This is a genomic window from Rhodospirillaceae bacterium (assembly GCA_018660465.1).
In the GTDB taxonomy this organism is placed as follows: domain Bacteria; phylum Pseudomonadota; class Alphaproteobacteria; order Rhodospirillales; family JABJKH01; genus JABJKH01.
In genome coordinates, this window is record JABJKH010000089.1 from 1 (window position 1) to 57,671 (window position 57,671).

Here is a 57,671-nt window from a genome sequence, read left to right on the forward strand (position 1 = left end):
CCCCACGAAGCGAGCCACCCAAGTGTCATACCGTGCATCGCCAAATTATAGGGCTGATAGATCCCGCGCTGTTGTATTTTATCAATCCCAAGATGGCGGCTCCAGATATTGATCGGCATCCCAGCCAGTCCAGAAAGCCCCCCCATGACACCTCCCGTAAGTCCCAAGGCACTCGCAAAGGTCTTGGTTTGTGGAAGCAGTCTCTCGGAAACCCCGATGCTGAGAAATACAACAGCATAGATGACCATAATCGCGCCAATACAAATCTTAAATACGAGTGGGTCAGCCACAGTTAACATCCATGCGCCGAGTGGAACGCCGAATGCGCCGCCGATAATCAATGGCTTTAACCGAACAGGCCGAACCCCCTCGCGCACCGACCAAATACCGATCGCGTGCATGATAAATCCCGTCGCGAGAATAAGCGGCACGGCATCCACCGGATCAAGAATATGAAGCCAGAACGCCCCGGCAATGAGTGCGTCGGCAAAACCAACAGCGCCAACGGCAAAGGCCGCGAGAAAAGCCCCGGCGATGAGAATGATGATCTCAAATTCCATTGAGTAAAAATACCAATCCAACAATCAAGCTTAACCCACTTGCGAGCGCGACCGCCGACTTTTGCCAATCTCGCCACGGCAGAAATTCTAGCGCCAACAAACGCAACCCGCCTGTCAGATGCAGCGCCAACAGGACCACTAAGCCTGCTTCAGCAAGCTTTACCAAGGGGGCTTCCGTCCAGCTGATAAAATTATCGAACCGCGCCGCGTCGGTGACGGTCATCGAAAGCATGTAAAAATGCACCGGCAAGAACAACGCCAGCGCCACCCCTGAAAGCCGGTGCAATATGAACGCCCAATAAGTTGCATGGGCACGGTGAGCGCGATGAGAATTTACGGACTGGTTCATGACCCTAAACTCCATACAGCCGAAGCACGGCTTGCAGGCCCATGATCAACATCAGCACACCAATGGTCCCTGAGATAAATCCCGGCCAACGGCCTTGCATGCCCGTCGCTTCTCGGATGACTGTGCGCAAACCAATCGGTGCGTGCAGAGCCGCCGCGACCACAAAGATGATATAGAAGACCATCCAACCGACGTTGCCTTGAACGCGGCCAACAATTTCAGCGGCGCTTAATCCGTTCTGAGTCGCCATGATGATGACGCCGAGATGCACGATCACCGCAACGGCTAAGACCATCGCGCTCACCCGTTGGATCAACCAGCGTCTTGTATCAACGCGCGAGCTCATAGCTTCCCCTTCAGCAACGCAGACGTCGCCGCACGTTTTAACCCGGCAATGGAGGCCGTGGGGCTCAAATGTTTGGGGCAGCGTTCCTGACACATTTGAGTGGAATGACAGGCATGGCAGCCGGCATCACCTGCGACCGCCTTTAAGCGTTCATCATTGCCGCTATCGCGCACATCGTTGATCAGGGTCCAGGCGCGGTTGAGCGCTGCCGGCCCTAGGTAATCTTTATTCCACGCCACCACATCGCAGGATGAATAACAGACCCCACAGCCAATGCATTCAATGGCGGCGGTCGCTTGTTTACGTTTTTTGTCGGAGGGTTTGACGGTGGCGAATTCGTCATGGCGGGTGGTGGTCGGCTTAAAGTTGCCTTCGGCTTTGGCCCATTTATCGAAGAACTCTCGCATGTCGGTGGCAAGGTCTTTAACCACCGGCAGATTCCGAAGTGGCCCAATTTCAAGCTTGCCGTTTTCGGTCACCAGTCTGGCATGGGTCCTGCACGTCCAGCGCGCCTTACCATTCACCGTCATGGCACAAGAACCACACACACCCACCCGACAGGCGAAACGATAACTCAGGCTCGGGTCAAGCCGACGTTGGATATACGTAACGATGTCCAACACCGTTTGGCTTTCGCGAGACGGCACGGTGTAGGTCTCGTACTCACCATTCTCACCGCCGCGCCAAACGGAAACTTCTAATGTATCGGCCATGACGTATTCCCTGGGACGTCCTTCGAGACGGCTGCAAATGCAGCCTCCTCAGGATGAAGAGCTGTTTTTAAATTCTTCATCCTGAGGAGCGAGCCCCGGCGAGCGTCTTGAAGGACGCCCGCCAGAAACTCGAATCCTTAGGCGCTCCGATATAACTTGGTCATCACGAATTCACGGTGACCGAGAGCTTCGGCCGCCGTTAGGCGACCGTTACAGGTCCGAAGCGTGATGTCGATCAGCGCATCGCCCGCTTCGTCCAGGTTCATGTCGCCTGAAAGAATGCCGGTGACATCCAAGTCCACGTGCTCACCCATGGTCCGTACGGTACGAGGGTTCGCCGTGAGCTTCAGCACAGGTTCAATCGGGTTGCCGATGATGTTGCCTTGGCCCGTTGGGAACAAGTGAACAACAAAGCCAGCCGCAGCTTGCAAGGTCACACATTCCGCCGCTGCGGAAGATGTGTCCATGAAGTACAGACCCGCACCCTTTGAAGGTGCCTCAGCAGGTTCCAGCACGTCGATGTAGCTGGTTTTCTTACCGATCTTCTCCAAGTTACCGAAAGCTTTTTCTTCGATGGTGGTCAAGCCGCCTTCGATGTTGCCCTTGGTTGGTTGGCTGTCGTTCAGGTCATCGGTTTTGCATTCCATGATGAAGTCGTTATAGGCGTTCCAAGTTTTCATAAACTTCGCCTTGGTTTCTTCATCCGCCGCACGTTCGGCACACTGAAGTTCCGCACCGGTGATTTCCGATGTTTCACCAAAGCAGGTGTAGGTGCCGAGGGGATCAACCTTATCGATAAAGTTACCGACCGTTGGGTTGGACGCCAAACCTGAAGTCGTATCAGATTCACCGCACTTAACAGAAACCCAAAGTTCATCCATGCTGGCTTCTTCGCGCTGCAGTTCAGACGCCCATTGGACGTATTCTTTGGCTTTACGGCTGGCGGCAGCAATTGTGCTGATGTCGCCGTTCTGTTCGATGGAGAAGCCTTCAACGGGCTTGCCCGTCTTGGCGATACCATCAGTGATGATCTTCGTCCACTTTGGCTCAATACCAATAACAACGACCGCGGCAACATTGGCGTTGCAACCGGTGCCGATCAGGGTACGGAAGTGTAGTTCAAGATCTTCACCGAACTGCAGGCGACCATAATGGTGCGGCAGGGCGATGGTGCCTTTGATGTTGTTGGCGACGGCTTCACATGCCGCGTTCGACAGATCATCCAAGGGAAGAATGATTACGTGGTTGCGAATGCCGACGCGACCATTTTCACGGCGCCATCCTGTAAATCCTAGATCACTCATGCTGGCCTACCACTTCTTTGTCTTGACGTTTTGGGTATGGGCGTGACCGCCCTTCGAAATTGCGGCGACGGCCTTACCGATATCGTGGCCGTATTTAATAATGGTGTCGCCGTCTGCAATATCGCTCATCGCGACCTTGTGGCCGAGCGGAATATCGTCAATCGCTTTGATTGTTACGCTCTCATCTTTATCCATGATGAGACCGGTTAAATCGTTACCGGCCTTAACGGTTTCGACAACGACAACGCCGACGGTATCTTCGGTGCTGTGCACGAGAAAGTCTGGTCCTGACACTTGATCCTCCCCAGGTTTGGGTTGTGGGTTAATAACGAGTCTAAAACTTCAACGAATTAGCCCGAAAGGCTAGCGCCACAAGGGGGATTGTCAAGGCAGAGTCTTATGTCTTATATAAGAATATGATAATTTTACGTTGTGCCGCTGAGCGTCCTTCGAGACGCGCTTAAGGACGCGCTCCTCAGGATGAGGGTGTTATTTAAATTAGGATGGGATTGTTAAGTAAGGCATTGATTCTAAATCAATTTTTACAACCTCATCCTGAGGAGACTGCAAAGCAGTCGTCTCGAAGGACGCTCAGCGGAACACTCCCTCGGAGGGAACACACCATGGCCCTAAACTTTACCGGCGACGAAGGCCCCGACTTCCAACCTCTTTACGCCCAGGTTAAGGGCTTGATTCTCCAACGAATCATTGATGGCGATTGGAAACCGGACGAGGTCCTCCCTAGCGAATTCAAGCTCGCGGATCAGTTCGGCGTTAGCCAAGGCACGGTTCGTAAAGCCCTCAATGATCTAGCGGCTGAAAACGTTGTCATTCGCCGGCAGGGCAAGGGCACATTGGTCGCGGCTAACAACCCCCTCAGAGAGCTTTTTCATTTCATTCACATGACTGACCGCGAAGGTGCCCTGCAGCTACCAACCTCAAGCGAGGTCCTAAGCTGTGAACGTCGCCGCGCGTCAGACGATGATCTCGGCAGACTGAAACTTCGGCGCGGTGCGGATGTCATTCGCATTGAACGGATCAGGACCTTGGGCGAGAAAACTGCGATCACAGAAACCATTGTTTTGCCCGCCCGACTTTTCCCCGGATTGGAAGCGGGTGGTGGAGCAAACGTACCCCATGCATTGTACCAGCATTACCAAGACGCTTACGCAATCGCCATCCACCGGGTCGAAGAAGCCCTTCGTGCCGTCACCGCTGGCCCCCGGGACGCAGAATTGCTCGGCCTCACCCCAGGCCAACCGCTGCTTGAAATCGATCGCGTGGCAATCTCACTCGACGGCAAACCTGTCGAATGGCGCATCACCCGATGCGATACCCAGGACACCCGGTATGTGAGCAGTCTTGTTTGATCGCGCAAGCGGCATATAGTAGATGCTAATATTCCGATTTTTTGGAGAAGACCCATGAGCCAACCGGCCCCTCAGCCGCAATCTGAATCCGATATTATCTCAGGTCTAATAGACCGCGGCCGAAGTGCCATGGCGGTGTTTGCCAATGCCGATCAGGCGCGGGTAGATGAAGCAGTGACCGCGCTTTGCTGGTCAATCTATAAGACCGAAAACGCGATCGAGCTGGCAGAACTCGCGGTCCAGGACACAGGGCTCGGCAACGTCACCGATAAGATTATCAAGAACCAGCGTAAGAATTTTGGAACCCTACGCGACCTTCTGCGGGTAAAGACTGTTGGTGTAATTGAGGAAATGCCTGAAAAAGGGCTGGTTAAATATGCAAAGCCTGTTGGCGTCGTTGGTGCGGTTGTGCCGTCAACAAACCCAGCCGCCACGCCTGCCAATAAGGCGATGATGGCGATTAAGGGACGGAACGCGGTGATCATTGCACCATCTCCAGCAGGCATGTCGACGACAGGCCGGACCGTTGAGTTGATGCGGGCTGAGTTGGAAAAGATTGGGCTGCCTGCGGACCTCGTGCAAATGCTGCCGCCGCCGATTTCCAAGGAGCTGACTCAGGCTTTGATGGAGGCGTGTGACTTGGTGGTCGTGACGGGATCTCAGAACAACGTGAAGCGGGCTTACAGTTCCGGCACACCGGCAATTGGTGTCGGTGCCGGTAATGTCCCCGTGATCATTGATTCGACTGCTGACTTAGCCGACGCAGCGGAAAAGATTTGCGCCTCCAAGACTTTTGACAACTCCACGTCCTGTTCGTCTGAAAATTCGGTGACAATAGTCGAGGAAATCTATGACGACGCCATCCAAGCGCTCAAGGACGCAGGTGGCTACATGGCCGTACCAGAAGATAAATCAAAGATCGTTGAAAACCTATGGCCAGACGGCAAGCTGAACCGCCGTGTCCTGGCAAAGGATTGCGATATATTGGCGCGCGAACTCGGCCTTCCTGCCGAAGCCGAAGGCGCTAAATTCATCATGGTTGAAGATGATGGCGTTGGGCGAGAGCACCCGCTATCGGGTGAAAAGCTGTCGCTGGTCCTGACTGTCTACAAAGTCAAAGACTTCGACGCCGCCATGGAACACACGCAAAATGTTTTGAACTACCAAGGCATGGGTCATTCCATCGGCATCCATACCAACACCCCGGAACATGCAACGCGACTGGCTGAGGACATGGACGTGGTTCGTGTTCTGGTCAACCAAGCGCATACCTTTGGCAACGGCGGCAGTTTCAATAACGGGCTGAACTTTACCCTCACCATGGGCTGCGGCACCTGGGCCGGGAATGCAATTAGTGAGAACCTTGGCTACCAACATTTCATCAACATCACCCACCTTGTCACCACCATCCCCGAAGACAAACCCAGCGAGGACTCACTGTTCCTGAGCTATTGGGAAAAGAACGGTAAATAAATGAACTTCGAAGAATACGCTGCGAAACCCCTGCTGGCGGCAGCCGGCATCGCCACCCCTCAAGGTCAGACTGCGAACACCCCATTGGAAGCCGCAGCAGCAGCCGAAAAACTGGGCACCGTTGTCATTAAGGCACAAGTCCCGACCGGCAAACGCGGCAAAGCCGGCGGCATTAAAGTCGCCAAGACATCGGAAGAAGCGCGGCTGGCGGCAACTGAAATCATCGGCATGGAAATTGCCGGACACCGGGTTGAGAACGTGCTGGTCGAAGAATGCGCCGATATCGCGCGGGAATTTTATGCTGCGGTCCTGACCGACAGGGACAAGCGCAGTCCGCTGGTTCTGTTCTCAACCTTGGGCGGCATGGACATCGAAGAAGCGGCAGAGAAAGACGCCGACGCGGTACGACGCTTAAACGTTGATATCCGCACTGGCTTAAGCGTTGATGCCGCGACAGACATGCTTGCAGGCTTAGACCTTGGCGACGCCGTGGACGCAGTCGCTGAAACCCTGGTCAAACTATATCAGGCTTACAAAGACAACGACGCTGAGCTGATTGAGATAAATCCTTTGGTGCTTACCGGCGAAGGTGGACTGATCGCGCTGGATTGTAAGTTTGCCATGGATGATTCTGCCTTGGCCCGTCATGGGTCCCTCGCCGAACAAGGCACACCTGATACGCTAACCGAATTGGAACAGCGGGGTCAGGGTAACGGCCTTAAATACATTGAGCTTTCTGGTTCAGTCGGTGTGCTGGCGAATGGTGCCGGCCTGACCATGACCACTATGGATGTGGTTCAGCACTGCGGCGGCAAACCGGCCAACTTTTTAGAAATTGGTGGCGAAGCCTATACGAAAGGAACAGCCGCGCTGGAATTAGTGCTGGCTAACCCAAACGTTAAAAGTCTGGTGATTAATTTCTGCGGTGCATTTGCCCGCTGTGACGTGATGGTCGATGGCATTATTACGGCATGGGAAACCGTGAAGCCGACGTTGCCTGTGTTCTTTTCCGTGCATGGTACCGGCGAAGACGAAGCGGTGGCGATGCTGAAGGACCGACTAGACATCACCCCCTACCCAACCATGGAAGAAGCCTGTGCAAAAGCGGTGGAGGCAGCCCAATGATTGTTCGTAAACACGAAAAAGTCGTGATCCAAGGCATCACCGGCAAACAAGGCACCTTCTGGACCGAGCGCATGCAGGAGTACGGCACCACCGTCACCGGCGGCATTCATCCTAAGAAAGCTGGCACCACCCATTTGGGCGTACCTGTTCATGCCTCAGCTACAGACGCGATGGCGGCTGACCCCTTTGATGTCGCCGCCTTGTTCGTCCCGCCCATGGGCGCGAAAGCCGCGGGCCTGGATGCCATCAGCGCGGGAGTCAAAAAACTGGTTATCATGACGGAGCACATTCCTGTCCATGACGTGATGGAAATAGTTGCTGCGGGGAAAGAAGCCGGAACTCAAATCATTGGCCCGAACACCACAGGCGTCGCGACACCTGGCGAATGCTTCGTCGGCTTCATGCCAGCATTCAACCCGACCATCATGACTCCCGGACCAATTGGAGTCGTGTCCAGAAGTGGCAGCTTGGCCACTTTGATTTGCTTTAATCTTACCAGCGCGGAGCTCGGCCAATCTGCTTTCATGGGCATTGGCGGGGACCCGGTGATTGGCACCACAACTCGGGAAGCGCTTGAACTTCTAGATGCCGACGAAAAGACCAAGGGTATTTTTATTCTTGGCGAAATTGGCGGCACCATGGAAGAAGACGCGGCTGAATACATTAAGGGTATGAACAAACCTGTGGTGTCTTACATCGTCGGTGGCTCAGCCCCAGAGGGCAAACGCATGGGCCACGCGGGGGCCATCGTCACCGGCACCAAAGGCTCCTATAAATCCAAACGCGATGCCTTGGAAGCAGCGGGTGCTGTAGTGCTAGACACACCTTCCGATGTTGGCCGCGCGATGAATGAGGCGCTTGGTTAAAGCTTGGGTTAATGATTGAGAAATTGTGCCGCTGAGCGTCCTTCGAGACGCGCTCAAGTGAGCGCTCCTCAGGATGAGGGTGTTATTTTAATTGTTACTAAATTAATTCCTTACTTAACAACCTCATCCTGAGGAGGCTTCGGAGAAGCCGTCTCGAAGGACGCTCAGCGGCACAACATCAGAGAATGAAATGCCATGAACCGCAAACAGCGCCGGAAGGCGTCTAAGAAAAAACCTAAGAAGATCTCTACCCCATCCCTATCGCAAGAAGACGCCCGTGCCCTATTTGACACAGCGGCAGACAAAATGATTGCGGGCGACCTTGATGGCGCAACAGCCGACCTTGAAACATTATTAGGCACATATCCAACCCACCCCCGGTCGCTTTATCTAATGGGACGGATTGCGTATCTGAAGGACGATACCGACACCGCCCTAAAGTTTCTCGGCCAAGCGGCCAGCACCCCCAACTTCGCCGAACCGCACTGCGATATCGGCGTCATCCATCGTACCGCAGGAAGGCTTGATGAGGCCTCGGCGAGCTACCGCAAAGCCCTCGCCATCAACCCTGATATTCCGGAGGTAAATGCCAACTTAGGCAACACCCTTCGTGAACTTGGGCGGCTTGAAGAAGCTGCTGAATATTACACTAAGGCATTGAAGTTAAATCCAGACTTCCCCGAAGCTTTACATAATTTCGGCATCACCCTGACCCATTTAAACAAACCCAAGGAGGCCGTTGAAGCCATCAGAAAGTCGCTTCAATTGAATCCTAATAATGCGCCAGCCTACTGCGATTTGGGTCACGCCTATTGGAAAATCGAACGCGTTGCGGAGGCAACCGAATGCTTTACGCGTGCCCTTAAAATTGAGCCCGAATTTTCCGCTGCTCATACCAACATGGCGGCTGTCTATTTTAAAAACAACCAACCAGAGGACGCCATAATTAGCGCCAGAAAGGCGATCGCGCTAAACCCAAACGACCCGGCCAGCTTCAACACCTTGGGCGGTGCATTGCATCAGTTGGGAGATATTGAAGAAGGCTTTGAAAATATGGCCCGCGGTGCCGCTATTAACCCTGACAATGCCGAAACACGATTTAACATGGGAATTTCATTGCTCATGCGAGGCAACTTTGAAGATGGCTGGCCCCATTTCGAATACCGTTTGAAAAACCAACTTCTTAAACTAGACAGAGGGTTTAAACAGCCAATTTGGCAGGGCGAAGATTTGGGCGGCAAAACCCTGCTGCTGTATTCAGAACAAGGCTTGGGGGATACGGTTCAATTCGGCCGTTATATTCCGCGCGTAAAAGCCAAAGCCCCAAACATCATTTTTGAGGTTGAGGAAAAACTCATTGAAACCCTGCGCCCTCTGACCGGCGATATTCCCATTCTTGTTAAGGGCAGGCAGCGCCTGCCGAATTTCGACGTCTACGCGCCGCTGGCCAGTCTGCCAGGGATTTTTAAAACAACCATGGAGACCATTCCAGCCGACATTCCCTATCTGTTTGCCGACCCCGCCCGAATCCAATGGTGGCGCGATCGATTGGCCGGGAATGGTATAAAAGTCGGCCTGACCTGGGGCGGCAACCCTGAACATTCCAACGACCGTAACCGCTCCATGCCTCTGGAAGCCGTTCGCCCGTTGCTATCATTGCAAGATATACGCTGGTTCAGCCTACAGATCGGCGAGCGCACCCAAGACCTTCGCCAAGACTGGGCAGCCCCCATCGAAGACCTGTCCCAAGAAGTCGACACCTTCCCAGAAACCGCCGCCGCAATGATGAACCTGGACCTGATTATATCTGTCGATACATCCCTCGCCCACCTGGCAGGAGCCTTGGGACGACGGGTCTGGATGCCGCTTGGACATGTTGCTGATTGGCGGTGGTTACGAGACCAAAGCGATTCCCCTTGGTACCCAACCGTGCAATTGTTTCGCCAGCAGTCGAGAGGTGATTGGGCCGGTGTGATCGAGCAGATTTGGAGTGCTTTGCTGGGGCAGGATTGAATTTTAAACATCTTGCTCGCCAGTGTTCTTTTGTAAGAAACACCGGCGAGCATTTTGCTTAAACCTAGGCCGCTTTTTGAATTTCCTTTAGATGCCCCAACATTGTGTCGGCATCGGAAACTTCAAATGGATCAGTTGGACAGTTGTGCGCAAAGCCTTCTTCCGAGAATAACTTTACGATCTCACCATCCTCAACCAGCATGGAATATCGCCAGCTGCGCAATCCAAATCCAAGGTTCGACTTATCCACCAACATTCCCATCTTGTGAGTGAATTCACCTGACCCGTCAGGCAACAAGAACACGTTTTTCGCCGCTTGAGACTTGCCCCATTGGTACATGACGAAGGCGTCATTCACCGACAGGCAAATAATCTGGTCAACGCCTTGCTCCTTGAACTCTTCAAAAAGTTCTTCGTAACGCGGCAGGTGGCTGGTTGAGCATGTCGGCGTGAAAGCGCCTGGCAGAGCGAATACAACGACCCGCTTGCCTTTAAATATTTCATCGCTGGTTAAATCTTTCCATTCGAAAGGATTGTCGCCTTCGATGGCATCATTGCGGACTCGGGTTTTGAAAGTAACGGAAGGTACGGTTGTCATATTAATTTCCTCTTTTTGAAGTTGGCTAATGTCTTGAAGAGGATAATACGGCGTCACATTTTATTTGTGAAACAAGTAATAATTATGATATTAATCGATTAAATCAATTAATAGAAAGCCGTTTTGATGCAGCCTGAACCCACCCTTCGCCAGCTTCGCCACTTTTTAAGCCTCGCCGAACATTGTCACTTCAGCCGCGCGGCAGAAGCCTGCCTGCTCACTCAGTCGTCATTAAGTGCCAGTATCAAGGAACTGGAAGGCGTCCTTGGGGTAACCTTATTCGAACGCACCAAGCGTTCGGTCATGCTGACCCCGCTCGGACGTGAAATGGTGGGTTTAGCCAAGACCGTAACAGCCCGAGTTGACGATTTGACCGATGCCGTAAAAGGAGCAGGCGCACCACTGGCGGGCGATCTCCGCATGGGTGTCATTCCGACAATTAGTCCGTTTTTGTTACCAAGAGTACTGCCGGGGCTTCGAGAGGCTTACCCAGATTTACAGCTTTATCTACGCGAAGAACAGACAGCCTCGCTGCTTCGGCAATTGGCGGACGGGGATTTAGATACGGTGCTGATGGCGCTGCCTTATAAGACTGAGAAAGTGGATGTATTTGAATTTGCAGATGATCCTTTTCTCATCGTATTCCCACGCGGCCATGAAATGGAAAAGTTCGAGACCGCCACCCCTGCTCGGCTAAAACGCGACGCCTTGCTGGTTATGGAAGAAGGCAACTGCCTGACCGATCAAACCTTGGCCATGGGAACCCTCTCCGAGCGAGTGGGGCGCACTCAATTTCAAGCATCCAGCCTGCATACCTTGGTACAAATGGTCGATAACGGCCTTGGCCTGACCATCCTACCAAAGATGGCGGTAGACGCCGGAATTCTGCGTGGTCTGAAATTAAACTTCCGCCCCTTCTCAAGCCCCAAAGCGTCCAGACATATTGCATTGGCGTGGCGCAAAACGTCACAGCGAGGAGAAGAGTTTCGAATGCTCGGGCAATATTTAAGAGATGAATTAGGGACACCCGTGCCACAGACGTAACAGTAAATTAATTTACATTCCCAATTACCATCGTCACGAACCGATCTATCACCTGGCGTTTTACTTCCTCAGGTTCTGTCGGGGACATGTCTGACATGAAGCCTTTTTCGGAAAAGTTGGCGATGATTTCATGCTCGACGATGATTTTTTTGCTGGCACCCGCGAAGACGCGCATGCGTCCGGTGAGTTCGGAGGCGCTGCCGAGGAGAGTATCGGCCATAGTGCCACCCATGAACCGCTTGCCTGGTGCTTTCCATTTATCAATGACGACTTGTAAGACCACTGGTGATTTGCCGCGAAGGTGCGCGCGCGCCTTATCGCCAAGTTCCCGTGCGACTCGATTGACAATCGTGTCGGAGTTTACTGAGGGACGCTTTGCGACTTGAACGCGGGTGACGTAATAATTTCCCGATATAATTTTGGGAAGCGGTGCATTGCCTGTCGAATCCAAACAACCTGCCAGCAAAAGAAGAGGGCTGAATAGAACCAACGCAAAGATAGGAAAATACCGACGACGGTGCACAACATCCTCCACGCAAAATTTTGATTTTCAGACTCAGACCCTAAACACATACTCCTTATTCGCCAACCGGTCGATATCAGGCGGATAGGATTTGTGTTTGTCCACGTAATAGGCCTCGTGATGGTCGCCTGCACTGGCCTTATTATATGTCGCGAAATAGATGCGGCGGGTTTTGTCGGTGTGGTTGGGTTCCGATGAATGTGGCGCGAAGCTATCGAAAAAGATCACGTCCCCCGGCTTGGTCGGCACAGGAATAACATCCATTTTGGCCATTTCATCATCGGGGATCGGTTCAAACGACGTATAAAGCCCCTTCGAATGCTCACCGCCAACGATCTGGAGGCATCCGTTCTCAATCGTCGCCTCATCGATACAGACCAGCACACTGATAAAGAAGTCGGCGTAGGTATCCCAACCGGCCTGTGAATCCTGGTGCGGCTTAAACCCGTCGCCACCGGGTTTTTTGAAATTGATCTTTTCTTTGAACAACTGAGACCGTTCGCCCAGCAACTGATCCACAGGACCCTTCAGGACTTCCGTCAAGTCGGCGAAGCCCGGGTGGTAGTCTTTGATCTTTTCAATCCGGGAAACGATTTTATTGCCGGGCTCGGTCTGGCTTTCTTCCCAGTAAATCCACTGCTTGCCAGATTCTTCGGGCATTGCCTCGACCTCACCCGCCCAGCGTTCAATAAGCGCCATGTCATCCATGCCAAATGCGTTTGGTGCCACCAAATAGCCCGTATTTTTGAAGCTCTCGATTTGTTCGTCGGTTAGAACCGGTATTTGCATTTTAATTTTGGCCTGCTCGTTCACTTTCAGATGCTCCCGGATTTAGCGGATTAGAAGAAATTTAAAAAGGGTTTTTTGGTGTTAGACACTTCCTTTGAAGACTTGCACCCCCCCTTGCACCAATGTGCCAGTATGGTATATCCCCACAATCCGGTGTGAATTGACTAAAATCATGCTGGACTTGAATTCTTACAATTTTAGAGGCCGCAAATGTCAGCTAAACCAAATCTGGCTCCCTCGAATGAGTCTCCGGCTCTTCGACGTACCACCCTTCTAAAGAATATGCTCCACTCGTCAGAGCTGGAATTTATCATGGAAGCCCACAACGGTATCTCCGCTAAGATCGTGGAAGAAGCCGGGTTTAAGGGAATTTGGGCATCTGGTCTATCGATTTCCGCGGCCTTGGGTGTGCGCGATAATAACGAAGCTTCCTGGACCCAAGTCCTGGAAGTGTTGGAGTTCATGGCGGATGCGTCCAGCCTGCCAATCCTGGTCGATGGCGACACCGGCTATGGTAACTTCAATAACATGCGGCGCGCGGTGAAAAAGCTCGAACAGCGCGGCATCGCCGGAATTTGCATCGAAGACAAACTATTCCCCAAGACGAATTCTTTCCTAGGCGATGGCCAGCCCTTGGCCGACATCGACGAACACTGTGGCAAGATCAAAGCTGGTAAAGACACACAAACCGATCCAGATTTCTGCATCGTCGCCCGCTTGGAAGCCATGATTTCAGGTTGGGGCGTTGAAGAAGCGCTCCGTCGGGCAGAGGCCTATCACAACGCCGGGGCGGACGCAGTGCTGATCCATTCGAAAGAATCAACCGCCGACGAAATCTTTGAATTCTGTAAAGAGTGGGATAACAAGTGCCCCGTGGTGATCGTGCCAACCAAATACTACAAAACGCCGACTGATGACTTCAGGAAGCACGGCGTTTCGTTATCGATATGGGCCAATCATAATATTCGCGCATCCATGACCGCGATGCGTGAAATCAGCCAAACCATTCAGCGCGAGGAAACTCTGTTGAATGTCGATCCCGGTATCATCAAGGTGAAAGAAATCTTCGACATCACCGGCAACGAAGAATTAGAAGAGGCCGAGCGCCGCTACCTGCCGGATACCAAAGACGAAACCCATGCGATTGTTTTGGCAGCGTCTCGTGGCAAGGAACTGGGCGCGCTGACCGAAGATCGTCCCAAGACAATGCTTGATCTTCGCGGTCGTCCCCTGCTCGGACGCTTGGCTTCCGTCTTCCGTGACGAAGGCATTCGCGACATCACCGTTGTTCGGGGCTACAAAAAAGAAACTGTCAATCTGCCTTCGCTGAACCTTGTCGACAACGATGTCTATGCCAAGACCGGCGAGGCCGCGAGCTTGGCCTGCGCGTCTGAAAAGGTTCAAGGCACATGCGTCGTTGCCTACGGTGACACTCTGTTCCGGCATTATATTCTCGACCGATTGATGGGAACGGATGGCGACATCGTGCTGGCTGTGGACGCGTTATGGCAGGAACACAACAACGCGGATCGCAAGCAACACCGTGATCTCGCAGCCTGTTCCAAACCGTTTTCTCCTGGCTTTACCGACGACGAATTGGTGGAATTAGCAGCCATAGGCGATGGGATTGAGGCTGATAAAGTCAGTGGTGAGTGGCTCGGTCTTGCCAAGTTTAGCCCCAAAGGTTCCGACATCGTTCGCGACAAGATGGCGGCCATGGGCAAGGCGGGTGAGTTGCAAAAATCGGGCATGTCAGATCTGTTCCAGGCTCTGATGGCCGATGGTCACAAAATCTCTGTCCTGTACATCACCGGCCATTGGCTTGATGTGAATGACGAACACGACCTGCAAAAAGCCAGAGACTTCTTATAAGGGTTGGGTTAAGTGAGCATCGACGTTGACGACTTTCTCACGCCGGTTAAGGACGCCGGGTTTGACTTCTTTTCGGGTGTACCTTGTTCCTTTCTGACTCCGGTCATTAACCGCGTGATTGGTGACGAGGGTCTGTCCTATGTCGGGGCTGCCAGCGAAGGCGAAGCGGTGGCGATTGCCTCTGGCGCGTGGCTGGCCGGACACAAGACCGTCGTGATGTGCCAGAACTCTGGCCTTGGCAACGCGGTCAATCCGCTGACGTCGCTGAACTTTCCGTTCCGCATTCCGACCTTGATGATTGTAACCTGGCGCGGTGGCCCCGGCCTAACCGATGAGCCACAACATGAACTGATGGGTGATATTACGCCCGCCGTGCTGGATGTCATTCAAGTTCCGCGTGCCGCATTTCCAGCGGCTCAAGGCGAAATTTCAGATGCATTGTCCGAAGCGCAAGACAGCATGTCCCAAACAGACTTGCCGTTCGCCTTTATCATGCAAAAGGGCGACGTGAATTCATACAAATTAGATGCCAAAGCGCCACCACCTGCCCCCAAGGGACAAACCGAAGACCGCCGCGAAAATGGTGCGCAGACAACGCGCATGGCAGCGATGGAACGGATGCTAGCCGTTTTACCCGACAGCGCCGCAATCATCGCGACGACAGGCTTTACTGGCCGCGAACTATTCACCTTGGAAGACAGGGAACAACATCTTTATCAAGTCGGCTCCATGGGCTGTGCGGCACCAATGGGCTTAGGCGTCGCCTTGAACACCGACAAGCGCGTCGTCGTTATTGATGGCGATGGCGCCGCTATGATGAAGCTGGGTGCCTTGGCAACAGTTGGCGCCTACGCACCAAACAATTTGCTCCACATTGTCATGGACAATGCAGCCTACGAATCAACCGGCGGGCAACCGACGGTCTCTGCATCCGTAGACTTTGCCGGTGTGGCGGCAGCGTGCGGCTACAAAGAAGCATTTACCTGCGATAGCTTGAATGGACTAGAGAAAATCATCTCTGAGACGGTATCGCGGCCAGGGCCTCACTTGGTTCATATGGTCATAAAAGCGGGTCACCCCGATACTCTCGGCCGTCCAACCATCAAGCCGCCCGAAGTCGCCCGGCGATTTAAAGATTTTATAACCTCATGAGTCACAACACTTGGCTTCACAAGGCAGCAGGCGTAATCGCCAAGCCCTTGGTCAACACCCCGGTGACCCCTAATCAAGTAACGACGGTGCGCTTGGCGGCGGGCATTGGGGCAGCAGTGTTGATGGCGATGGGCACTCAATATTGGATGAACATCGCGGGCGGCCTGTTCATTGCGTCCATGATCCTCGACCGCGCCGATGGCGTACTGGCCAGATTGTCCGGTAAGACCTCGCCCGGTGGTCACCTCTACGACCTATGGGCCGATGCTATTTCAAATGGATTAATCTTTGTCGGCTTAGGGATTGGCCTCAGAACAGGCACCTACGGCTCCGATGCATTGATCTACGGAGTTATCGCCGGCGGTTCCGTCGCATCGGTTCTCTTTCTGGTGCTCAAACTCGAAGACCTAGACGGCGAACGCGCCGGTGAAATAGGAGCGTTCTTCGGCTTCGACCCAGACGACGCCATGCTCCTTGTGCCTGTTGCGATCTGGGTTGGTTGGAGCGAACAAGTCCTGGTAGCCGCGAGCATCGGCGCGCCGTTCTTTGTTGTGCTGTTTGTGGGAATATTTTTGTATCGGCGTAAGAATCCAAAGAATGGCCGGTAGGCCAAGACTTACTCTTTTTCGAATATCTCCCGCGGCGATTTCTCGCTAAGCATGGTTTCGTGAATCATCCAGTTCTCTGTCGCGACCTCATCAATGATAACCCAGACGGCTTCGGACGGGGACTGAGTATTCCGCATCATCACGTCATGCATTTCTTGGCAAATCTTCTTCTTTTTCTCCGGCGACAACTTGCCCCCGATAGATGAAACCCGAACAAGCGGCATGGTACTCTCTCCTAAATATTGAGAAATGGGATACAGGCTAGAATTACAATATTTCGAAAAAATTTCAATATTTTAATTTATATCGAAATTATTGCCTACTCCGCAGGTTGCTCCCGCTTCAGCACCAGCAGTGTCCAAAACGTCCAGATCGTATAGACAGTCGCACCAATTCCTGCTGCGACGAAGAATTCCATTAAATATCCGGCCCAGGTGATTGGGGCGAGCAGGTAGATACCATCTTCGAGTTCGAAACCTGCGATTCCCGGATAGCCGACCGCATCGCCGCTTTCGTCGCCGCCTTGGATTTTGTCGATGTCTAGATTTAGGAACATCGACAGAATCGCTGAGACAGCCCCTGCCGTGCCAAGTACCAGCGCCCAACTTCCCAATGGGCCTTGATTAAGCCCAACACCGATGCAGAAAAACAGAGCGCCATAGCTGGTCGCCCCTGAGACATAATCGAAATAATACCCGAACCGAGACTGGAGTTTCTTTTGGCGGGCGAGTTCGCCATCGAAGTGATCCAGGAACCGGGCCAATACGAATAAGCCGGCCCCCCAACTCACCAACACCGGATCGCCAGAGGCCATCATGCCTGCCCCCGCGAGGGCGATGATCAACGTCAACGCTGTCACGTGGTTCGGCGTCACCGGCGTATTGACCAGGGGTCGAACAAGCACGCGCGCGATACGCTGGTCGTACGGTGGGTTTTTCATGGCCATCGAAAATGTTTCCTCGACCATTTAGCGGGTCGACTTAAAAAGTGTTGCAACCCCCGAGCAATGTCAAGCGCAACCCCCCGTTGCCAACGGGATTTCCCCGGACTATAAGGCGCAGCAATCAATAGGAGCATTCCGTTTATGGAATCCTTGTCCAATACGTATAGAGAATTTTTAGTCAGATGGGTTGGCTGGACCCGGCGATTCGCCGTTTTGGTGGCGATTGCAGCGGTGCTGCTGAGCGTCAGCTCTGTGGTTTATCTGGCACAAAATATCAAAATCAATACCTCGACCACGGATATGCTGTCGCCGGATCTGCCGTTCCAAAAACAAAACGCAATTATCCGCAAGGCATTCCCCCAGTACTCCAATAATCTTTTGGTTGTGATCGATGGCGACACGCCAGACCTAGCCGACGATGCGGCAGTGGCTTTGGCAGAAAAACTGCGCGGCATGCCGAAATTATTTGGCCGGGTGTATGATTTGGCGAGCGAGCCCTTCTTCCAAAAGAACGGTTTGTTATACCTAAAAACCGACAAACTGGCCGATCTCAGTGACCGATTGGCCGACGCACAGCCGTTTTTGGGCACGCTCTGGCAGGATTCGAGCTTGCGCGGGTTATTCGATCTGTTGGGTCTGGTCGTGGATGAGACCCTGAAGGGAGTTAATGGCAAAGACTCACAAGCCGGAAAACCGCCCGTCGATGTCGCTACCGTATTCAACGCCATCGCCGATGTCGCAGATGCTCAAAAGGAAGGCCGCTTCAAACATCTGTCGTGGCAGAACCTAATGAGCGGCAAAAGCAAGAAAGGCGATAAGATTCCGCGCCGCTTTTTGCTGACGCAACCGGCGTTAGATTTTGGCTCGTTGGCCCCGGCGGGTAAGGCCATGAAGGCGGTGCGCCGCGCGGCGGCGGAGATGAATTTGGATACAGACCATGGCGTCCTGGTTCGGTTGTCCGGCACAGCAGCCTTATCGAAAGAGGAACTACAGAGTGTTGAAGAGGGCATGGGCCTCGCCGGGATCCTCTCCCTTATCCTGGTGCTCGGGTTATTGGGGGTTGGTCTCCGCTCCAAACGACTGATATTTGCGACGGTACTAACCCTGATCATGGGTTTGATCTGGACTGCTGGATTCGCAATCTTGGCCTTGGGTCAATTAAGTTTGATCTCCGTCGCATTCGCGGTCTTGTTTATCGGGCTGAGCGTCGACTTCGGCATTCACTTTGGGCTTAGGTATAAGGAAGCCATCGATACAGGTGCCTTTCATGACGAGGCACTAAGTGAAGCGGCCCGAGGCGTTGGTGGCGCGCTCACCCTTGCAGCCGTCGCCGCAGCGATTGCGTTCTATTCGTTCCTGCCGACCGATTATCGAGGGTTGGCCGAACTGGGATTGATCGCGGGCACAGGCATGTTCATCGCCTTCTCTGCCAATCTGACGGTACTGCCAGCGTTACTAACCTTGATGCCGGTTAAACCTGGATCAGCCAAGTGGGGCCAAGGGGTGGCAGGATCGGCGCAGGAGTTTGTTCGGGCCCGCGCCAAATCCGTGGTGGTCGGTGCAGTGCTGCTTGGTGTTGGAGCCACCGCCTTATTACCGCAAGTTCAGTTTGACTTTGATCCGATGAATTTACGTGACCCGTCCACCGAATCCGTGAGTACGCTGATCGATCTCATGGCTGACAGCCGAACCAACCCGTATTCTATAACGATTTTGGCTAAATCGCTGGAGGCTGCCGAGGCCCTTGGTAAACGACTGACGAAGCTTCCGGAGGTTAAGGAAACCATCACTCTGGCTAAATTTGTGCCTAAGAACCAGGATGAGAAGCTAGAAATTATCGAAAGCATGGCCTTGTACTTATCACCTGCATTCCAAAACAAAGGCGATAAAAAACCACCAAATGATGAGGAACTCGCACGTGCGACCAAAGAAATCCGCTCTAAGCTCGGGAACCTGGCCGCGGCAGACGCGTCGTCGGTAACCGGCAGGTCGGCGGCACGCTTAGCTCGGGCCTTGAACAGTCTGCTAAAAACGGATGAGAGGCCGGAACAAACCCTTCGTGAGTTGGAAACGCGCTTGCTGTCAGGGTTGCCTAATCGCCTGGAGAGCCTCCGTTTGTCCCTAAATGCAGCGCCTGTAGAGCTAAAAGACCTGCCTAAAAATCTTCGTGAGCGACGGGTGGCATCAGATGGACGGGCGAGGCTAAAAGTCTATGGAAAAGGCGATATGCTGGACCGGGAGCAGCTGATTGATTTTGTCACCGCGGTGCGATCCCTTGCGCCGGACGCGGTTGGATCGCCGGTGGTGATCTTGGAATCAGGTCGGGCCGTGATCGCATCTTTCCGCGATGCAGGCTTGGTTTCTGTGATACTGATCGGCCTTTTGCTGGTCGTCTTACTCCGACGGATTCGGGATATTTTATATGTGTTCGCACCGTTGCTGCTGGCAGCGCTGCTGACTGTGGCGGCCTCCGTGCTGTTCAAAGTGCCGTTTAACTTTGCTAATGTGATCGTGTTGCCGCTGTTGTTTGGCCTGGGGGTCGCTGGGGGCATTCATTTGGTGCTACGCGAACGTGACCAAACTGGATCGGCAGATGTCCTGCACACCAGCACACCGCGTGCCGTCATGTTTAGTGCGCTGACCACCATCGGGTCCTTCAGCACCATAGCGCTTTCAAGTCATCCAGGCACTGCTAGTATGGGAGTATTGCTGAGCATCGCGATAGTGTTGACCCTGATTTGTACCCTGTTAGTGTTACCTGCGTTGATGGTTATCTGGCCTGTGACACGAGATTTGGGGGAAAGCCGAAAACAATGACGCTGACCGAAGAAAAACCCATACCTGATGAAAGCCCGCTTAAGGGTTGGACAAGTGACCATGAGGGTGAACTTCGCATTGGTTCGGAAGAACACAAACAAATGTTCTGCCGGATGCTTCTGGATACCTACGACCCTTATAAACCTGCTGTTATCGACTGGCCTGAACTGGAGGGTGACGCCTTGGCGCGGTTGACCGGATTGCCATTCTGGCAAATCGCCGTGGAGACGGAGAGTGAGACCTCCATGCGAATGCAGTGCGCTGCTGATGCAACGAAGGATCCTTTGATCAAGGAAGCCATTTCGCTTAATGCCTTCGAAGAACGTCGACATAAGGACGTTCTCGAGAACATGATCCGATTTTATGGGATCAAACTTAAGCCGGAGCCAGACTACCCAACGCCGACAAAACCCAATTGGGCCTTCACTCAGACCGGATATGGCGAATGCTTCGATTCGTTTTTCGCATTTGGATTGTTCAAGGTCGCCCGAGATTCTGGGTTCTTTCCGGAAGAACTCGTCGAAGTCTTCGAACCCGTCATCCAGGAAGAAGCCCGTCATATTCTATTTTTCGTGAACTGGTTGGCCTATCAAGGGACGCAGCAACCTTTGGTGATGCGCCCGTACTTCCATCTCACACGGTTTTATGCGGTTTGGAAAAAAGCCCGTAACCGACTCAAACTCGCCCGCAGCAAGACCAATAATTCCAATATGACCCTTAAAGGCCACAAGGCCATGGGGATCAAACTGACCCCCGCCTCATTTATGGATTTATGCCTGTCGGAAAACGATCGACGGATGGATTGCTTCGACTCTCGCCTGCTTCGACCGAAATTTATGCCAAGCGTGGTAAAAATGTCACGCCGTTTTATACATGACTAAAGCGTTTGTTTATCTAATATTTGGTGTTTAAGGGTTAAGAAGTTTCTTGGAAAGGGCTTTCAGCGTCCCAACTAAGCTCGTGATTCCGCCATTCTTCAAGATTCCGCGATATTCAGAGCGTCTGACAGCCAATTGGCTGATCGAATTTTCCAAGAGAACATCGACGATTCGCCACTTTTTTTCCTTTTGTTTCAAAACGTAAGTCAACCCGACTGGTTTTTTTCCAGGCCTTACAATGTCGGTTTTTACCAGTTGAGTACGTTGTGGCCCGGCTCTCTCGCCATGGGTTTTGAAGCTCTGTCCCGAGTAGCCACTAAACTGGGATGCATAGGTGCTGATGCTCCAGTGCCGAAAGGCATCGACGAGCTGATTTTTCTCTGAACTCGAGGCCTTGCGCCAAGCCTTTCCAGTTGCGACGCGAACCGTGGTATGGAGATCAAACGACCCCTCTATTGTTGGGGCAAGAATCTCGTAACGTCCTTTAATTCCAAGCTTTTTTGCGGATTTCATCGTATCCAAAAGGGCCTCATGAAATGTATCAACAACGGTAGTCGCGCCCGTGTCCTCTGCTTTTGACGGCGATGAAGCTACCAATGCTGCAAGCAGAATAAAGGTGGGAATTAGAGGCTTCGAAAGGAGTAAAACAAACTTCATGAGAACACCGTATATCCGTTATGAAAAAGTGGCACTAAAATCGCCCTGTTCTGGTTAATGTAGTCTATGACTGTTCACAATGGGAGTCCCCAAACTCGTTCGAAGTGATTCGACTCTCTACGTAGCAGAGGTTAGACTAGCAATCGTGGTGACATAGGTAATTGAAACTGTTTACGTTCAGTTAAGAATTCGTTGTTGCGGTAGCGTAAAAGTTCACTTACAAGTGTTGCTAAGTTATTGTGATGTTCGGACTACGATTTGCGAACGAATTATTTGTTCCATCGTCCGGACTTTGGAGGTTTCACAGTTAATAAGGGGTTTGCATCGTGCAACTAGTAAAAAAGTTTCTTCCCATAAGTGTCGCGTTTCTATTTGGTCTTTTCGTCTTAGTTGGCCCGACCGGGCAGGCTTTGGCAGCTGACAGCGACGGTTTCGATAGTTCCACTCTGGCGGTTGCATCGGCTGATGTTCAATTGGCAGGTAAGCACAGCATGAAGAAGGATGCTGACGATGCTAATGACCCACTTGAAAGCATCAACCGGGCCATCTTCAGCTTTAACGAATTCCTGCTGCAGAACTTGATCCGGCCGGTTGCCGTCGTTTACCGGGATAGCCTTCCCAAACCAATCCAGAATGTTATCGGCAACTTCCTGCACAACTTAAATTCGCCGACTATTCTCGCGAATGATTTATTGCAGCTTGAATTTGGGCGCGCGGTAACAACGGCTAAGCGTTTTGCCATCAACTCCACTGTTGGTTTGTTTGGCTTTACTGACCCGGCTGCCGAAATGGGATACCAAAAGCACAAGGAAGACCTTGGCCAGACCTTCGCCGTTTGGGGCGTTGGCGAGGGCTTCTATATGATCTTGCCGATCCTCGGCCCCTCCAACCCGCGTGATCTGGTTGGCAGAATTGGTGATGGCTATATGGATCCGCTGAACATGTGGGCCAATAATACAGACAGAGATTGGATTCCCTGGTCCCGTGCATTGGTCGGTGGCATCCACCTTTATTCTGGTTTGGTTGATGAATTGGACGAGGTCAAGAAAACGTCGGTCGATTACTATGCGACGATCCGTAGCTTAGCGCGTCAAAAGCGGGCAGCGGAAATTCGCAACGGCAAGGAAGCTGACTTGCCAGCGATCCCCGACCTTGGCTATGACTACGATAATTTGAACGATGATTTGAAACAGCCTGCTGCGGCTCCAGTTCTTCCTGTGAAGAAGTCGGACCAAGTTTCTTAAGGACTATCATCGGTAAATTCGCAGAACCTGTTTCCTGCGAAGAGTTTAAAGGGCGTCCTGCGGGGCGCCCTTTTTCTATAGGAACTAGCCTTAAAGTGTTTCTCACGATTCTTTACCATAATTTGGGTATGAAATAACTGCGTAACTCTTTGATATAATTGACCTTACCCCCATTCATCTTGACATTTTTGGCCCAACATGCCATATCTATTGGTGCCTGATGCCCATATGGGGTCAGGTGTTACGGATGGTTCGACCTATGGTGGACCAGCTGGCGTATTGCTTCGTTAGGAGGATATGGCCTTTTTATGAACACATTCAGTCCCCATAAAACGGTCTAATGACGTGGTGCCAGTAGGTATCTTGGTGCACTGGAGTTGTGCACGTAACGTTTATTGACGGCCTTTCGGATTGGCCAATTGGTGATCCAGAAGAGCAGTGAGGAGAAAATGAGACATGGCGAATTTAACATTACCCGCAGTGCCCGTAGACGGTGGTCTATCGAGGTATTTTAACGAAGTTTGGACCTTCCCTGTTTTAACAGCGGACGAAGAAGTCATGCTTGCCGAACGCCTGCGCGAACACAATGACACGGACGCGGCGCATAAGCTGGTGACCAGTCATCTGCGCTTGGTCGCCAAAATGGCCATGGGATACCGCGGATACGGCCTTCCAGTCGCTGATTTGGTAAGCGAGGGAACAATCGGTTTAATGCGCGCGGTAAAGAAATTTGATCCCGATCGCGGATTCCGCCTGTCCACCTACGCCATGTGGTGGATCAAGGCCTCTATCACCGAATACGTGCTGAAATCCTGGTCGATGGTGAAACTGGGTACGGTTGCAGCCCAGAAGAAGCTATTTTTCTCGCTCAGGCGAGTCAAAAACAACCTGAAGATCATCGATACCGGCGAGTTAACGCCTGAACAGAGCCTTCAACTGTCGAGTGCGTTGAACGTCTCAGAAGTTGATCTGATCACCATGAACCGGCGTTTGTCCGGGCGGGACGTGTCTTTAAATGCTCCGATGTCTCAAGAAGGCGATTCCATGGAGTTTCAGGACACTCTGGTTGATGACACCCCCTCGCCGGAGCACCTGACAGCTGAGACGGAGCAGAGAGACCTTCATCGCGATCAACTGTCCCAGGCTATGGCGACTTTGCCTGACCGCGAACGGCATATTTTTGAGCAGCGTCGACTAAGTGAAGAACCACCAACCCTGGAGGAACTGGGTGTGCATTACGGTGTCAGCCGTGAACGCATTCGCCAGTTGGAAGTCCGCGCCTTCGAAAAAGTCAAATTTGCGATGTTGGAGGCGACACAGGCAATCGAGGCAAAAACCACCGCTATCACCGCTTAATTGCCACAAATTCAGGCAATTAACCACTTTGGTTCGACCGGGGTCTTGACAAAGACCTCGTGTTGGATCAAATCACCCTCCGGTGAATTTTAATTTATAAGCAGGTGCAGATAGCACCGCGCGCATGGGGAGCGGATTTTCTAACAATGGAAAAGATGATTGCGCTTTCGGGGCTGACGAAAAAGTTTGGCCCGATTTTAGCTGTCGACGACATCAGTCTCACCGTCAATCGGGGAGAAGTCGTTGGTTTCTTGGGGCCCAACGGTGCGGGCAAAACAACAACAATGCGAATGGTAACAGGATTCCTGCCCCCGTCAGCGGGCACGGCGGAAGTCTGTGGCTTCGACGTGGTGAACGATCCGATCTCTGTAAAACAGAAGATCGGATATGTGCCGGAAGGTGCACCACTGTATGACGACATGACGCCAAAGCAGTTTTTGGAGTTCATTGCCGGCGTGCGTGGTATTACAGGGACAGAGGTGAAGCAACGGATCGACGAGGTGGTCGAAAAAGTGCGCCTAGGCGATATGCTGCATCGCCCTATTGAAACCCTGTCAAAAGGCTACAAACGCCGTGTGGCCCTGGCTCAGGCCATATTGCACAACCCAGAAGTCCTGATCTTGGACGAACCCACGGATGGTTTGGACCCGAATCAAAAAGACCAAGTCCGAAACTTGATCAACGAAATGGCAAAAGACAAAGCCATCGTGATCTCCACCCATATTCTGGAAGAGGTCGAAGCGGTATGTACCCGCGCTGTGATCATTTCCAATGGTGCGTTGGTGTTCGATGGCACGCCTGAGGACATGGAACGCAAATCAACCCTCCACAACGCAGTATCAGTTCGATTGAAAGAAGACTTGCTCGAGAAAGCACAGTCTGAAATCTCCGGCTTGGCCAGCGTTAAGGGCATTGAAACCGTGGGACAAACCAACGGTATGGCGACCCTGTTGATCCGACCGAACGACGATAAAATCATCATTAGCGAAGTCAGTGAACGTATTCGCACCGGTGGCTTGGAAGTAGATGAGGTTCGGGCCGAACGTGGTGACATGTTCGAGGTCTTCCATCAATTAACGGCGGCGGGAGAATAGGCATGGGAAACACCAAAGTCATTTTGGGGCGTGAATTTGCGGCGTATTTCTCAACGCCGATTGCCTACGTCTTTATTGTTATATTCCTTGCATCGAGCGGGACATTTGCGTTCTTCCTGGGCAATTTCTTTGGTCGTGGCCAGGCAGATATGCATGCCTTCTTCACCTACGCACCTTGGTTGTATCTTTTCTTTGCTCCCGCAGTCGCCATGCGGCTTTGGGCGGAAGAGAAAAAGACCGGGACCATTGAACTGATTATGACCCTGCCGGTTTCCACGGTGGAAGTCGTATTGAGCAAGTTTCTCGCAGCCTGGGCCTTCATTGGCGTCGCTTTAGCGTTAACCTTCCCGTTGTGGATCAGTGTTAATTACTTAGGTGACCCTGATAACGGTGTAATTTTCGCAGGCTACGTCGGCACGTTCTTCATGGCGGGTGGTTTCCTGGCGATTGGATCGTGCATTTCAGCGACGACCAATAACCAAGTCATCGCATTTATCGTATCTGCGGTGGTGTGCTTCCTGTTTTTGACCAGCGGGTTGCCGTTGGTCCTGAATTTTTTCCAGGGATGGGCGCCAGATTTTCTAGTCGACACGATCTCTGCAATGAGCTTCCTCACCCATTTCACGTCGATCACCAAGGGCATCATTGATTTACGGGACGTGGTCTTCTTTGGATCCCTGATCGGGTTGGCACTGTTTATCAATACCATCATTGTTGATGCGAAGAAGGGAGCTTAAGGAAATGCGTGCTTTGAATTCCCTAGAACGGAACACTTTGGGCGTGATCGGTGTGGTGCTGGCAATCGTATTATTTGTCGCCTTGAACCTTTTGAGCACGATCACTTTGCGGTCGGCCCAATTGGACCTGACAGAAGGCAAGCTGTTCACGCTTTCCGATGGAACCCGTGAAGTGCTCTCCAAAATCGAAGAGCCGATTAAGCTTCGCTTTTATGCCTCTAGGAGCCTGACTGACAGAAGCCCCATTCACGGCAACTATATCAGCCGGGTTCGCGAGTTCTTGCAGAACTATGTTGATCTGGCAAATGGTAAGCTGATCCTGGAAATCCATGATCCGGAGCCCTACTCCGCGATTGAAGACGAAGCCGTCGCATACGGCCTACAAGGCGTGCCGCTAAGCGAAACCGGCGAGCAAGGCTATTTTGGCCTGGCCGGGACCAACAGCACCGATGATGAAGAAAAAATTCCATTTTTTAATCTACAACGTGAACAGAGCTTGGAATACGACCTGACTCGGTTGGTCTTTGACCTCTCCAAGCCGAAGCAGAAAGTGGTTGGGTTGATCAACGCTTTGAACATGGATTCAGACCCGTTGAACCGGCGTGCACCTTGGGCCATGACGGACCGCCTGAAGCAGTTCTTTGAAGTTAAGACGATTGCACCAACTCAGCCGTTCATCGACGAAGATATTGATGTGCTGATGATCGCGCACCCGATGGAACTCTCCAAGCGACTGGTATACGCCATTGATCAGTTCATCCTCCGCGGTGGACGGGCGATGGTGTTTATAGACCCGCATTCTGAATACACCGTCGGGTTTAACCAAGCCACACGCCGCCCTGGTGGTGGAAATACGGCGTCGGGCCACATCATAAAAGATCTTCTTGATGCCTGGGGCGTAAAGATGGACTACGAGAAATTCGTCAGCGATCAGACCTATTCCGTGAAGGTTCAGACGTCAACGATGGGCACCCAAGCTGCGGTCGATTATCTTCCCTGGTTCCAAACCGATGCACGGGTGATGTCTGACGACGATGTGGTTACGTCTGAGCTTAAGCAGGTATTCTTTGCGTCATCAGGCTCACTAACCCTGAAGAAAGACGCCAAGACCACCCTGACACCGCTGATCACGTCCAGCGCCAAATCTGCGCTACAGGATCTCAAGTTGGTGATGACCAAGCCTAACCCAATCGCAATTTTCGAAAAATTTAAAGCCGATGATACCAAACACGTCTTGGCAGCCCGCTTACAAGGTCCAGTAAAGACGGCCTTTCCAGACGGCCCGCCGAAACTTGAGGGCGAGAAAAAAGAAGATCGCGATAAAGTCGTGAAGGCACACTTGGCCGAATCCAAGGAAGCCGTCAACCTGATCTTGGTTGCCGATACAGATATGCTGGCCGATCGTTTCTGGACTCAAACCCAGGACTTCTTCGGTCGCAAGATGGTCATCCCAACCTCCAGCAACGGTGACTTCGTAACCAACTCTGTGGACAACCTGACTGGCAGTAATGCACTGATCAGTCTGCGCAGTCGCGGCGAATCAGCCCGGCCTTTCCATCGGGTGACGCAAATCCAGAAGGCGGCAGAGTTCAAGTACCGCAAGACAGAAAAATCTCTCAGGGATAAGATGAGCGAGTTGGAAACAAAGCTGAGTGGTCTGCAAAAGCAAACCACGGGCACGGGCACGGTAATCGTGTCGGATAAGCAGAAAGCAGCCATGCTTGGACTGCGCAATCAGCTTATCGGTATTCGCCGTCAACTTAGGGGCGTCCAGCACGCGCTAAAGCGGGATATTGAGTCGTTGGATACGCGGTTGAAGATTTTGAATATTTGGGCCATGCCGCTGATCATCAGCTTGATCGCCGTTATCTTAGCCGTCATTCGCCGCCGCAAACGGCACCAACCGGTCGTGGCTTAGGAAGAAAAAAATGAACTCTAAAACCTTTGTCTGGTTGTCCGCTCTTACTGTCGTCGTTGTCATTGCCGCTGGGTTCAGCGTCGCAGAACGCTACTGGAACTCGCAGACTGTCCGCGTTGAACATTCGGCTTTCCCGGACTTGGCAGATACGATGAACGATGTCGCTGAAATCCGTATTGAAAATTCCGACGGTCGGTACAGTGTCAAACGGGTGAAAGACAAGTGGATCGTCGTTGATAAGCACAACTATCCGGCCAAATTTTCGAAAATTCGCGAGATGATTGCCGCGGTATCTAATCTTTTGGTGGTCGATGCAAAGACAAAAAATCCAAAGCTGTATTCGCGTATTTCTGTGCAGGATACCAAGGGCAAAGATTTTGATTCCAAGTATTTGGGATTGAAAGATGCTTCCGGAAAAGTGCTCGCAGAACTTATAATCGGCAACCGCAAATTCAGCATGGGCGGTGGTGAAGACGACGAAGGCATCTATTTCCGTCGTCCGAGTGAAGAACAGGCCTATCTTGGCCGCGGGCGTTTGGAACTTTCCCGCGATATTCTAGATTGGCTCGACCAGACTTTGGTTAATGTCAAAATCGCTCGGATTAAATGGGTTCATACTCTGACGGCAGACGGCAATGAAATTATTATTTCCCGCAAAACGGCGGCAGTTAAGGACTTCTTGTTGGAAACCCTGCCTGCCGGTGCCAAACTGAGCGACAGTGCTGATGACAAGCTCACTGACCTCGCCAATGGCCTGAAAGATATGGAGTTGCGTGATATCTCGCCTGAGGGTGGTATTACGTTCCCCGAGGACAAGATCTTCTCCGCGACCTACCATACGTTTAAAGGCCTGACGGTGACCCTTAAGATGTTTACCACCGGTAATGATACCTGGGCCCGAGTGAGCGCCAACGCCGACCGAAAGTCCGCTGACGCCGTGAAAGAGGCTGAAGTTATCAATACCCGGACCAAGGGCTGGGTGTTCAAGCTGTGGGACTACAAGGTCAAGCCGCTTCAGATCAAAATGAAGGACTTGTTGGAAAAGCCCAAAAAGAAAAAATCGTCTTAAGTAGGATTTCTTTATTTTAGGGGGCCATATGATCGTCCTCTTCACCGATTTTGGATTGCCCTATACGGGCCAGATGCGCTCAGCCCTGCGCCAGGCTGGTTGGCGGGGCGATATCATATCTCTGTTCGATGATGCGCCGTCCTTCGATCCCAAGGCATCTGCCTATCTTTTGGCGACCTATGCGGATGATTTCCCAGATAATGCTGTATTTGTGTGCGTTATCGACCCCGGCGTCGGCAGCGACCGTGCGCCTGTGGCCCTAAAAGCGGGTGCGCAATGGTTCGTCGGCCCTGATAACGGCCTGTTTGAGGTGTTGATAAGGCGCCGTGATGCAACGGCTTGGCGACTCACTTGGCAGCCTGACCGTCTCTCAAATTCCTTTCATGGGCGTGATCTGTTTGCACCTGTTGCTGCAAAGCTCGCGTTGGGGGTTGATCCCGCAACACTAGCTGAGCCACATGCCCCCCTGCGGATGGAGGCCTGGCCTGATGACTTGGCAGAGATCATCTATATCGATGGATTGGGTAATGCGATGACGGGTCTAAGGGCCGATAGTTTGTCCAAAGATGCTGAAATTAAGGTTGCAGGGCAACAACTTAGCCTTGCCGAAACGTTCTCAAACCGCGAACCAGGGCAGGCCTTTTGGTATAAGAACGCTAACGGATTGGTGGAAATTTCGGTTAACCTTGGCCGTGCAGACCAGGAGTTGGGGCTGAAACCGGGTAATTCCCTCAAAATATTGAATAAATAAACGCAGACTTTCTTGAATCGGATGTGTATAACTGTAAACAAGAACCCGACTGCGGTGCGGTCGGTTTAACGGAGGGCAACCATTTGGGGGGTGCCCGTACAGAGGGCTCGAATGTCGTTTGAAGTAAGATTTTGGGGAGTGCGGGGCAGCATTGCCTGCGCATCATCCCAGTATACGACCTACGGCGGCAATACCAGTTGTGTCGAAGTGCGCATTGACGACCGAATCATTGTCTTGGATGCTGGCACCGGCATTCGTGAATTGGGCAAAAAAATTCTCGCTGACGGCGTAACCAGTGCACACTTGATGTTCACCCATACCCATTGGGACCACATCAATGGGTTTCCATTTTTCGTGCCGGCTTACATCCCAACGCATTCATTCAATATTTTGGCAGGCCATCTCAAGGATCGGCGCGGCTCTATCCGTCACACCCTCTCGAGCCAGATGGTTGGACCCATGTTCCCGATCCCATTGGAAGCGATGCAATCAGACCTGCAGTTCGATGATTTTTCGGCGGGAGAGACGTTTGATCTTTATCCCGACGTCCGGGTCCGCACAGCCCCCTTGAAACACCCTAATGAAGCGACAGGCTACCGGATCGAACATGCTGGAAAGTCGGTTTGTTACATCACCGACACAGAGCACGATGCGAAGAAGCCCGATGAAAAAATTCTTCGATTGATTGATGGTGCCGATGTCGTCATCTACGACTGCACCTATACGGAAGAAGAATACCCGTCGAAGGTTGGTTGGGGGCATTCCACCTGGAACGAAGGCATGCGGTTATGCCAATTCGCAAACGTCAAAAAGTTCGTCGTTTTCCACCACGACCCAGAACATGATGACACCCGCATGGCGGAGATCGAGGCTGAGGTTATTAAAGCCTGGGATCAATCCGTCGTCGCCAGAGAAGGCATGGTTATCGACCTTATGGCCGTATAAGCCACACCCAACTCAATCCATTCAAGTTTTAAATATCGGCGTATATTTGCTTCTCTGACTTGCCACCCGGATGAGACACCGCCCCGTTCAGCGCATTGCCAACGGTCTGAGCGTAGCGCCAGAGGGCGCCGGATTGATGGTCGTTCTCACGCGGCTGCCATTCTTTTTTGCGGGCTTCCAATTCTTCATTTGAAAGCTCCACATCAATGGTGCCGTTGACCGCATCGATGGTGATGACGTCGCCATTCTTTAACAAACCTATCGGACCTCCAACAGCTGCTTCCGGGCCGACGTGGCCAATGCAGAACCCGCGGGTCGCACCAGAGAACCGGCCATCGGTGATCAAGGCGACCTTTTCACCCATGCCTTGGCCGTAGATCGCCGCCGTGGTCGACAGCATTTCGCGCATGCCAGGACCACCCTTAGGGCCTTCATAGCGAATGACAAAGACGTCCCCTTCCGAATACTGTTTCATCTCAACCGCGGCAAAAGCATCTTCTTCGCAGTCAAAGCAGATCGCCTTTCCCTTGAAGTACTGTGTATCCATACCAGCAACCTTTACGATCGCGCCTTCCGGGGCCAAATTGCCTTTCAGGCCAACAACACCGCCCGTGGGCGTGATCGGTTTAGATGCGGGATAGATCACGTCTTGATCCGTCGGGAAGTCGATCTCCGCCAAATTCTCCGCCATGGTCTTGCCAGTGACAGTCATGCAGTCGCCATGGATAAGACCCGCTTCGAAAAGCGTTTTCAGAATGATCTGAACGCCGCCGACTTCAAACAGGTCTTTCGCAACGTATTTACCGCCGGGTTTTAAGTCAGCGATATAAGGCGTTTTCTTGAAGATTTCTGCAACGTCAAACAAGCTAAAATCGATGCCAATTTCACTGGCAATTGCAGGCAAATGAAGGCCCGCGTTGGTCGAGCCCCCTGTTGCCGCGACGACAACGGCCGCATTTTCCAGCGCCTTAAGTGTGACGATGTCCCGCGGTCGGATGTTCTTTTCCAAAAGCGCCATCACCGCCTCACCAGATTTTTCAGCATAAGCATCGCGCGACGAATACGGTGCCGGGGCACCGGCTGACCCAGGCAATGCCAAACCAATGGCTTCTGATACACAGGCCATGGTGTTGGCGGTAAATTGACCACCACAGGCACCATCGGACGGACAAGCGACACATTCCAATGCCAGCAGTTCTTCCAAATCCATATTGCCGGCGCTGTGTTCACCAACAGCTTCGAACACATCTTGGACGGTGACGTCCTTGCCCTTAAATTTACCCGGCAGGATCGACCCGCCATACATGAAGACCGAAGGTACATTCAGCCGAACCATCGACATCATCATCGCCGGCAAGGACTTATCGCATCCGGCAAGCCCAACCAACGCGTCGTAGCAGTGTCCCCGCATGGTGAGTTCAACCGAATCAGCAATGATCTCACGACTGATCAGCGATGATTTCATGCCCTGGTGGCCCATGGCGATGCCATCGGTAACGGTGATCGTGGTGAATTCCCGGGGGGTTCCACCAGCGGATTTGACGCCCTTTTTGACGACCTGAGCCTGACGACCGAGCGCAGTGTTGCAGGGTGCAGCTTCGTTCCATGTCGTTGCCACGCCAACCAAAGGTGCCGCAATCTCCTCATCCGACAGCCCCATGGCATACAGAAATGATCTGTGCGGCGCACGTTCCGGACCAACGGTTACATAACGGCTGGGCAGCTTGGATTTATCGAACTTTTTGTCAGACATAAGGGCACCTCAATTACAGCGTAATGTTCATTTCGCGGACAATAGCGGGCAAGGCCGGACCTTGCCAGCCTTGGATTAGGAAATTTCCCACCCTTGGATTAGGAAAATTCAAAGTGAGACTTAGCGTCCTATTTGAAAAACTCACCATCTATGAAAATTGGATCAGCCTTTTTGTTTCCCTTGTCGGAACCCAACAGAGGCGTTCCGTCAGGTTTCATGCGCGGCGGTAAGTGTTCGTTGCCGGATACGGGTGAGGCAAGGCGCAGTATGACAAGTGGCTCGCCTCCAGAAGCATTGAAATAATAGAATGACCCCATCGGCAGCATGATGCCCTCGTGCACACCAACTTCTTTCGATTCACCATTAGGACCGTAGAACGTCGCACTTCCCTGCATGACAATGAAGGCGTGGTCTTCGTCCATATGCGCATGAAGACCATTTTCGCCGCCAGATGCATAGGTCTTCATACGGGCGTCCAATGCACCGGTGCGAAACATTTCACGGTGCGAACGACCTTGCGACATAAGCTGAATGCCCATGTCGAAGAATTCGGGTTTGATGTCCGTTCTGATCTCTGTCGAAGCGGGCTCAGTCAGCGTGTCCATGATGAAAACTCCAAATAGATAAAAATTCAGACAATATATTAGTTATTCCAAAGAGGGTTTGTCCATGAGGCTTTTAAATGCCAGATCGAATGCTAAACTCGCCCCAGAATTACGAAGGGGAGACGATTTAATGATTAATGCAGTTATTGTTGGCTTGGGAACTTGGGGCCAGGTTCTGGTTAATTCCATTCAAGGAAAAAGCGATAAAATTAAGATTGTTGCCGGGAACACCCGATCTTCCTCCGACGAAGCAAAAGCCTTCGCGAAGGGGCACGGATTCCCCTTGGTTGATAGCATTGAGGAGCTTTTGCAATTTGAGGGAGCGGACGCTGTTATCTTGGCAACACCCCACAGCCAGCACGCTGCCCAGGTTCAGCAGGCTGCCAAGGCGGGCAAGCATATTTTTTGCGAAAAGCCCTTTACCTTGAATAAAGCCAGCGCCGAAGATTCGGTGCAGGCATGCAAGGACGCAGACGTTATTTTGGGTGTCGCCCACAACCGAAGATTTTTTCCTGCCTATCAGGAACTTCAGAACATGGTTCGTTCCGGAAAGCTCGGCGAAATTCTGCATCTCGAAGGAAACTTTTCAGGCCCCAGTGGCTATCGTCGAAAAGAAGGGAATTGGCGGGTTGAGCCGGGAGAGAGTTCTTTGGGATCAATGGCTGGCAAAGGCCTACATTGCATTGATGCCATGGTCGGCTTGGCTGGCCCTATTCAACGGGTCAGTGCGACCAGCACCCGTAAGGTATTGCCCTTAAGTGAAGATACGACCGCAATGATGCTGCAATTCGCTGAGGGCACGAGCGGTTATCTAGGCTCCTTGGACGCCACAGCCTTTATGTTTCGGCTTTGCGCCTTCGGCTCAAAAGGATGGGCTGAAATGCGCGGCCAACATTGTCTGGTCATCCGCATGAACGAAGACGGTGAACTTGGTGAAGAAATTAAAGACTACGACGTTGCTGACACCGCGCGCCTGGAACTAGACGCCTTCGCTGATGCCGTCAACGGAGGTGCACCCTATCCTATGACCATGGAAGAGATCATTGCCACTCCATCGCTTTGGGAAGCTGCGATCAAGTCAGTGGAAACAGGCGATCCAGTGGTTATTTAGACATTTCGGAGGAGAATTAAGCCATGATCAATGCAGTCATCGTCGGCATGGGAAGATGGGGACAATTTCTCGTTGAGGCTGTCCAAGGCAAAAGCGACAAGATCCAGTTTGTTGGTGGACGAACCCGTACAACATCAGAATCTGCAAGCGCATTTGCTGAAAAACACGGCTTTTCCCTCACCAACAGCTATGAGGAATTGCTTGCACGAGATGACGTCGATGCCGTGGTCTTGGCATCACCCCACAGTACCCACGCAGAACAAGTCCAACTGGCGGCCAAGGCCGGCAAGCACGTGCTGTGTGAAAAACCCTTTACCCTGGATCGGGCGAGCGCGGAGCAGTCCGTGAAGGCATGCCGGGATGCGGGTGTGGTTTTGGGTGTCGCCCACAACCGTCGTTTTTATCCGGCCTATACAGACCTTCAAGACATGGTGCGGTCTGGAAAGCTTGGCGAAATATTGCATATGGAAGGCAATTTTTCGAACCCCAGCGGTTATGATTTAAAAGAAGGTGTCTGGCGGGTCGCCCCTGGGGAAAGCACTTTGGGGGGCATGGCGGCAAAAGGGGTTCATATGATCGACGCCATGGTCGGTCTGGCGGGACCTGCCCAACGGGTCCACGCTGTCTCCACCCGCAAGGCATTGACCGTTGCCGACGACACCACGGCGATGCTGCTATGGTTCGGCAAAGGAACCAGTGGCTACGCCGCATCCTTAGAAGCAACGGCCTATATCTGGCGACTTGCCGTATTTGGATCCAAGGGATGGGCCGAAATGCGCGGCCAGCATAATTTAGTCATCCGTATGAACGAAGATGGCGAATTTGGTGAAGTGGTTAAAACTTATCAAATGATCGACACGCTTCGTCTCGAACAGGAAGCCTTTGCCGATGCGATTAACGGCGGTGCCCCCTACCCCATGACCGACGAAGAAATCATTGCCACCCCGGCACTTTGGGAAGCCGCGATCCGTTCGGCAGAGTCAGGTGACACGGCGGATATCTGAGGAATCGCCGCTTACTTTACCACTCGAACTTCCATCGAATATTGTTTTATGACGTTATTGAATTTGCGCGAGTCGGCTAAGAATTGCTCTCTGGAGATTATATTGTTCTCCAGCATTTTCACGTAATCAGGCGACGGCGTAATGTTGGTGCGCACAACCTCAAAATCGACGTCGATGAATAGCCCCAAGGGTGAATTGGCGTGCCCGCCTTCCGCCCATTCCTGATTTTTCGTCTTGGAAAACAGGGCCATATGTTCGGGGGTGACAATTCTTACGTGGGTAGGGTCATTTATAAAGTCATCATGGCGCGGATGGGGCACGACGATGAAGATCCGGCCATCCGGGATCATCACTCGGTAAATTTCCTTAATGATCCCAAAATATACATCGGCGTCCCGGCCCAGGTGCTCAAGTACATGATTGAGCAGAATTTCGGAAACGCTGTTGTCTTCCCACGGCCACGGAAATTCTTCCAAGTCATGGCGCAGGTCAGGCTCTCCAAACTTGTCGACATTGAGGAACCCCTCCTTGAGGTTCTTGCCGCAGCCCAGGTTCAATCTTAAGGGATCATCAGTCACGCGACCGCCTTCCCTAATTTGGGCAGAATGACAACTTTCGCCCGTTCAAGGTCTTCCGGAAAATCAATTTCAATCCAAGGCTCTCCTGTCACATCTTCAAATCCAAATACGCCAGGTTCCGCCATCAGCACATCGTAGATCGCATCCTCGCACGGTTGCTCAGGTCGACCGGCATCAATGATCGCGGCACAGGCTTCAACCATGCGGCTGGCAATTCGCGGGCTCAATTTCATAAAGCCTGGCCATTCCCCCATGGTCTCATAGTTGCGTGGGAGCAATTTGCCAAAATTTACAATCGTTTCGTTTTCGATACAAACTTTTACCGGTTCGTCGCCAGGATCAAGCTCTCGATCAACCAGCAAGCAATTAGGATGGGGAGACTCTAACAATCGTTTAATCAGCGTCTGCGTATAAAGCACATCGGCGTCCATCATCAGAACATCCGATCCACCGATTAGCACAGACTTGGCCGTGTGCATGGAGACCACCGTACCCAGCCGGTAATCGGGGTTTATTACATGATGTACAAAGTCATTAGCACCGATGTCGCGCTGCACTTGGTCGGCTTCAGCCAAGATTTCATCCTTGCGGTACCCCAGCACCAACGTCAGCCCTTCGATCCCCATATTGTAAAGGATTTCGATATGACGACGCAGCAGCGTCTTGCCATCAAATTCCAGGAGACACTTAGGCGGTTGAGTATCCGTATCGCCAAACAGACGGCTACCAACCCCCGCAGCCAACATGATCGCTTGCATGAACGTCCCCACGATTAAAGAACCAATAAGATCGATTTATGCAGAGTTTTTTGAAGGAAGGCAACTGTGCCCACTTGTCTGGACTTAATCCGCCATCGGCAGATCAAAATAAAACGTCGTGCCTTTCCCGACGTTCGTATCGAAGGCGATGCTGCCATTGTGATGTTCAACGATGGCTTTAGAAATGCTGAGGCCGAGCCCAGTACCGCCTTTTTCGCGAGTGCTGGAACCATCCGCCTGGAAGAACTTTTGAAATATTTGGCTTTGGGACTTTACCGGGATACCTGGCCCATAATCGCTTACAGATATGCGCACCATATCTTCTTGTCTGACAACAGAAATATTGATGTCTGCTCCTTTCGGAGAGAACTTAGCCGCGTTCGAGATAAGGTTGGACATGACCTGCATCAGTCGGGCGTCATCACCTTCAACCTGAAATTTCGCCCCATTTGTTGGCGCATCAAAGAGAAACGATACGCCATATTGTTCGCCGTAGCTTTTGTTGGCTTCAAGAGCATCTGCGACCAACTCACAAACATCGACCTGCCCCATATCATAATCAATTTTACCAGCTTCAATCTTTTCCATATCAAGAATATCGCCAATCAATAAGATAAGGCGTTCGCAGTTTCGAAGTGCAATTTCCAGCATCGAAGACATCTGCTCAGACATGCTGCCACCAATACCGGACTGGATAAGTCCTAGCGCTCCTTTTATGGAGGTCAGGGGCGTGCGCAGTTCGTGGCTAACAGTGGAAACAAATTCGTCCTTTAGGCGGTCAACTTCCCTGCGCTCTGTGATATCTCGGACGATGGCAGAGACAACATTCTTACCATCTATTTCCAAAAGGCGTGACCTGATTTCCACGGGAAATGATGAACCATCCTTACGTTTGTGTTCTGTCTCATAGGTAAGTTCGCCGACCCGAGCCAATTCATCGCGAAGCCCTTGGGCCAACTCGGCATCAAACACTTTGTTAATGTCACGGATATTCATTCCGGCCAATTCATCGACGCTATAGCCTCTTTGCTCTGCTGCCAGTTTGTTGACCTCAATAAATTTAAAATTAGTGGGGTCGGATACCATAATGGCATCGCCAGCCATTTCGAATAAGGCGCGGAATTTCTTCTCTGACTCTTCGCTGGCCTTTGCCGCTTCGACCTCTAACGTGATTTCAAGATTAGTCCCGCGGTATCCGCTAAAGGTTCCATCACTATTAAATACAGGCACGCCACTGGCCTGCATCCAAACCGTTCCACCGTTGGGATAGTGACGTTGATAGATAAAATTCTGGAAGGGTCGATGTGCTTCTAAATCAGCCCGATGCGCCTTCCAATTTTCGTCTTCGAGATCGACACCCACAATTTCCCAGCGGGTCTTGCCAATTACTGAATTCCCGGTAAGCCGTTCAGAATTTTCTTTGAGCTGAGAAATGTAGGTATAGCGGAATTGATCATCCAATTCCCAGAATCTATCAGCGGCAGAAGAAACAAAATCGCGAAAACGCTCTTCACTCTCCTGCAAAGCTGACTTTGCCGCAATTTGATCGGTAATATCCATATTTGATCCGGATAAATACAACGGCTCACCATTTTCATTCGCTGTCATTTGGCCTCTTGTACGAATATCGACCCAATGCCCCTTCTTATGCCGTAGACGCGTAACGTAATCTAACGGTACGTTATCCTCTATGTGGCTGGTGTGTGATGATTTTAAAATTTCAACATCATCCGGATGCACGATATCGAGAAAGGCTTCACGGGTATCGGCAATTTCACCGACCTCATATCCCAACATCAATGACCAACGGGGGGAACGATATACTGCTCCGGTCTTTAGGTCCATTTCCCAGAGCCCGTCATTCGCGCCAGCAATAGCCCGGCTATGGAATTCTTCGATTTTACGCAGGGATTCTTGGGTTCGTTTCAACTCGGTAATATCTTGAATTTGACCGATGGTATGAAGCGGTGTCCCATCATCATCTACCGCTATCGCGCGATCTACGACACCCCACACGATATGGCCGTCTTTGTGTAAATATCGCTTCTCCGTGCGGGTAGGCGAACTCTTATTTAGGGCAGAAGTTCGGTCACCTTCGGTCTTAGCCCGGTCATCCGGATGCGTAAAATCAAGGATGGACCTCCCGACTATTTCATCTACTTCATAGCCGATCATCTGACAAAATGCTGGATTTACGCGTTTACAAGTCCCGTCCAAATCTATTACAGCGAGCGCTCCAGCCGCCTGATCAAAAAACAATCTGAACGCGCCAGAGGCATCTCGACTTTCGTCAGCAAATTCGCCTATAAGGCTATCAGATTTTGATTTACCCATAATACGTTAATCATTCACTTTAGGCCGCGTAAGAAAAATCACGACGATAACGGATACAAGCAATGGCACATGCAATCAAGACCGCCATGCCTTGACCAAAGTAGTTACTCTTAGGTGGGTACTCTCTACGTAAATACTAGGTTTTATTGGCTTATTATCTAAGGTGGTGTTGAGGTCCTATTCGAACCCATACACTTCCGCTGGGTTGTCACTAAGAATTTTCTTAATTGTCACGTCATCACCCGCCCAATCCAGTAGGGTATCCAACAGTATTACGTCGTCTGGGCGTGGGTTTTGGTTGCCAGGGTGGGGCCAATTACTGGCCCACAGCATGCGGTCTGGGGCTTGTTCGATTAATAATTTGGTTAGATCACTAACATCATCGAAAAACGGCGGGCCTGATGTAGAGAACTCATAAGGTGCACTGAGCTTGATCCAGGTATTACCCTCATCAACCAAGCCTTGGAGGGCTTTGAACCCAGGATGGTCGGGTTTCACGAGATCAATGAACTTGCCGCAGTGATCAATTACCAACTTGCCTGGTACTTTCCTGATCAAGTCCAGCTTTTCCGGCAGCTCACGACAGTTCATTTGTAATTGAACATGCCAGCCGTGATCATGAACCCGGTTGGCCAAGGTCCCAAAATTATCCCAAGGAAGCGCACCGCCTGGGAAAAAATGATAGCGGATGGCGACACTGCCTTGCGCGGTCAGCTTTTCCAATTCAGCATCAGTAGTCTCCAGGTCCACCACTACCACAGCTTTCGCCTTAGCAGGTCCGCCAAGCTTTTCCACAGCTTCCAGCGTGCAGCTATTGTCATGGCCGTAGGCAGTCGGCTGCACAACGACGAAGCGTTCCAAACCTAAGTTTGCTGCGATCTTTACATAATCGGCGTAGGTCGCATCCGGTGTCGGTGGACGTGGCGCTGTTGGCCACTTTGGATACTCAGGCTCATAAATATGAAAGTGAGTGTCACAGGCCCCGGGCGGGGCTTTTAGCTTTGGCTTATTCATGGGATTAAAGCTTAATCAACGGAGGTTGTGGCTGCAACAGCTTGTGCATTAGGGCCCGAGAATGCTACCTAATGCAAAATTCTCGTAGTCATGGAGACATCTCATGAGCGCACCCGAAAAATTCTCAGGGGTTCTGACCCCCGTCATCACACCCTTCAAAGCGGATTTAAGCCCTGATCCTGACCGGCTCCTCACCCAATGCCGGTGGATGCTGTCGCAAAATGTTGGCCTTGCCGCGTTTGGCACCAACAGCGAAGCGAACTCCTTGTCGGTTGATGAGAAAATCATGCTGATGGATCGCTTGGTCGATGGTGGTATTGATCCGAAACGGATGATGCCGGGAACCGGCTGCTGCGCGCTAAGTGATTCAGTCCGGTTGACCGAACATGCCGTGAAGCTGGGTGTCGGTGGCGTGTTGATGCTGCCGCCGTTCTATTACAAGGGTGTACCTGACGATGGCCTGTTCAAGAATTTCGCAGAAATTATCGAGCGGGTTGGGTCGTCTAATCTTCGCGTCTACCTGTATCACATCCCGCCCGTCGCCCAAGTCGGCCTCTCTCATGATCTAATCGAGCGGTTGGTTAAGGCCTATCCCGATACTGTCGTCGGCATTAAAGACAGTTCCGGTGATTGGGAGAACACCAAGGGCATGCTGGATCGGGGATGGGACGACTTCCGCGTCTTTGCCGGCAGTGAAAGCTTCCTGCTGCAAAACATGCGGGCGGGCGGAGCAGGCTGCATTTCAGCCACCGCAAACGTTAACCCAGCGGCGATTCATCACTTGTATGCGAACTGGCAGTCCGATGAAGCGGATGCCTTGCAAGATGGCCTGAATGATATTCGTGGCACCTTTCAAGCCTTCCCGATGATCCCGGCATTGAAAGCAGCCGCCGGCCATTGGTCTGGGGATGCTCAATGGGATGATGTGCGACCTCCTTTGGTTCCCTTAACGGCGGAACAAAAGACGGCATTGATCGCCGAATTGGACAAACGAAATTTTGATATGCCGGGCCTCGCCCAGGCTGCTGCTGCGGAGTAAAGCCAACAATGTCTACTACTGTTACTGCGAATGGTATTTCTATCAACTATCGGTTTGACGGTCCGGAAGATGGCCCTGTCGTCATGTTTAGCAACAGCCTGATTAGCAACTACACCATGTGGGATGATCAGGTTGACGCGATCACCAAAGCGGGATTCCGAATGTTACGCTATGATCAGCGCGGTCACGGCGGCACAGATGCGCCAGAAGGCGACTATTCGATCAAGATGTTTGCCGACGATGCGGCGGGCCTCCTAGACGCCATAGGCGTTGAGAAGGTTCATTTTGTAGGACTATCTATGGGTGGTTTTATCGCTCAATTGATGGGGGTTTACTACCCGGACAAAGTGATGTCCTTATCGCTATGCGACACAGCCTGCCTTATGCCACCGCCAGAGCTTTGGAATGAACGCATTGCCCAAGCACAGGAAGGCGGCACCCAGGCCTTGGCAGACGCCACCCTTGGACGCTGGTTCACAGCACCGTATCACGACTCGAACCCGGATGAGGTTGCGCTGGTGCGTAAAATGATCAACAGCTCTAATCTAACAGGTTACCTCGGTTGCGCACGCGCCATCCGGGATATGAGCCAGTGCGACGTTTTAGGCCAGATCAAAGCACCAACCATCGTAATCGTTGGTGAGGAAGACCCGGCCTGCCCCGTCTCATCCGCCAAAGTGCTTCATGAAGGTGTCGAAGATTCAGAATTGGTGATCATCAAGGACGCCGCCCACCTGCCCAACATCCAAAAACGGGATGAGTTTAACCAGGTGCTTCTAGGTTTTCTAAGCGCTCAATAAGTGGTATCTGGTATTGATAGTTAATTCAGTAAGGAGACCTCTAAAATGACTTTTCGTAAATATCTTTTCGGTTTGGTTCTCGGTCTTGCTGTTATCGGTCTAACAGCGGCTCCCGTTTCCTTTAACATTGCCACGTTTAGCATCGAAATCTCCAATGCCTGGGCGGGTGGCCACAAAGATAAGAAAGCCAAGAAAGCCAAGAAAAACAAAAAGCCAAAGAAAGAAAAAAGTTGCTCGAAAGATAAACCCTGCAACGATGAGAACGAGAAAGGCAAGAGTGAGGGCAAAGGTAAAGGTAAAGGTAAAAAATAATCCACTAAACCTATCTGCTCTCGGACTAATTTGCCAAAATTACAAGGACGCCGGCCACCTACCCGACATCCAGAAACGCGACGAATTCAAAAGAATTTTGCTGGGTTTCCTGAATGGTCTTTATGCACTTCCAGGTGGCTGCATTCCCTGAATTTCAGGAAAATTCACTGGAATGTTATTAGGATACCTCCTAAGTTTCTGATACGTTGAGCGCAATCAACAAATCAAAACTTTGGGAGGGTCTACTAATGAAACATAAAATTCTGACCAGTGTTGCGGTCGTCTCAGCAGCATTATTCTTTACGACATCTGCATCGGCTCAATCCGTCACCGTATTAGGTGGTGGGCTAAAAGGTGGTGCCTACGCCATGGCTGTGGGGCTGAGCAAAGTCCTGAAAGACAAGGCCAACATGAATGTCTCACCGCAGACTTCGGGCGGCATGGTTGCGCAAGCGCGTCTGCTCTCCAAAGGCACCGCACAGTTTGCGTTCGGCATTGGTGGTGCGATTGGTGCTTGGGCTTATAATGGCCAGCGTCGTTTCAAAAAAGAAGGGCCGAAAAAGAACTTGCGTGCGGTCATGGCCTATCCGTTTGGTCATTTTCAGTGGGTCACACTGGCAGATTCCGGGATCAAAACCCTTCGGGACGTCAAAGGTAAAACCGTTTCGGTCGGCAAGGCATCAAGCATGACGCAGACGTTTGCACGGATTTTCCTGCCCGCACACGGCATCAAAATGACCGACATTAAAGAAACTACACCTGGTTTTGGTGGTGGCTTTAAACAGCTTCGTGACGGCAATGTTGCGGCTCACCTGTCAGTTGGCCGGGTCCCCATCGGGGCGTTGCGTGAATTGGCGACGAGCAAGCAATTCCGCTTGATAGACATGGATAAAGGCGTGATCAATAATCTCGCTAAAGACATCGGCAGCGGCGTAAACGTCGACATGCTGAAACCTGGTGCCTATGGGGCCAATCAGAAAAACACCGCCCCCGTAACAACCATGGCTGTCTATTTTGGTTTCACGACTAGTACCAACACGTCTGCGGATTTGGTCTACAAAGTCACCAAGGCAATGTTTGATAATCTTGGTGCTTTCAAGAAAGCCACAGCAAAAGCCAAAGGCGTCACCAAAAAAGGGGCCTGCAGTGGTCTAGCATTTCCGCTGCACGAAGGCGCCAAGCGCTACTACAAGGAAATCGGCCTCAAGAGCTGCATGTAGCCGCGTAAGACTATTTCTACACCCCCTTCTCTGGTTCTGCCCGGAGAAGGGGTTTTTACTATTGGGGGTTATTTCACGTCGTGGTCGCATACCGAAACTTTACCGCTAAGTTTTGCTGGCTGCTCGCGCTGACATTCGCAGCATTTGAATTCTATACGGTCGGCTTTGGTTTGCTGGCTCCGATGGCGCAGCGCGCCACGATGGTGGCGTTTTCTGCAGTACTGGTCTTTCTGCTCTACCCCACTGCCCAATGGACAACTCAGGAAGAATTATCCTCGCCCAAACGACTCTTGGCAGGGGCTTGGGATTTTGCCCTTTTAGGCATCGCTCTCTGGTCATGCATCTATCTAATTTTATTTGAGGCCGACCTCGCCGACCGCAGCGGCGCGGAAACGGAATTGGATCTCCTAACCGCCTTCATTGGTCCCATCGTCATTCTGGACATGGTGCGCCGGGTCGCGGGCCTTCCGTTATTTTATGTCTGCCTATCAGTCGTCGCCTATGCCTACTGGGGTGACATTGTGATGGTCACACTATTTGCCGCAGGTGCGCTGGAGGCCGTGCGGCGTTGGGTCGCCCCAAAGGCTGCCCTAGCCTTACTAATAGCGATGGCAGCATCTTTGTTAATTCCAGATGTCCGCACGTGGCTGGACCCTGGTACATTTTTTTATAAAGGCACGAACCATGACCGGCTTGCGTCGTTCTTGTGGCTGACGGCGGATGGTACCTTTGGCACGATCACCGCCATCATGACCGAATTTATCTTCGTCTTTATTTTGTTATCAGGTGTATTAGAGGCGACAGGCGCTGGTCAGATTTTAATGAACTTGGCATTTGCCCTAACAGGTAAATACAGGGGCGGCCCTGCACAAGCAGCCGTCGTCGCCAGTTCAATGTTCGGGATGGTGTCGGGCAGCACCATGGCAAATGTGGTCAGCACCGGCACCTTTACCATCCCCCTGATGATCCGCACCGGTTTCTCTCGCGTTATCGCGGGTGCCGTCGAAGCCGTGGCCTCGTGCGGCGGACAAATTATGCCGCCAATCATGGGGGCCAGCGTCTTCATCATGTCCGACATCATTGGTGTGCCTTACATAAAATTAATGCTCTACGGCTTGGTACCGGCCTTAATGTACTTTTTCTGTTTGTCCTCCTCTATTTATTTTGAAGCCTCCCGGACCAATTTGGGCGCCATGGACCCGGCTGAAATCCCGGTCGCCTATGACCAGATTAAGCAAGGCGGGTACTTGCTAATCCCTGTGTTTCTATTGCTTTCGAGCATCATTGCAGGTGAGACCCCTGGCCGGGCTGGGTTCAAGGCGGTGCTGTCATTGTTAGTGATGGTTGATCTGGTACGGAGCCTCAAGTGGATGCGTCATACCTGGGGTCCGGCTAGTGTCGGCGCGATGGGAGCCGCAATAGCCGTGGCCCTGTTCCTTGCCTACGGCCCCGTAAAGCTGCCCGATGGTGACACTGGCAACTATATTAGATACGCCCTTTTTGGCTTGGGCCTCGCCTGTGCAATTGTTCCGGGACTAAGAGGCTTCCCGATCGTTTTGCCGTTAGCATTGGCAACCGCCATCTGGAAGTTCCCCCCAGAACTTCTTTGGATGGGTCAGGTTCCATTTGTTGGCTTGGCACTTCCGATCATTCTAATGGCACTGGTTGTTTACTTGATCGCGCTCCCAATCTTTACCGATACAGTTATTGTATCTGCCCAAGACAGTGCGCGGGAGTTTGGCAAATCGGTCCTGCAAGGATTTGAAAAAGGTGCCAAGAACTCACTGAGCCTTGTCGCTGCAACGTCCTCTATTGGCATGGTTGTCGGGCTCTTAGTTTTGGCGGCCCTTGGTGTTCGGATTTCAATTTTCGTTACTGAGGTTGCGACGGTGTCTCTGTTCTTGGCATTGGTCATGGTTATGATGGCGTCGTTGGTGATGGGCATGGGACTGCCAACCATCGCAGCATACTTGTTGTTGGTGCTTGTTGTTGCTCCTGCATTGCAAGACCTGGGGACATCCCTTGTCGCTGCGCATATGTTTATCTTCTATTTCGGCGTGATCAGTTCGATAACACCGCCCGTCGCCTTGGCCGCGTATGGGGCTTCCGGAATTTCCGGAGCCGATCCTATGAGAACCGGGTTTGCTTCTTGTCGATTGGCCATTACCGCTTTCATTGCCCCGTTCCTGTTTGTCTATCACCCAGAACTTCTGCTGTTGGAAGGCACTGGGATCGATATCGCATATCGGATCGCTGTCAGCTTTGCAGGCATATATTTTATTTCTATGGCGGCTATGGGATACGGCTTCAAAGAACTGGATATGAGGTCCCGGGGTTTTCTTACGATTGTTGCTCTTTTGCTATTTATGGCGCCGATGTGGATGAATGCAGTTGGATTAGCATTAGGAATTGTCCATATTCTATGGCAGCGCAAAACGATAAAATAATATAGAGGTCACAATGATTGAAATTGAAGCTCTCGACCACATTGGTATTCGCGTCGCCGATGAAGATGTCGCGATGAAGTTTTATGGCGTTCTCGGCTTTACCTTCCACTGGCGCGCGACCGACGACGCGGTGGTTATTATCAGGAACCCGGCAGGGGTTGAGATCAATCTGGTGATCAATGCCAACGACAACCAAGGCGGCAAGAATGTCCTGATGGACGTGCCGACGAAAATTCCCGGCATTACCCACGTTGCCTATGATGTGAAATCTCTTAAAGAAACCATGGAGACTTTGGCTGAAAACGATATTGAAATTCGCCAGGGACCAGTGGTCTTTTCGAGCGGCCATGTCTCCGTTTTCATCCGTGATCCTGATCTAAATGTGATTGAACTTCGTGGCGACGATAAAGATGCCCAAGAGATAGAGACCGAACGCTACGTACCTTGATAAAAAGGAACTCACATTATGTCATCTGACCTCCGCCTCCCCGCCATTGACCCAGCGGATATTGAGCCAAAGATCGGCACCAATTATCCGTCCCCGTTACAAGGCCCTCACGACGCCCGCGAAAAACGCGCCGTGGGTGACGCCCTAGGGCTAACGAAATTCGGTGTTAATATTACCACCATTCCACCAGGAGTGGAGACGGCGCTCCGGCATTGGCATACCGGATGCGACGAATTTGTTTATGTTTTGGAGGGAGAGCTGGTCTTAATCACCAACGATGATGAACAAGTGCTCGTGCCCGGCATGGCTGCTGGATTCAAGGCGGGTGCAGAGAATGGTCACAAACTGATCAACCGTACTGACCAAGATGCAATTTATTTGGAAGTCGGCGACCGCGGATCCCACGACGAAGTATTTTACCCCGGAACGGACCTATGGGGACAAATGATTGACGGCAAACGCGTATTTACGAAAACTGACGGCACGGCTTATTAAGGAATTTTCAAACAGTGGAAATTGACGCCTGGATTGGCTTCACCCTTGCGGCCTCGGTAATGCAGGCCGTTCGGACGGCCGGACAAAAGCACCTGACGCTTCATATGGATGCCGTCGGCGCAACCCTTGTCCGCTATCTATTTGGCCTGCCGTTTGTTTTGATCTATGTGACATCTTTGCTGAATTATTTTGATGTTTCCTTTCCGACACTGAATACGGAGTTCTGGCTCAGTTCTATTGCAGCTGGTCTGTTTCAAATCGCAGGCACGGTGTGTCTGGTTTATTTGTTTTCACTTCGAAATTTCGCTGTCGGCACGACTTATTCAAAAAGCGAAGTCTTCCTGACCGCATTGGTCGCACTGGTCGTCTTTGGTGAAGTTATCCCGGCCATGGGCTGGGTTGCCATCACCATCAGTGTTGTTGGCGTTCTGATTATTAACGCCGCCCGGACCAAGGCGGCGGGCATGTCCTCGTTCGAAAGCTACTGGAACAAGGCTGCCGCCGTCGGCCTGTCGACGGGCTTCTGCATGGCGTTCTCCAGTCTCTTCATCCGCAAATCCGGCCTCTCCTTGGGGTTAGATAACGCCGTCCTATCTGCCGCTACGACGCTGACGGTTATGGTTGCCATGCAAGCCGCAGCGCTGTTGGCTTATCTTGGCATTCGAGACCGCGCACAAATTGTCTCTATCATGCGAAACTGGAAGCCCTGTCTGTTTGTTGGCCTGACCAGCGTGACCGGCTCTGCACTTTGGTTTACCGCCTTCACCTTGCAGCAGGTGTCCTACGTCAAGGCGCTGGGTCTGGTCGAAATGGTTCTTGTGATCCTGATAACCACCTTCTTCTTCAAGGAACACATTTCACGTAAAGAAATCACCGGCATGGCCTTGGTGACACTGGGGATCATCCTGCTGCTTACCTTGGCGTAACTCAAATACCTGAGGGTGCGTCCTTGACCGTCGGGGGAAGCGAACTTAGCTTAAAGACTTCTCCGCAACCGAACGAAGGTAGATCCGTGAGATCAACCCCCACACCCCTCCCATGATTATCGCAACAGCCGGACATATTGATCACGGCAAGACGTTGCTTGTGAAGTCACTGACAGGCGTCGACACCGACCGATTGCCCGAAGAAAAAGCGCGCGGCCTGACCATTGATTTGGGATTCGCCTATCAACCCTTGGGCGAGAACGGCGCAATTGTTGGCTTCGTTGATGTGCCTGGGCACGAGAAGTTCATTCGCAATATGCTGGCAGGCGTCACCAATATCGACTACGCGCTGCTGGTGATCGCTGCTGACGACGGCCCGATGCCGCAAACGAGGGAGCATTTGGCGATCCTGGACTTGCTCGGCGTATCCAGGGGGGTGGTGGCGCTAACCAAAATTGATCGGGCAGATGCGGATCGTATCGCGGAAGTCTCCACCCAAATCTCGAATTTACTGGCACCAACCAAACTCGCGGATATGGAGATCATGCCGGTTTCAGCCATCACCGGCGATGGCATTGGTGATTTGAAAGCCAACCTGGAATTGGCAGCAGAAGATATCCAGGCGCGCGCTACAGATGGAAACTTTCGGCTCTCCGTCGATCGATGCTTCACCATTCCAGGTGCGGGCATCGTTGCCACAGGCACCGTGTTCTCCGGTCAAGTCGGCGACGATGACCATGTCATCTTGTCGCCGGAAGGCGTTGAGGTCCGCATTCGCGGCATTCATGCGCAGAATACTCAATCCAAGACCGGACAAGCTGGCCAACGCTGCGCCATCAACATTGCGGGTCGGGGCCTCAGCAAATCCCAAGTCCATCGCGGTGACTGGCTGGTTGCCAAACACGCGCACAATCCAACGGCACGGTTTGATGCCCGGATTAAGGTGTTACCGGGTGAGCCCCGGTCGCTAAAGCACTGGACGCCAGTTCATGTTCATTTAGGGGCAGGTGATGTTCCCGGACGGGTCGCGGTGCTGGAAGGCCGTGCGATTGAGCCCGGAGAGGAAGCCTTGGTTCAAATTGTCTTTGACCGCCGGGTCAATGCCATCAAGGGCGATAAGTTTATTCTTCGGGATCAGACCGCACGGCGCACCATGGCTGGGGGCACCGTCATTGACCCCTTCCCGCCTGCCCGTGGCCGTGCCCGCCCAGAGCGCTTGGCGGTGCTAAAGGCTATGGAAAGTCCAACACCTGGTGACAGCCTCGCAGGCGTCCTTGCGTTGTTACCGGGCGGGTTAGACCTCAGGCAATTTTCTCGGTCGTGGAATCTGACACCGGATGAAGCCGTGGCACTTTGGGAGAACGCAGAGATGATCCGGGCAGGAACTGACGATGTCAGCTTTGGCTTTGCGGTCCCTCATTGGGAGGCCTTGAAATATCTGTCTACTGAGTCTCTCGATGCATGGCACAAAGCAAAGCCTGAAAGCCCGGGACTGACCCTGTCGAACCTCCGCGCCGGGCTGAGCACCCGCGTGCCGGTTCTGGTCTTCGCAACTTTGGTCGACCATCTGGTTCGTGACGGCAAGATCACCCGCAATGGCGAAGTCGCCAGTCTGACCACTCACGCTGCCCAAATGGCCCCCGAAGACAACGCGCTGTGGCAAAAGATCGAACCTTTGCTAATAGACGGTGGCTTGCGCCCACCCATCGTTCATGAAATCGCGGATGAGACCAATCAACCGCCCAAAAAGATCGAAGGTTTCTTAAAACGCATGACCAAACAAGGCCGCGTTCGCCAGGTCGCGGCCAACAGATTCTACCCACCTGAGGCGGTCGAGGGCCTGGCAAAAATTGCCACTGACCTCGCGACCGCAGACACAAACGGCATGATCGACGTCCGCGCCTTCCGCGACCAATCGGCCATCGGTCGCAACTTAGCGATAGAAGTGCTTGAATACTTCGACAAATTAGGCTTTACCCACCGCTCCCAAGACGGACGCAAAATCGTTAAACCGATGGAGGACGTCTTTGGAAAAAACTAGAGGAGTAGCATCAACGAGCATTTAAGTGCTGAAGCACTTAAATAGGAGAAGACCCCGACCGGGGTCCGCCGCCACAGCGGCGAGCCAAGAGGCGAATAGCCTCGCCCGGCACCTGAGGGGCAAAATTAAGGAAGGGAATCAGTGGCGGTCCGCTGGCTGGTCTTCAAAACCAGTGATGGGCGTTAAACGCTCGTGGTAGGTTCAACTCCTACTCCCTTCCGCCATTTGTTTCTATATTGACCTTCGATTGGTTGATCTACCTGACCTTATTGTCCTAGTATTACTGTAGTTAAGTAAACGTACGTATCTCTCGATTTATTCGCTACTCTCTTAAGACTGAGGCGTTGGTGGCTTTCCGGGATGTGCCGAAGATCCTAGGGAGTCCAATCGTGGTTTTCGAATACATCGTGCTTGTTTCTGTAGTGAGTGGTGTGACCCTATCGCTGATCTATTGCGGGATCACCGGAATTTCACCCATCCCAAGTTCTCGGATTTCCAAAAATTTTATGTTTTCGCTGGTTCCTACTGGGTCGGGGACCCTCTGCGAATTGGGCGCAGGATGGGGGTCGTTGGCGTTTCCCATGGCAAAGCGGTTCAAAGGCGCCCGTGTTTTAGCAATCGAACTCTCGCCCTTACCTTGGCTGTTCATGAAGGTGCGGCATATTGTGTTTTGGCGAAAAAATCTTGAAATCGTACGGGGTAATTTTCTGACCCATCCATTGCCCGATGATGTCAGAGCAGTCGTATTCTATGTGCATTCGAAGATGCTTGAAAAGGCCCGCCCTGTTCTGGAGCAATCCCTCAAACCCGGCACGCTCATCATCAGTAATGTCTTCGATATTCCTGGCTGGGAACCTGAAGCCGTCCATCGACTTGAAGATTCGTTCTGCCCGCAAGTCTATGTTTACCGTGTCCCCGAGAGCGACCCAGACACCAAGATCATTGCACTCTCGCCTCAGAAGCCAACCAACCAAGTTCTCGTCGGCTCTTTAGCGTCGTAATTTTTCCATATTCCTGCTAAATACTAGCGAAAGGAATATCGGAAACTAGAGAACAATGAGAATTGCAGGACTAACATTCGTCGCCATAATTTTACCGAGCATACTTGGTGGCACCATAAGCACAGCGCAAGCTGGCAAAGCGCGCATGCAAGCGGTTGCTAACAACCCCGCCTGCGCCATTTTTAATAAGAACCCCCAAGCAAAGGAAACCGTAACTTGGACGGGGCCTTGTAAAAATGGGGCCGCCCATGGAACGGGGACCGAGCAGTGGAAGTATTTCCGCTTAGGCGAGCCCCAAACTGAAACCTATGTGGGTGAAATGCGGGCCGGAAAAAGACATGGCCGTGGCAAGGTTCAGTGGCAGAAAGGCAGCACCTACGATGGCGACTGGAAGGACGGCATTCGCGACGGCCAAGGCATCTACACTTGGCCCGCAGGAAATAAGTACAAAGGGAGCTTCGTTCGTGGTAAACGCCAGGGCCAAGGTATCATGGTCTACAACGGCGGCTCAAAATACAAAGGTGCCTGGGTAAATGGCAAGAAGCATGGCCAAGGCATCTTCGTTTATCGTAATGGCGATCAAATCCATGGCGAATTCAGGAACGACAAACCAAGCGCCGTCAAATGCTATGTAAAGTTAGAAAAACGTTGGAAGAATGGGCCGTGTTAATTAGCCCTACATCCGTGCTCCCGCATCCAAGGAAGCCAAGAACCTAGCCGTAGAACCGGCATTCAGAAGCGCCAGGGCACAGCCTAAGCCTCTATCTTTCTTCTCACCAATCGCAGGACACGCAGTTTCCTTGATGCTTGCTTTGGTACCCTTACCGCGTGTCTTATCACCGGCGAGGGCTCCGGGGAGATCAGCCTCGCGTGGGCGTTTGATCTCTTCGCCCGGCACGATGGCCACATCCGGCTGAATGCCTCGGGCCTGAATGGTTTTGCCCGACGGGGCATAATACAGCGACGTGGTCAGGCGAAGCGCACCTTCAACCGGTAACGGCGTCACCGTCTGCACCGAGCCTTTGCCAAATGATCGACTGCCCATGACAATGGCACGGCCATGGTCACGAAGGGCCGCCGCAACAATTTCCGAGGCCGATGCGGAGCCACCATTGATCAGGACCACCATAGGTACGCCCTTGGCTAAATCGCCACTTTCGGCTTCAAAAACGCGCTTGCCACGTTCATTGCGCCCCTTAATGGATACGATCAGCCCTTTCTCCAAAAATGCGTCGGAAAGAACGATCGATTGGTCCAACAATCCACCAGGATTATTGCGAAGATCGAGCACAATGCCGGTAGGAGTTCCTCCTATCTTCCGACGAATACCTTTTATCGCATCGTATACGCCGACTTCGACCCGTTCGGAAAAGTTACTAATCCGGACATAGCCAATATTTCCTTCCGTCCGCCATTTAACCGATTTAACACGAATGATCGCACGGGTGATCGTGACATCGAAGGGAGCCGTGCCCTCGCGGCTGATGGTTAGGGTAATATCGGACCCCGGCTCACCCCGCATCTTCCGCACAGAATACATGATCGGGCGGTCTTTGATGATCTCTCCATTCAAATGGGTGATGAGATCGCCTGGTTTCAATCCGGCACGAAACGCAGGGGTGTCTTCAATTGGCGAAACGACTTTTATCACCCCGTTTTCTATGGAAACCTGAATACCAAGGCCGCCAAATTCACCACGAGTCGAAGATTGCATCTCCTGATATTCCTGGCCATTTAAATAGCCGGAATGGGGGTCAAGGGACGCGGTCATAGAATCTAACGCTGCTTCCACTAAGTCCTTTGGTTGGACGGAATTAGGTTCTGATTTTAGTTCTTCCACGCCTTTTACGGCGGCATCGATCAGCTTCGCATCTGGCACTTTCCGAACATAATGAACCCGGACACGCTTAAAGGCGTCTTCGAAGTTTTGCAATCCTTCGGAGGAGGCGCTTTCAGAACCCTTAACATACTTGCCGAAGGTGGTACGAAACCGCTTCAATTCTTCCTGGGTTTCCTGCGGCAACTGATAGCCATTGCCAAGATCGTTGAAAAGCCACGAAACTGTGGACTGCCCCCCAAGGCACCCACTCAAGGAAGGCAAGACAGCAAGTCCCATGGCCACGCAAATCAACATGGCGACAGTCTGCGGATATCGTTTTTTATCGTTCACAATCGGTCTATAGGGCCCAATTGGGTCAAAAATATGCCTTTGTTCTCTGAAAAGGCATATGCCCAGGCCTTATCCGTCAGAGATAATGGCGTCGATGAGTTCTTGTTCAACACGTTCGGATTCGTCGTTATCCACTTGGCAGGTACCTGCATTCAAATGGCCCCCACCACCGTATTGTAACATCAAGTCGCCAATGTTGGTGTTTGAACTCCGGTTTAGGATCGATTTACCAACGGCAAAGACGGTGTTCAGGCGGTTCAATCCCCAAATCGCGTGCATCGAAATGTTGATATCCGGGAATAGGGCGTAGATCAAAAACCGATTGCCGGCGTAAATGATCTCTTCCTCACGCAGGTCCAGCACGGCGAGGTTCTCATAAATGGTCGAGCACTTCTTAATTTGCCCTTTAGCCTTATCTTGATGCTCATTATAGAGGTCAGTCCGTTCTTTGACGTCAGGGAGTTCAAGAATTTCTTCGGTCGTATGATCCCGGCAATAGTCAATCAATTCCATCATCAATTGATAATTGGAGACCCTAAAGTCGCGATAGCGCCCCAATCCCGTACGGGCGTCCATGATGAAGTTTAGCAACACCCAACCTGTCGGATTGAGAATTTCGTCTTCGTTGAACTGCGCAGAATCACTTTTATCAACTGCTACCATCATCTCATCAGAGATGTTGGCAAATGCCTTTTTGCCGCCATAGTAATCATAGACCACGCGTGCGGCTGAGGGGGCGTCGGAATCAATAATGTGATTTTCGGGCTTTTGGTCCAGGCGAACGGTTTCGCTCAGGTGATGATCAAAGGCCAGATGAACACCTTTTACATAAGGAAGGTTTGTCGAGATATCGCGGTCTGACACTAAGATCGTACCATCTTGCATATCTTTCGGATGAACGAATTTAATTTCGTCGACCATGTCCAATTCTTTTAACAGAACGGCACACACCAGCCCGTCAAAATCGCTACGTGTTATCAGACGAAATTTATTATCGCTCATCATTATCCCTCTCAATTTAAGCTCGCCACTAGAACGGGCAAATCTCTTTCTAGAATGATCATATATTAAATGAAACCGGGATCGCACCCTTTTTTCTACTTAACGCCTCTGAATTTCAAAAACCAACCAAACAATCGCTCCAAATAATACAAAAGCATTGGCCTGATGCAAAGATGCTAAACTGACAGGGACCATTAATAGAAGTGTTGATACCCCCAGCACAACTTGCAGAGAAGCCGTGCCCAATACCAAATGGGATGCGACCGCCAATCGGCCTGAAATCCCGCGCCGGCGACCAATCTCCCAGACAGCACCTGAGAGCCCCAATGCTAAAATCGCCAAGACTCGGTGATCAAACTGCACCGTCGTAATATTCTCAAAAAAATTCAGATAGATTGGCATCAGTTCAAATAGTCCATCTGGGATCAGCTGCCCCCCCATCAATGGAAATGTGTTATAGGCAAAACCTGCATCTAAACCCGCCACGAAAGCACCCGATACAATGGTCAGGGCGACTAGGCCCAGGAGGCAAATGCTCCCCCGTAACATGGGTCGTTTTCGATCAACATCCTTGCTCGGATCAACAGCTACAAGCAATTCCAAAATAAGCCACCACAGGTATCCATAAATGACGAGCGCTGCCCCCAAATGGGCTGCAAGACGATACTGACTGACATCTGGCCGATCGATGAGACCGCTCTTGACCATGTACCAGCCCAAAACGCCTTGAAGCCCGCCCAAAATAAAAGCAAGTGCCAGTTTCCACTTGAGCGACCCTTTGACCCAACCTTGCACCAAAAAAATCACCAGGGGAACACCGAACACGACGCCGAGCACACGCCCCCACAGGCGATGAATAAATTCCAGCCAGAAGATATCTTTAAACTCTTCGACCGTCATGCCGATGTTTAATTCTTTGTACTGAGGAAATTTTTGATATTTAGCGAAGAGTTCCTGCCATTCGGCCTGGTTCATTGGTGGCAACCAACGCGTAACAGGATGCCAATCGACCATAGACAAACCCGAATGGGTCAACCGTGTTAGCCCTCCCAGCACCACCATGCCGAAGACCATCGCGCACACCACAAACAGCCAGGACGCCATAATGCGCCGTTGCCGCAATTCGACCGGAGACAATTTTAAATCCGCCACGCACACCCCTCCCAACAGACACTTCTTTTACAGGGTCTTCGGGTCTTTTACAGGGTCTTCGGGTCTTTTACAGGGTCTTCGGGGTTGCTAAAACGAAAAATCGGTAAATTTGTCCCTAAACTTCCCGCCCGAGCGCACGCGACAGGATCATATAGACTTTGCCCATGTCTGAGGACAGGAATGTCGTGCTAAGGACGCCGTCATGGTCACGCTTGCGGGCCTCCGCCAACATCTCGGCAAACTGAGTCATGTAGCGGTTGGTGTATTCGCGGAACTCGCCATCTTCCTGGAATTTCTGCTGGATCGCTGCAAGGCGACCTTTTTCCCTGAAGCCCAGCATCTTGCGGACAAACACACCCTTTTCCCCACGGTTAAAGCGCGCCCAGTCGTCTTCACTGATGTTGGTTTCCAGCACCCGGTTCATATCGACGGCAACAGACTGCAAACGCTCCAAAATGAAGGTCGCGCGATGAAGAAAATCATCCATTGCAACCTTGTCTGTTTGGCTCTTCAAGGATGTAACCAGCGTTTGGGCAGTCTGAGAGGCTTCTTTAAGCTCCGCCGTTTGACCGGACAACGCCTTGGTCACGGCCTGGCCATGATGTGCCACTTTGCTTGATGACTTGAGCAGGGCTTCGACGTGATTCTCAACCGACTTATCCCAGGCCTCCACCTTGGAAATAGCCTGCGCCGAAATTGTCCCAACGTCCTGGGCGCGTTTTCCCAAAGTCTCGCCAAGAGCCTCCATCCCCACCTTGGTATTGTAGTAGGCATCCATCAATTCGCGCATTCGTTGACGGAGTGCTCCATGAGCGGAATCAATATCGCCGACAATTCGCTCAGCTGAGTTCGCCGATTCCTGAGAATAATCCTGTAATTTTTTCCCAACGACATCGAGCTTAGAAATATTCTGTTCCGTCGCCTTCATTGCTTCATCAGAACGCATCGTCAGAGAACTCGCTACCCGCGCCAATCGTGCGAGCGCATTTTCTGTGGTTCCGGTAAGTTCTTTGGAACGTTCATCCAAGGTATGTGCGGCGGCATCGACTTCCCAAGACGCTTGCTTGGACGTCTGAGTCAATTCACGGGCGCGGTCAGCCAGTCCTTTTCCAACTCCTTTTAACCGGTCAAAGGCGCGTTCGGTCAGGCTTTCTATTTCCTGCGAGCGCGCTTTTAGCTCTTTACTAATGTGGCTCACTTTTCCAACCGCGGCTTCGGCAGTTTCAGTCAGCTCACCTGAATTACGATGCAGCGCATCGGTCACTAAGGTAATCAAGCTGGCGGCCTTATCGACAGTAAGATAAATATCCTGCCAGCGCTCTTGCAGCCTATCGCCAACCTGACCCAATCGGTCAGCAGCATCGTTCGATGTGGTGGTGAGACCAGAGGCATTCTTATTCAAGGAATCCCCGAACGCCTTCAAATGCTCTGAGGCCTGATCATATGCAGATGTTAATTCCTCAGATCGAGTACCGAGCAGGCTCCCTGCTTCATCCACACGAATGACGGCTCGGTCCATGGTTGTGTCCAATTCCGCCGCTTGGTTGTGCAACCGTTCGCCCATTTCATTTAACTGCCGGGTGGCGCGTTCGCTGGCCTGTGTTGCGGTCGTCGAATGACTGTTCAACTTTTCAGCAACACCATCGATACTTTCACCGGCAGCTTCCGAGGCATGGTTTAGGGCATTCGCGCCGTCTTGAAGACGCTGGCTTGAGTTGGCCATGCGGTGGCGTAATTGGTCAGATGCCTCATGTAAACTCTTTGTCTGGTCGTGAACTTCGGAGCCAGCGATGGCTAAGCTGGACGCGGTCTCATCGGCTTGCGTACGCAAGTCCCTTGACTGTGAGACTAAGGACTCGCCCATATGCCCGATTTGTTTGGTTGCGTGCTCAGAGGCACTTTCCAAGTCTTCCGTCTGCCGTTTCAAGGCGTCGGTTACCAAGCCAACCAGTTTTGCCGCCCGGTCCGTGGCTGTTGCGACGTCCGTCGAACGATCATCCAGGGAAGTGCCCAATTGCCCCACATCGCCAATGGCCCTTTCGACTGACGTGGTCAAAACTTCGGTATGTTGCCGCATGGACTGGCCAGATTCCTCGAGACGAGTTGTCGCATCTTCGGAAGCAGAGACCAATCCAGACAAGGACACACGAATGCGCTCACCCAGGCTCCGCAATCTAAGATCGGACCGATTTGACAATTCCACCAGTTCATCAGCGCCTTGCAGCATTTGTTCACGAGAACTTTCCAAACGCTGGGTCGCATTGTCAGACGCCCCAGTAAGACTTTCCGATTGTTCACTCAGTGCTTGGGCAACGTCTGAAATTTTTCCCTGCGCTCCTTCGGCACT

General features: G+C 52.0%; 54 protein-coding genes and 1 tRNA gene (1 of these 55 running past the window's edge). 33 read left to right on the forward strand and 22 right to left on the reverse strand.

Features of this window, described 5'->3' with window-relative positions; translation table 11 throughout:
* The 6 genes from HOM51_14145 to HOM51_14170 form a co-directional block, all read right to left on the reverse strand.
* Nucleotides 1–560 (reverse strand): sulfite exporter TauE/SafE family protein (locus tag HOM51_14145; GenBank protein MBT5035649.1); only part of this gene is annotated, 560 nt, incomplete at its 3' end.
* Nucleotides 550–909 carry a succinate dehydrogenase, cytochrome b556 subunit gene (sdhC, locus tag HOM51_14150; GenBank protein MBT5035650.1) on the reverse strand — a complete coding sequence of 120 codons (360 nt, stop codon included), beginning with the start codon at nt 907–909 and terminating at the stop codon, nt 550–552. The genes sdhC and HOM51_14145, both read right to left, overlap by 11 nt.
* 4 nt (nt 910–913) lie before the next feature.
* Nucleotides 914–1,255, reverse strand: a complete 342-nt coding sequence (locus HOM51_14155; GenBank protein ID MBT5035651.1) for a succinate dehydrogenase — start codon at nt 1,253–1,255, stop codon at nt 914–916.
* A complete protein-coding gene (locus HOM51_14160) occupies nt 1,252–1,968 on the reverse strand; it encodes a succinate dehydrogenase/fumarate reductase iron-sulfur subunit (protein MBT5035652.1) in 717 nt (238 codons plus the stop codon). The genes HOM51_14155 and HOM51_14160 overlap by 4 nt, the downstream gene beginning before the upstream one ends.
* Before the next feature lie 137 nt (nt 1,969–2,105).
* A complete protein-coding gene (locus tag HOM51_14165; protein ID MBT5035653.1) occupies nt 2,106–3,272 on the reverse strand; it encodes a UxaA family hydrolase in 1,167 nt (388 codons plus the stop codon).
* 6 nt (nt 3,273–3,278) lie between these two features.
* Entirely contained in the window at nt 3,279–3,566 is a 288-nt protein-coding gene (locus tag HOM51_14170; protein MBT5035654.1) for a UxaA family hydrolase, read from the reverse strand.
* A gap of 329 nt (nt 3,567–3,895) precedes the next feature.
* Between HOM51_14170 and HOM51_14175 the strand changes: the two genes are divergently transcribed.
* The 5 genes from HOM51_14175 (at nt 3,896) to HOM51_14195 (ending at nt 10,119) form a co-directional block, all read left to right on the forward strand.
* A complete protein-coding gene (locus HOM51_14175) occupies nt 3,896–4,642 on the forward strand; it encodes a GntR family transcriptional regulator (protein ID MBT5035655.1) in 747 nt (248 codons plus the stop codon).
* 54 nt (nt 4,643–4,696) lie between these two features.
* Entirely contained in the window at nt 4,697–6,115 is a 1,419-nt protein-coding gene (locus tag HOM51_14180; GenBank protein ID MBT5035656.1) for an aldehyde dehydrogenase family protein, read from the forward strand.
* Nucleotides 6,116–7,240: an ADP-forming succinate--CoA ligase subunit beta gene (gene sucC / locus HOM51_14185; GenBank protein ID MBT5035657.1), complete on the forward strand. Its 1,125-nt coding sequence runs from the start codon at nt 6,116–6,118 to the stop codon at nt 7,238–7,240.
* Nucleotides 7,237–8,106 (forward strand): succinyl-CoA synthetase subunit alpha, encoded by an 870-nt coding sequence (locus HOM51_14190; GenBank protein ID MBT5035658.1) that lies wholly within the window; start codon nt 7,237–7,239, stop codon nt 8,104–8,106. Before sucC ends, HOM51_14190 begins: the two co-directional genes overlap by 4 nt.
* A gap of 195 nt (nt 8,107–8,301) precedes the next feature.
* A complete protein-coding gene (locus HOM51_14195; protein ID MBT5035659.1) occupies nt 8,302–10,119 on the forward strand; it encodes a tetratricopeptide repeat protein in 1,818 nt (605 codons plus the stop codon).
* A 64-nt stretch (nt 10,120–10,183) separates the two neighbouring features.
* Here the strand turns inward: HOM51_14195 and HOM51_14200 are convergent, their stop codons facing one another.
* A complete protein-coding gene (locus HOM51_14200) occupies nt 10,184–10,717 on the reverse strand; it encodes a peroxiredoxin (protein MBT5035660.1) in 534 nt (177 codons plus the stop codon).
* A 126-nt stretch (nt 10,718–10,843) separates the two neighbouring features.
* Between HOM51_14200 and HOM51_14205 the strand changes: the two genes are divergently transcribed.
* Complete coding sequence (locus HOM51_14205; protein ID MBT5035661.1) at nt 10,844–11,761, forward strand: hydrogen peroxide-inducible genes activator; 918 nt, start codon at nt 10,844–10,846, stop codon at nt 11,759–11,761.
* 7 nt (nt 11,762–11,768) lie between these two features.
* On the opposite strand, the gene HOM51_14210 is transcribed toward HOM51_14205, so the two are convergent.
* On the reverse strand, nt 11,769–12,284 hold the full coding sequence (locus HOM51_14210; GenBank protein MBT5035662.1) for a hypothetical protein: 516 nt from the start codon (nt 12,282–12,284) through the stop codon (nt 11,769–11,771).
* Between the two features lie 33 nt (nt 12,285–12,317).
* Nucleotides 12,318–13,067, reverse strand: coding sequence for a phytanoyl-CoA dioxygenase family protein (locus HOM51_14215; GenBank protein MBT5035663.1), 750 nt, complete (start codon nt 13,065–13,067; stop codon nt 12,318–12,320).
* Nucleotides 13,068–13,283: 216 nt separating this feature from the next.
* On the opposite strand from HOM51_14215, the gene aepX reads away from it, so the two are divergent.
* Genes aepX through HOM51_14230 form a run of 3 tightly spaced genes read left to right on the forward strand, consistent with a single transcriptional unit; the run spans nt 13,284 to nt 16,705 of the window.
* Entirely contained in the window at nt 13,284–14,945 is a 1,662-nt protein-coding gene (gene aepX / locus HOM51_14220) for a phosphoenolpyruvate mutase (protein MBT5035664.1), read from the forward strand.
* Between the two features lie 18 nt (nt 14,946–14,963).
* Entirely contained in the window at nt 14,964–16,097 is a 1,134-nt protein-coding gene (gene aepY, locus HOM51_14225) for a phosphonopyruvate decarboxylase (protein MBT5035665.1), read from the forward strand.
* On the forward strand, nt 16,094–16,705 hold the full coding sequence (locus tag HOM51_14230) for a CDP-alcohol phosphatidyltransferase family protein (GenBank protein MBT5035666.1): 612 nt from the start codon (nt 16,094–16,096) through the stop codon (nt 16,703–16,705). The genes aepY and HOM51_14230 overlap by 4 nt, the downstream gene beginning before the upstream one ends.
* Nucleotides 16,706–16,713: 8 nt before the next feature.
* Here HOM51_14230 and HOM51_14235 read toward each other — a convergent pair whose 3' ends face one another.
* Nucleotides 16,714–16,929 (reverse strand): hypothetical protein, encoded by a 216-nt coding sequence (locus tag HOM51_14235; protein ID MBT5035667.1) that lies wholly within the window; start codon nt 16,927–16,929, stop codon nt 16,714–16,716.
* Between the two features lie 95 nt (nt 16,930–17,024).
* The gene (locus tag HOM51_14240; protein ID MBT5035668.1) at nt 17,025–17,651 is read right to left on the reverse strand and encodes a CDP-alcohol phosphatidyltransferase family protein; all 627 of its coding nucleotides are present in this window, start codon (nt 17,649–17,651) and stop codon (nt 17,025–17,027) included.
* Nucleotides 17,652–17,789: 138 nt separating this feature from the next.
* Here HOM51_14240 and HOM51_14245 point away from each other — a divergent pair, with 138 nt between their 5' ends.
* Together HOM51_14245 and HOM51_14250 are read left to right on the forward strand one after the other, a co-directional pair.
* The gene (locus HOM51_14245) at nt 17,790–20,465 is read left to right on the forward strand and encodes an MMPL family transporter (GenBank protein ID MBT5035669.1); all 2,676 of its coding nucleotides are present in this window, start codon (nt 17,790–17,792) and stop codon (nt 20,463–20,465) included.
* Nucleotides 20,462–21,346, forward strand: a complete 885-nt coding sequence (locus tag HOM51_14250; protein MBT5035670.1) for a ferritin-like domain-containing protein — start codon at nt 20,462–20,464, stop codon at nt 21,344–21,346. Before HOM51_14245 ends, HOM51_14250 begins: the two co-directional genes overlap by 4 nt.
* Nucleotides 21,347–21,373: 27 nt before the next feature.
* Here HOM51_14250 and HOM51_14255 read toward each other — a convergent pair whose 3' ends face one another.
* A complete protein-coding gene (locus HOM51_14255) occupies nt 21,374–22,000 on the reverse strand; it encodes a toluene tolerance protein (protein MBT5035671.1) in 627 nt (208 codons plus the stop codon).
* 326 nt (nt 22,001–22,326) lie between these two features.
* Here HOM51_14255 and HOM51_14260 point away from each other — a divergent pair, with 326 nt between their 5' ends.
* From HOM51_14260 to HOM51_14295, 8 genes are all read left to right on the forward strand, one after another.
* A complete protein-coding gene (locus HOM51_14260) occupies nt 22,327–23,244 on the forward strand; it encodes a VacJ family lipoprotein (protein ID MBT5035672.1) in 918 nt (305 codons plus the stop codon).
* 456 nt (nt 23,245–23,700) lie between these two features.
* Nucleotides 23,701–24,600 (forward strand): RNA polymerase sigma factor RpoH, encoded by a 900-nt coding sequence (rpoH, locus tag HOM51_14265; GenBank protein ID MBT5035673.1) that lies wholly within the window; start codon nt 23,701–23,703, stop codon nt 24,598–24,600.
* A 146-nt stretch (nt 24,601–24,746) separates the two neighbouring features.
* Entirely contained in the window at nt 24,747–25,694 is a 948-nt protein-coding gene (locus HOM51_14270; GenBank protein MBT5035674.1) for an ABC transporter ATP-binding protein, read from the forward strand.
* A gap of 2 nt (nt 25,695–25,696) precedes the next feature.
* The gene (locus HOM51_14275) at nt 25,697–26,431 is read left to right on the forward strand and encodes an ABC transporter permease subunit (GenBank protein MBT5035675.1); all 735 of its coding nucleotides are present in this window, start codon (nt 25,697–25,699) and stop codon (nt 26,429–26,431) included.
* 4 nt (nt 26,432–26,435) lie between these two features.
* Nucleotides 26,436–28,349, forward strand: a complete 1,914-nt coding sequence (locus tag HOM51_14280) for an ABC transporter (protein MBT5035676.1) — start codon at nt 26,436–26,438, stop codon at nt 28,347–28,349.
* Nucleotides 28,350–28,359: 10 nt separating this feature from the next.
* Nucleotides 28,360–29,418, forward strand: coding sequence for a DUF4340 domain-containing protein (locus HOM51_14285; GenBank protein MBT5035677.1), 1,059 nt, complete (start codon nt 28,360–28,362; stop codon nt 29,416–29,418).
* 28 nt (nt 29,419–29,446) lie between these two features.
* The gene (locus HOM51_14290; GenBank protein MBT5035678.1) at nt 29,447–30,169 is read left to right on the forward strand and encodes an SAM-dependent chlorinase/fluorinase; all 723 of its coding nucleotides are present in this window, start codon (nt 29,447–29,449) and stop codon (nt 30,167–30,169) included.
* A gap of 111 nt (nt 30,170–30,280) precedes the next feature.
* The gene (locus tag HOM51_14295; GenBank protein MBT5035679.1) at nt 30,281–31,114 is read left to right on the forward strand and encodes an MBL fold metallo-hydrolase; all 834 of its coding nucleotides are present in this window, start codon (nt 30,281–30,283) and stop codon (nt 31,112–31,114) included.
* A gap of 28 nt (nt 31,115–31,142) precedes the next feature.
* On the opposite strand, the gene ilvD is transcribed toward HOM51_14295, so the two are convergent.
* Together ilvD and HOM51_14305 are read right to left on the reverse strand one after the other, a co-directional pair.
* Nucleotides 31,143–32,867: a dihydroxy-acid dehydratase gene (gene ilvD / locus HOM51_14300; protein MBT5035680.1), complete on the reverse strand. Its 1,725-nt coding sequence runs from the start codon at nt 32,865–32,867 to the stop codon at nt 31,143–31,145.
* Between the two features lie 128 nt (nt 32,868–32,995).
* Nucleotides 32,996–33,472 (reverse strand): cupin, encoded by a 477-nt coding sequence (locus HOM51_14305; GenBank protein ID MBT5035681.1) that lies wholly within the window; start codon nt 33,470–33,472, stop codon nt 32,996–32,998.
* 130 nt (nt 33,473–33,602) lie between these two features.
* Between HOM51_14305 and HOM51_14310 the strand changes: the two genes are divergently transcribed.
* Nucleotides 33,603–34,583: a Gfo/Idh/MocA family oxidoreductase gene (locus tag HOM51_14310; protein ID MBT5035682.1), complete on the forward strand. Its 981-nt coding sequence runs from the start codon at nt 33,603–33,605 to the stop codon at nt 34,581–34,583.
* A gap of 23 nt (nt 34,584–34,606) precedes the next feature.
* Nucleotides 34,607–35,587 (forward strand): Gfo/Idh/MocA family oxidoreductase, encoded by a 981-nt coding sequence (locus HOM51_14315; protein MBT5035683.1) that lies wholly within the window; start codon nt 34,607–34,609, stop codon nt 35,585–35,587.
* An 11-nt stretch (nt 35,588–35,598) separates the two neighbouring features.
* Here the strand turns inward: HOM51_14315 and HOM51_14320 are convergent, their stop codons facing one another.
* The 4 genes from HOM51_14320 to HOM51_14335 all read right to left on the reverse strand — a co-directional run bounded on the left by HOM51_14320 (nt 35,599) and on the right by HOM51_14335 (nt 40,271).
* Nucleotides 35,599–36,165 (reverse strand): methyltransferase domain-containing protein, encoded by a 567-nt coding sequence (locus HOM51_14320; protein MBT5035684.1) that lies wholly within the window; start codon nt 36,163–36,165, stop codon nt 35,599–35,601.
* Nucleotides 36,162–36,923, reverse strand: coding sequence for a phosphocholine cytidylyltransferase family protein (locus HOM51_14325; protein ID MBT5035685.1), 762 nt, complete (start codon nt 36,921–36,923; stop codon nt 36,162–36,164). The genes HOM51_14320 and HOM51_14325 overlap by 4 nt, the downstream gene beginning before the upstream one ends.
* Before the next feature lie 84 nt (nt 36,924–37,007).
* Nucleotides 37,008–39,257, reverse strand: a complete 2,250-nt coding sequence (locus tag HOM51_14330; GenBank protein ID MBT5035686.1) for a PAS domain S-box protein — start codon at nt 39,255–39,257, stop codon at nt 37,008–37,010.
* Nucleotides 39,258–39,434: 177 nt separating this feature from the next.
* Complete coding sequence (locus tag HOM51_14335; GenBank protein ID MBT5035687.1) at nt 39,435–40,271, reverse strand: amidohydrolase family protein; 837 nt, start codon at nt 40,269–40,271, stop codon at nt 39,435–39,437.
* A 103-nt stretch (nt 40,272–40,374) separates the two neighbouring features.
* On the opposite strand from HOM51_14335, the gene HOM51_14340 reads away from it, so the two are divergent.
* The 12 genes from HOM51_14340 (at nt 40,375) to HOM51_14395 (ending at nt 51,670) form a co-directional block, all read left to right on the forward strand.
* Nucleotides 40,375–41,310: a dihydrodipicolinate synthase family protein gene (locus HOM51_14340; GenBank protein MBT5035688.1), complete on the forward strand. Its 936-nt coding sequence runs from the start codon at nt 40,375–40,377 to the stop codon at nt 41,308–41,310.
* Between the two features lie 8 nt (nt 41,311–41,318).
* Nucleotides 41,319–42,110 carry a 3-oxoadipate enol-lactonase gene (gene pcaD, locus HOM51_14345; GenBank protein ID MBT5035689.1) on the forward strand — a complete coding sequence of 264 codons (792 nt, stop codon included), beginning with the start codon at nt 41,319–41,321 and terminating at the stop codon, nt 42,108–42,110.
* Nucleotides 42,111–42,155: 45 nt separating this feature from the next.
* Nucleotides 42,156–42,422 carry a hypothetical protein gene (locus HOM51_14350; protein MBT5035690.1) on the forward strand — a complete coding sequence of 89 codons (267 nt, stop codon included), beginning with the start codon at nt 42,156–42,158 and terminating at the stop codon, nt 42,420–42,422.
* 248 nt (nt 42,423–42,670) lie between these two features.
* Nucleotides 42,671–43,642 (forward strand): TAXI family TRAP transporter solute-binding subunit, encoded by a 972-nt coding sequence (locus tag HOM51_14355; protein ID MBT5035691.1) that lies wholly within the window; start codon nt 42,671–42,673, stop codon nt 43,640–43,642.
* 80 nt (nt 43,643–43,722) lie between these two features.
* Complete coding sequence (locus tag HOM51_14360) at nt 43,723–46,089, forward strand: TRAP transporter large permease subunit (protein ID MBT5035692.1); 2,367 nt, start codon at nt 43,723–43,725, stop codon at nt 46,087–46,089.
* Nucleotides 46,090–46,102: 13 nt separating this feature from the next.
* Nucleotides 46,103–46,537, forward strand: a complete 435-nt coding sequence (locus tag HOM51_14365) for a VOC family protein (GenBank protein ID MBT5035693.1) — start codon at nt 46,103–46,105, stop codon at nt 46,535–46,537.
* 18 nt (nt 46,538–46,555) lie between these two features.
* Nucleotides 46,556–47,032 carry a cupin domain-containing protein gene (locus tag HOM51_14370; GenBank protein MBT5035694.1) on the forward strand — a complete coding sequence of 159 codons (477 nt, stop codon included), beginning with the start codon at nt 46,556–46,558 and terminating at the stop codon, nt 47,030–47,032.
* A 14-nt stretch (nt 47,033–47,046) separates the two neighbouring features.
* The gene (locus HOM51_14375) at nt 47,047–47,958 is read left to right on the forward strand and encodes an EamA family transporter (GenBank protein MBT5035695.1); all 912 of its coding nucleotides are present in this window, start codon (nt 47,047–47,049) and stop codon (nt 47,956–47,958) included.
* Between the two features lie 112 nt (nt 47,959–48,070).
* Nucleotides 48,071–49,999: a selenocysteine-specific translation elongation factor gene (selB, locus tag HOM51_14380; protein ID MBT5035696.1), complete on the forward strand. Its 1,929-nt coding sequence runs from the start codon at nt 48,071–48,073 to the stop codon at nt 49,997–49,999.
* A gap of 129 nt (nt 50,000–50,128) precedes the next feature.
* Nucleotides 50,129–50,223 (forward strand) — tRNA-Sec (locus HOM51_14385).
* A 165-nt stretch (nt 50,224–50,388) separates the two neighbouring features.
* Complete coding sequence (locus HOM51_14390; GenBank protein MBT5035697.1) at nt 50,389–51,000, forward strand: hypothetical protein; 612 nt, start codon at nt 50,389–50,391, stop codon at nt 50,998–51,000.
* Between the two features lie 55 nt (nt 51,001–51,055).
* Nucleotides 51,056–51,670, forward strand: a complete 615-nt coding sequence (locus HOM51_14395; protein MBT5035698.1) for a hypothetical protein — start codon at nt 51,056–51,058, stop codon at nt 51,668–51,670.
* Nucleotides 51,671–51,676: 6 nt separating this feature from the next.
* On the opposite strand, the gene HOM51_14400 is transcribed toward HOM51_14395, so the two are convergent.
* From HOM51_14400 to HOM51_14415, 4 genes are all read right to left on the reverse strand, one after another.
* Nucleotides 51,677–53,116, reverse strand: a complete 1,440-nt coding sequence (locus tag HOM51_14400) for a S41 family peptidase (GenBank protein ID MBT5035699.1) — start codon at nt 53,114–53,116, stop codon at nt 51,677–51,679.
* Between the two features lie 123 nt (nt 53,117–53,239).
* Nucleotides 53,240–54,172, reverse strand: a complete 933-nt coding sequence (locus HOM51_14405; protein MBT5035700.1) for an exopolyphosphatase — start codon at nt 54,170–54,172, stop codon at nt 53,240–53,242.
* Between the two features lie 99 nt (nt 54,173–54,271).
* Nucleotides 54,272–55,276 (reverse strand): heme A synthase, encoded by a 1,005-nt coding sequence (locus tag HOM51_14410; protein ID MBT5035701.1) that lies wholly within the window; start codon nt 55,274–55,276, stop codon nt 54,272–54,274.
* 163 nt (nt 55,277–55,439) lie between these two features.
* A protein-coding gene (locus HOM51_14415; protein ID MBT5035702.1) for a hypothetical protein crosses the window boundary here: on the reverse strand, nt 55,440–57,671 show its 3' portion. The gene runs 1,914 nt beyond the window's last position; only the last 2,232 of its 4,146 coding nucleotides appear in the window; the start codon falls outside the window, past its right edge; its stop codon occupies nt 55,440–55,442.

What these genes read in the sequence shown, in the direction of transcription:
- HOM51_14205 (MBT5035661.1), top strand. Translation starts at nt 10,844, where the DNA reads ATGCAGCCTGAACCCACCCTTCGCCAGCTTCGCCACTTTTTAAGCCTC.
- HOM51_14350 (MBT5035690.1), top strand. Translation starts at nt 42,156, where the DNA reads ATGACTTTTCGTAAATATCTTTTCGGTTTGGTTCTCGGTCTTGCTGTT.
- HOM51_14340 (MBT5035688.1), top strand. Translation starts at nt 40,375, where the DNA reads ATGAGCGCACCCGAAAAATTCTCAGGGGTTCTGACCCCCGTCATCACA.
- HOM51_14160 (MBT5035652.1), bottom strand. Translation starts at nt 1,968, where the DNA reads ATGGCCGATACATTAGAAGTTTCCGTTTGGCGCGGCGGTGAGAATGGT.
- HOM51_14255 (MBT5035671.1), bottom strand. Translation starts at nt 22,000, where the DNA reads ATGAAGTTTGTTTTACTCCTTTCGAAGCCTCTAATTCCCACCTTTATT.
- HOM51_14290 (MBT5035678.1), top strand. Translation starts at nt 29,447, where the DNA reads ATGATCGTCCTCTTCACCGATTTTGGATTGCCCTATACGGGCCAGATG.
- HOM51_14200 (MBT5035660.1), bottom strand. Translation starts at nt 10,717, where the DNA reads ATGACAACCGTACCTTCCGTTACTTTCAAAACCCGAGTCCGCAATGAT.
- HOM51_14365 (MBT5035693.1), top strand. Translation starts at nt 46,103, where the DNA reads ATGATTGAAATTGAAGCTCTCGACCACATTGGTATTCGCGTCGCCGAT.
- HOM51_14370 (MBT5035694.1), top strand. Translation starts at nt 46,556, where the DNA reads ATGTCATCTGACCTCCGCCTCCCCGCCATTGACCCAGCGGATATTGAG.
- HOM51_14245 (MBT5035669.1), top strand. Translation starts at nt 17,790, where the DNA reads ATGGAATCCTTGTCCAATACGTATAGAGAATTTTTAGTCAGATGGGTT.
- HOM51_14280 (MBT5035676.1), top strand. Translation starts at nt 26,436, where the DNA reads ATGCGTGCTTTGAATTCCCTAGAACGGAACACTTTGGGCGTGATCGGT.
- rpoH (MBT5035673.1), top strand. Translation starts at nt 23,701, where the DNA reads ATGGCGAATTTAACATTACCCGCAGTGCCCGTAGACGGTGGTCTATCG.
- HOM51_14295 (MBT5035679.1), top strand. Translation starts at nt 30,281, where the DNA reads ATGTCGTTTGAAGTAAGATTTTGGGGAGTGCGGGGCAGCATTGCCTGC.
- HOM51_14315 (MBT5035683.1), top strand. Translation starts at nt 34,607, where the DNA reads ATGATCAATGCAGTCATCGTCGGCATGGGAAGATGGGGACAATTTCTC.
- HOM51_14250 (MBT5035670.1), top strand. Translation starts at nt 20,462, where the DNA reads ATGACGCTGACCGAAGAAAAACCCATACCTGATGAAAGCCCGCTTAAG.
- HOM51_14330 (MBT5035686.1), bottom strand. Translation starts at nt 39,257, where the DNA reads ATGGGTAAATCAAAATCTGATAGCCTTATAGGCGAATTTGCTGACGAA.
- HOM51_14355 (MBT5035691.1), top strand. Translation starts at nt 42,671, where the DNA reads ATGAAACATAAAATTCTGACCAGTGTTGCGGTCGTCTCAGCAGCATTA.
- HOM51_14180 (MBT5035656.1), top strand. Translation starts at nt 4,697, where the DNA reads ATGAGCCAACCGGCCCCTCAGCCGCAATCTGAATCCGATATTATCTCA.
- selB (MBT5035696.1), top strand. Translation starts at nt 48,071, where the DNA reads ATGATTATCGCAACAGCCGGACATATTGATCACGGCAAGACGTTGCTT.
- HOM51_14195 (MBT5035659.1), top strand. Translation starts at nt 8,302, where the DNA reads ATGAACCGCAAACAGCGCCGGAAGGCGTCTAAGAAAAAACCTAAGAAG.
- aepX (MBT5035664.1), top strand. Translation starts at nt 13,284, where the DNA reads ATGTCAGCTAAACCAAATCTGGCTCCCTCGAATGAGTCTCCGGCTCTT.
- HOM51_14235 (MBT5035667.1), bottom strand. Translation starts at nt 16,929, where the DNA reads ATGCCGCTTGTTCGGGTTTCATCTATCGGGGGCAAGTTGTCGCCGGAG.
- HOM51_14275 (MBT5035675.1), top strand. Translation starts at nt 25,697, where the DNA reads ATGGGAAACACCAAAGTCATTTTGGGGCGTGAATTTGCGGCGTATTTC.
- HOM51_14325 (MBT5035685.1), bottom strand. Translation starts at nt 36,923, where the DNA reads ATGCAAGCGATCATGTTGGCTGCGGGGGTTGGTAGCCGTCTGTTTGGC.
- HOM51_14410 (MBT5035701.1), bottom strand. Translation starts at nt 55,276, where the DNA reads ATGGCGTCCTGGCTGTTTGTGGTGTGCGCGATGGTCTTCGGCATGGTG.
- pcaD (MBT5035689.1), top strand. Translation starts at nt 41,319, where the DNA reads ATGTCTACTACTGTTACTGCGAATGGTATTTCTATCAACTATCGGTTT.
- HOM51_14190 (MBT5035658.1), top strand. Translation starts at nt 7,237, where the DNA reads ATGATTGTTCGTAAACACGAAAAAGTCGTGATCCAAGGCATCACCGGC.
- ilvD (MBT5035680.1), bottom strand. Translation starts at nt 32,867, where the DNA reads ATGTCTGACAAAAAGTTCGATAAATCCAAGCTGCCCAGCCGTTATGTA.
- HOM51_14400 (MBT5035699.1), bottom strand. Translation starts at nt 53,116, where the DNA reads ATGGGACTTGCTGTCTTGCCTTCCTTGAGTGGGTGCCTTGGGGGGCAG.
- HOM51_14230 (MBT5035666.1), top strand. Translation starts at nt 16,094, where the DNA reads ATGAGTCACAACACTTGGCTTCACAAGGCAGCAGGCGTAATCGCCAAG.
- sucC (MBT5035657.1), top strand. Translation starts at nt 6,116, where the DNA reads ATGAACTTCGAAGAATACGCTGCGAAACCCCTGCTGGCGGCAGCCGGC.
- HOM51_14335 (MBT5035687.1), bottom strand. Translation starts at nt 40,271, where the DNA reads ATGAATAAGCCAAAGCTAAAAGCCCCGCCCGGGGCCTGTGACACTCAC.
- HOM51_14175 (MBT5035655.1), top strand. Translation starts at nt 3,896, where the DNA reads ATGGCCCTAAACTTTACCGGCGACGAAGGCCCCGACTTCCAACCTCTT.
- HOM51_14305 (MBT5035681.1), bottom strand. Translation starts at nt 33,472, where the DNA reads ATGGACACGCTGACTGAGCCCGCTTCGACAGAGATCAGAACGGACATC.
- HOM51_14270 (MBT5035674.1), top strand. Translation starts at nt 24,747, where the DNA reads ATGGAAAAGATGATTGCGCTTTCGGGGCTGACGAAAAAGTTTGGCCCG.
- HOM51_14165 (MBT5035653.1), bottom strand. Translation starts at nt 3,272, where the DNA reads ATGAGTGATCTAGGATTTACAGGATGGCGCCGTGAAAATGGTCGCGTC.
- HOM51_14240 (MBT5035668.1), bottom strand. Translation starts at nt 17,651, where the DNA reads ATGGCCATGAAAAACCCACCGTACGACCAGCGTATCGCGCGCGTGCTT.
- HOM51_14395 (MBT5035698.1), top strand. Translation starts at nt 51,056, where the DNA reads ATGAGAATTGCAGGACTAACATTCGTCGCCATAATTTTACCGAGCATA.
- HOM51_14285 (MBT5035677.1), top strand. Translation starts at nt 28,360, where the DNA reads ATGAACTCTAAAACCTTTGTCTGGTTGTCCGCTCTTACTGTCGTCGTT.
- sdhC (MBT5035650.1), bottom strand. Translation starts at nt 909, where the DNA reads ATGAACCAGTCCGTAAATTCTCATCGCGCTCACCGTGCCCATGCAACT.
- HOM51_14155 (MBT5035651.1), bottom strand. Translation starts at nt 1,255, where the DNA reads ATGAGCTCGCGCGTTGATACAAGACGCTGGTTGATCCAACGGGTGAGC.
- HOM51_14310 (MBT5035682.1), top strand. Translation starts at nt 33,603, where the DNA reads ATGATTAATGCAGTTATTGTTGGCTTGGGAACTTGGGGCCAGGTTCTG.
- HOM51_14405 (MBT5035700.1), bottom strand. Translation starts at nt 54,172, where the DNA reads ATGAGCGATAATAAATTTCGTCTGATAACACGTAGCGATTTTGACGGG.